Origin of the sequence: Ruminococcus sp. AM42-11, assembly GCF_003480145.1 — a bacterium.
In the GTDB taxonomy this organism is placed as follows: Bacteria; Bacillota; Clostridia; order Lachnospirales; family Lachnospiraceae; genus Blautia_A; species Blautia_A faecis.
This window is the reverse complement of sequence record NZ_QUIO01000032.1, coordinates 1-53,057: the sequence shown is the minus strand read 5'-3', so window position 1 is coordinate 53,057 and position 53,057 is coordinate 1. Positions and strand designations below refer to the sequence as shown.

Annotated in this window: 49 protein-coding genes and 2 pseudogenes; 40 read left to right on the top strand and 11 right to left on the bottom strand. The window is 38.8% G+C overall.

The features are described 5' to 3' along the window. Positions 1 to 461: 461 nt before the first annotated feature. Complete coding sequence (locus DW904_RS16765) at positions 462 to 2,240, top strand: DUF262 domain-containing protein (protein ID WP_118582921.1); 1,779 nt, start codon at positions 462 to 464, stop codon at positions 2,238 to 2,240. Positions 2,241 to 2,592: 352 nt separating this feature from the next. Here the strand turns inward: DW904_RS16765 and DW904_RS24140 are convergent. Further along, a pseudogene (locus tag DW904_RS24140) lies at positions 2,593 to 2,724 on the bottom strand (transcriptional regulator); the annotation flags it as partial. A gap of 20 nt (positions 2,725 to 2,744) precedes the next feature. Here DW904_RS24140 and DW904_RS24135 point away from each other — a divergent pair. From DW904_RS24135 to DW904_RS16745, 4 genes are all read left to right on the top strand, one after another. Further along, positions 2,745 to 2,882 carry a DNA-binding protein gene (locus DW904_RS24135; protein WP_118368555.1) on the top strand — a complete coding sequence of 46 codons (138 nt, stop codon included), beginning with the start codon at positions 2,745 to 2,747 and terminating at the stop codon, positions 2,880 to 2,882. 403 nt (positions 2,883 to 3,285) lie between these two features. Next, a complete protein-coding gene (locus DW904_RS24130; RefSeq protein WP_118582918.1) occupies positions 3,286 to 3,507 on the top strand; it encodes a hypothetical protein in 222 nt (73 codons plus the stop codon). Further along, positions 3,504 to 4,601: an aminomethyltransferase family protein gene (locus DW904_RS16750; RefSeq protein WP_118582915.1), complete on the top strand. Its 1,098-nt coding sequence runs from the start codon at positions 3,504 to 3,506 to the stop codon at positions 4,599 to 4,601. The genes DW904_RS24130 and DW904_RS16750 overlap by 4 nt, the downstream gene beginning before the upstream one ends. A gap of 11 nt (positions 4,602 to 4,612) precedes the next feature. Next, entirely contained in the window at positions 4,613 to 5,818 is a 1,206-nt protein-coding gene (locus DW904_RS16745) for an MFS transporter (RefSeq protein ID WP_202187755.1), read from the top strand. Between the two features lie 85 nt (positions 5,819 to 5,903). On the opposite strand, the gene DW904_RS16740 is transcribed toward DW904_RS16745, so the two are convergent. Both DW904_RS16740 and DW904_RS16735 read right to left on the bottom strand, forming a co-directional pair. After that, positions 5,904 to 6,875 (bottom strand): helix-turn-helix domain-containing protein, encoded by a 972-nt coding sequence (locus DW904_RS16740; protein ID WP_118582909.1) that lies wholly within the window; start codon positions 6,873 to 6,875, stop codon positions 5,904 to 5,906. Continuing rightward, positions 6,845 to 7,450: a hypothetical protein gene (locus DW904_RS16735; protein ID WP_118582906.1), complete on the bottom strand. Its 606-nt coding sequence runs from the start codon at positions 7,448 to 7,450 to the stop codon at positions 6,845 to 6,847. Before DW904_RS16735 ends, DW904_RS16740 begins: the two co-directional genes overlap by 31 nt. A gap of 249 nt (positions 7,451 to 7,699) precedes the next feature. On the opposite strand from DW904_RS16735, the gene DW904_RS16730 reads away from it, so the two are divergent. The 10 genes from DW904_RS16730 to DW904_RS16685 all read left to right on the top strand — a co-directional run bounded on the left by DW904_RS16730 (position 7,700) and on the right by DW904_RS16685 (position 21,333). Next, the gene (locus DW904_RS16730; protein ID WP_118514200.1) at positions 7,700 to 8,644 is read left to right on the top strand and encodes an NmrA family NAD(P)-binding protein; all 945 of its coding nucleotides are present in this window, start codon (positions 7,700 to 7,702) and stop codon (positions 8,642 to 8,644) included. A gap of 20 nt (positions 8,645 to 8,664) precedes the next feature. After that, positions 8,665 to 10,014, top strand: coding sequence for an aminomethyltransferase family protein (locus DW904_RS16725; protein WP_118582903.1), 1,350 nt, complete (start codon positions 8,665 to 8,667; stop codon positions 10,012 to 10,014). Positions 10,015 to 10,344: 330 nt separating this feature from the next. Continuing rightward, positions 10,345 to 10,602 (top strand): type II toxin-antitoxin system HicA family toxin, encoded by a 258-nt coding sequence (locus tag DW904_RS16720; protein WP_055054195.1) that lies wholly within the window; start codon positions 10,345 to 10,347, stop codon positions 10,600 to 10,602. Next, on the top strand, positions 10,586 to 10,948 hold the full coding sequence (locus tag DW904_RS16715; protein ID WP_117449528.1) for a type II toxin-antitoxin system HicB family antitoxin: 363 nt from the start codon (positions 10,586 to 10,588) through the stop codon (positions 10,946 to 10,948). The genes DW904_RS16720 and DW904_RS16715 overlap by 17 nt, the downstream gene beginning before the upstream one ends. A gap of 393 nt (positions 10,949 to 11,341) precedes the next feature. After that, positions 11,342 to 12,826, top strand: coding sequence for a TIGR02677 family protein (locus DW904_RS16710; protein WP_118582900.1), 1,485 nt, complete (start codon positions 11,342 to 11,344; stop codon positions 12,824 to 12,826). Continuing rightward, a complete protein-coding gene (locus tag DW904_RS16705) occupies positions 12,826 to 13,968 on the top strand; it encodes a TIGR02678 family protein (RefSeq protein ID WP_118582897.1) in 1,143 nt (380 codons plus the stop codon). Before DW904_RS16710 ends, DW904_RS16705 begins: the two co-directional genes overlap by 1 nt. Further along, positions 13,958 to 18,073 (top strand): TIGR02680 family protein, encoded by a 4,116-nt coding sequence (locus DW904_RS16700; protein WP_243110458.1) that lies wholly within the window; start codon positions 13,958 to 13,960, stop codon positions 18,071 to 18,073. The genes DW904_RS16705 and DW904_RS16700 overlap by 11 nt, the downstream gene beginning before the upstream one ends. Then, the gene (locus DW904_RS16695; protein ID WP_118582891.1) at positions 18,051 to 19,028 is read left to right on the top strand and encodes a TIGR02679 domain-containing protein; all 978 of its coding nucleotides are present in this window, start codon (positions 18,051 to 18,053) and stop codon (positions 19,026 to 19,028) included. The genes DW904_RS16700 and DW904_RS16695 overlap by 23 nt, the downstream gene beginning before the upstream one ends. Beyond that, positions 18,950 to 19,348: a DUF2399 domain-containing protein gene (locus tag DW904_RS16690; RefSeq protein WP_243110457.1), complete on the top strand. Its 399-nt coding sequence runs from the start codon at positions 18,950 to 18,952 to the stop codon at positions 19,346 to 19,348. The genes DW904_RS16695 and DW904_RS16690 overlap by 79 nt, the downstream gene beginning before the upstream one ends. Positions 19,349 to 19,386: 38 nt before the next feature. Then, entirely contained in the window at positions 19,387 to 21,333 is a 1,947-nt protein-coding gene (locus DW904_RS16685) for a bifunctional UDP-sugar hydrolase/5'-nucleotidase (protein ID WP_118582885.1), read from the top strand. 106 nt (positions 21,334 to 21,439) lie between these two features. Here DW904_RS16685 and DW904_RS25850 read toward each other — a convergent pair whose 3' ends face one another. Next, entirely contained in the window at positions 21,440 to 21,631 is a 192-nt protein-coding gene (locus tag DW904_RS25850; protein ID WP_347562181.1) for a hypothetical protein, read from the bottom strand. Between the two features lie 539 nt (positions 21,632 to 22,170). On the opposite strand from DW904_RS25850, the gene DW904_RS16675 reads away from it, so the two are divergent. Beyond that, positions 22,171 to 23,208 (top strand): DUF3878 family protein, encoded by a 1,038-nt coding sequence (locus DW904_RS16675; RefSeq protein WP_118582882.1) that lies wholly within the window; start codon positions 22,171 to 22,173, stop codon positions 23,206 to 23,208. A gap of 8 nt (positions 23,209 to 23,216) precedes the next feature. Here DW904_RS16675 and DW904_RS16670 read toward each other — a convergent pair whose 3' ends face one another. Then, positions 23,217 to 23,648, bottom strand: a complete 432-nt coding sequence (locus DW904_RS16670) for a threonine/serine exporter family protein (protein WP_118582930.1) — start codon at positions 23,646 to 23,648, stop codon at positions 23,217 to 23,219. Between the two features lie 85 nt (positions 23,649 to 23,733). Then, positions 23,734 to 24,417, bottom strand: coding sequence for a threonine/serine exporter family protein (locus DW904_RS16665; RefSeq protein WP_243110456.1), 684 nt, complete (start codon positions 24,415 to 24,417; stop codon positions 23,734 to 23,736). Positions 24,418 to 24,633: 216 nt separating this feature from the next. Between DW904_RS16665 and DW904_RS16660 the strand changes: the two genes are divergently transcribed. The 6 genes and pseudogenes from DW904_RS16660 (at position 24,634) to DW904_RS16635 (ending at position 30,348) form a co-directional block, all read left to right on the top strand. Beyond that, positions 24,634 to 26,148 (top strand): C69 family dipeptidase, encoded by a 1,515-nt coding sequence (locus DW904_RS16660; protein ID WP_347562180.1) that lies wholly within the window; start codon positions 24,634 to 24,636, stop codon positions 26,146 to 26,148. Positions 26,149 to 26,267: 119 nt separating this feature from the next. Further along, positions 26,268 to 26,621, top strand: a complete 354-nt coding sequence (locus DW904_RS16655) for an Hpt domain-containing protein (RefSeq protein WP_118582879.1) — start codon at positions 26,268 to 26,270, stop codon at positions 26,619 to 26,621. Between the two features lie 148 nt (positions 26,622 to 26,769). Next, positions 26,770 to 26,895 (top strand): annotated as a pseudogene (locus tag DW904_RS16650) (AzlD domain-containing protein); the annotation flags it as partial. A 242-nt stretch (positions 26,896 to 27,137) separates the two neighbouring features. Further along, positions 27,138 to 28,316 carry a PLP-dependent aspartate aminotransferase family protein gene (locus DW904_RS16645; RefSeq protein WP_202187754.1) on the top strand — a complete coding sequence of 393 codons (1,179 nt, stop codon included), beginning with the start codon at positions 27,138 to 27,140 and terminating at the stop codon, positions 28,314 to 28,316. Further along, a complete protein-coding gene (locus DW904_RS16640) occupies positions 28,297 to 29,493 on the top strand; it encodes a MalY/PatB family protein (RefSeq protein WP_118582870.1) in 1,197 nt (398 codons plus the stop codon). The genes DW904_RS16645 and DW904_RS16640 overlap by 20 nt, the downstream gene beginning before the upstream one ends. Before the next feature lie 219 nt (positions 29,494 to 29,712). After that, positions 29,713 to 30,348, top strand: coding sequence for a DUF4317 family protein (locus DW904_RS16635; RefSeq protein WP_330382746.1), 636 nt, complete (start codon positions 29,713 to 29,715; stop codon positions 30,346 to 30,348). A gap of 115 nt (positions 30,349 to 30,463) precedes the next feature. On the opposite strand, the gene DW904_RS16630 is transcribed toward DW904_RS16635, so the two are convergent. Beyond that, positions 30,464 to 30,913 (bottom strand): HD domain-containing protein, encoded by a 450-nt coding sequence (locus DW904_RS16630; protein ID WP_118582867.1) that lies wholly within the window; start codon positions 30,911 to 30,913, stop codon positions 30,464 to 30,466. Continuing rightward, positions 30,895 to 31,638 (bottom strand): hypothetical protein, encoded by a 744-nt coding sequence (locus tag DW904_RS16625; protein ID WP_118582864.1) that lies wholly within the window; start codon positions 31,636 to 31,638, stop codon positions 30,895 to 30,897. The genes DW904_RS16630 and DW904_RS16625 overlap by 19 nt, the downstream gene beginning before the upstream one ends. 441 nt (positions 31,639 to 32,079) lie before the next feature. On the opposite strand from DW904_RS16625, the gene DW904_RS16620 reads away from it, so the two are divergent. The 3 genes from DW904_RS16620 to DW904_RS16610 all read left to right on the top strand — a co-directional run bounded on the left by DW904_RS16620 (position 32,080) and on the right by DW904_RS16610 (position 35,606). Next, complete coding sequence (locus DW904_RS16620; RefSeq protein WP_118582861.1) at positions 32,080 to 33,237, top strand: glycosyltransferase; 1,158 nt, start codon at positions 32,080 to 32,082, stop codon at positions 33,235 to 33,237. Between the two features lie 22 nt (positions 33,238 to 33,259). Then, positions 33,260 to 34,171 carry an acyltransferase family protein gene (locus tag DW904_RS16615; RefSeq protein ID WP_147422339.1) on the top strand — a complete coding sequence of 304 codons (912 nt, stop codon included), beginning with the start codon at positions 33,260 to 33,262 and terminating at the stop codon, positions 34,169 to 34,171. A 355-nt stretch (positions 34,172 to 34,526) separates the two neighbouring features. Then, on the top strand, positions 34,527 to 35,606 hold the full coding sequence (locus tag DW904_RS16610; RefSeq protein ID WP_118582855.1) for a glycosyltransferase family 2 protein: 1,080 nt from the start codon (positions 34,527 to 34,529) through the stop codon (positions 35,604 to 35,606). Positions 35,607 to 35,661: 55 nt separating this feature from the next. Here the strand turns inward: DW904_RS16610 and DW904_RS16605 are convergent, their stop codons facing one another. After that, positions 35,662 to 36,921, bottom strand: coding sequence for a hypothetical protein (locus DW904_RS16605; protein ID WP_118582852.1), 1,260 nt, complete (start codon positions 36,919 to 36,921; stop codon positions 35,662 to 35,664). Positions 36,922 to 37,051: 130 nt separating this feature from the next. Here DW904_RS16605 and DW904_RS16600 point away from each other — a divergent pair, with 130 nt between their 5' ends. From DW904_RS16600 to DW904_RS16560, 9 genes are read left to right on the top strand one after another with little or no spacing between them, the layout of a single operon-like run. Next, positions 37,052 to 37,720 carry a hypothetical protein gene (locus DW904_RS16600; protein WP_147422338.1) on the top strand — a complete coding sequence of 223 codons (669 nt, stop codon included), beginning with the start codon at positions 37,052 to 37,054 and terminating at the stop codon, positions 37,718 to 37,720. After that, positions 37,704 to 39,617, top strand: a complete 1,914-nt coding sequence (locus tag DW904_RS16595) for a DUF2142 domain-containing protein (protein WP_195699619.1) — start codon at positions 37,704 to 37,706, stop codon at positions 39,615 to 39,617. The genes DW904_RS16600 and DW904_RS16595 overlap by 17 nt, the downstream gene beginning before the upstream one ends. A gap of 26 nt (positions 39,618 to 39,643) precedes the next feature. Continuing rightward, positions 39,644 to 41,089, top strand: a complete 1,446-nt coding sequence (locus DW904_RS16590) for a flippase (RefSeq protein ID WP_118582844.1) — start codon at positions 39,644 to 39,646, stop codon at positions 41,087 to 41,089. 18 nt (positions 41,090 to 41,107) lie between these two features. Continuing rightward, entirely contained in the window at positions 41,108 to 41,986 is an 879-nt protein-coding gene (locus DW904_RS16585) for a glycosyltransferase (RefSeq protein ID WP_118582841.1), read from the top strand. Then, positions 41,983 to 43,077, top strand: coding sequence for a glycosyltransferase family 1 protein (locus DW904_RS16580; protein WP_118582838.1), 1,095 nt, complete (start codon positions 41,983 to 41,985; stop codon positions 43,075 to 43,077). Before DW904_RS16585 ends, DW904_RS16580 begins: the two co-directional genes overlap by 4 nt. A gap of 17 nt (positions 43,078 to 43,094) precedes the next feature. Further along, positions 43,095 to 44,216 (top strand): glycosyltransferase family 1 protein, encoded by a 1,122-nt coding sequence (locus DW904_RS16575; RefSeq protein WP_118582835.1) that lies wholly within the window; start codon positions 43,095 to 43,097, stop codon positions 44,214 to 44,216. 1 nt (position 44,217) lies between these two features. Further along, positions 44,218 to 44,943 (top strand): glycosyltransferase family 2 protein, encoded by a 726-nt coding sequence (locus DW904_RS16570; protein ID WP_118582832.1) that lies wholly within the window; start codon positions 44,218 to 44,220, stop codon positions 44,941 to 44,943. Beyond that, positions 44,940 to 45,308: a DUF2304 domain-containing protein gene (locus tag DW904_RS16565; protein WP_118582829.1), complete on the top strand. Its 369-nt coding sequence runs from the start codon at positions 44,940 to 44,942 to the stop codon at positions 45,306 to 45,308. The genes DW904_RS16570 and DW904_RS16565 overlap by 4 nt, the downstream gene beginning before the upstream one ends. Positions 45,309 to 45,310: 2 nt before the next feature. After that, positions 45,311 to 46,447, top strand: a complete 1,137-nt coding sequence (locus tag DW904_RS16560; protein ID WP_118582826.1) for a glycosyltransferase family 4 protein — start codon at positions 45,311 to 45,313, stop codon at positions 46,445 to 46,447. Positions 46,448 to 46,632: 185 nt separating this feature from the next. On the opposite strand, the gene DW904_RS16555 is transcribed toward DW904_RS16560, so the two are convergent. Then, the gene (locus DW904_RS16555) at positions 46,633 to 47,157 is read right to left on the bottom strand and encodes an IS630 family transposase (protein ID WP_226855193.1); all 525 of its coding nucleotides are present in this window, start codon (positions 47,155 to 47,157) and stop codon (positions 46,633 to 46,635) included. A gap of 333 nt (positions 47,158 to 47,490) precedes the next feature. On the opposite strand from DW904_RS16555, the gene DW904_RS22625 reads away from it, so the two are divergent. From DW904_RS22625 to DW904_RS16535, 4 genes are all read left to right on the top strand, one after another. Next, positions 47,491 to 47,808, top strand: a complete 318-nt coding sequence (locus tag DW904_RS22625; RefSeq protein ID WP_147422337.1) for a hypothetical protein — start codon at positions 47,491 to 47,493, stop codon at positions 47,806 to 47,808. A 60-nt stretch (positions 47,809 to 47,868) separates the two neighbouring features. Next, positions 47,869 to 48,099, top strand: coding sequence for a DUF1653 domain-containing protein (locus DW904_RS16545; protein WP_118582817.1), 231 nt, complete (start codon positions 47,869 to 47,871; stop codon positions 48,097 to 48,099). A 110-nt stretch (positions 48,100 to 48,209) separates the two neighbouring features. Beyond that, positions 48,210 to 49,991: an AAA family ATPase gene (locus DW904_RS16540; protein ID WP_330634165.1), complete on the top strand. Its 1,782-nt coding sequence runs from the start codon at positions 48,210 to 48,212 to the stop codon at positions 49,989 to 49,991. A 123-nt stretch (positions 49,992 to 50,114) separates the two neighbouring features. Next, positions 50,115 to 51,053 (top strand): glycosyltransferase family 2 protein, encoded by a 939-nt coding sequence (locus DW904_RS16535; protein WP_118582814.1) that lies wholly within the window; start codon positions 50,115 to 50,117, stop codon positions 51,051 to 51,053. A 305-nt stretch (positions 51,054 to 51,358) separates the two neighbouring features. Here the strand turns inward: DW904_RS16535 and DW904_RS24635 are convergent, their stop codons facing one another. Beyond that, on the bottom strand, positions 51,359 to 51,493 hold the full coding sequence (locus tag DW904_RS24635; protein ID WP_279254403.1) for a hypothetical protein: 135 nt from the start codon (positions 51,491 to 51,493) through the stop codon (positions 51,359 to 51,361). Between the two features lie 133 nt (positions 51,494 to 51,626). Between DW904_RS24635 and DW904_RS16530 the strand changes: the two genes are divergently transcribed. Beyond that, positions 51,627 to 52,388, top strand: a complete 762-nt coding sequence (locus DW904_RS16530) for a hypothetical protein (protein ID WP_118582803.1) — start codon at positions 51,627 to 51,629, stop codon at positions 52,386 to 52,388. Next, positions 52,355 to 53,057 (top strand): transglutaminase-like domain-containing protein (locus DW904_RS16525; RefSeq protein WP_202187753.1); only part of this gene is annotated, 703 nt, incomplete at its 3' end. The genes DW904_RS16530 and DW904_RS16525, both read left to right, overlap by 34 nt.

The following is a 53,057-nucleotide window of genomic DNA, read 5'->3' as shown; positions in this document are numbered from 1 at the left end:
AGGAAACTGCATGTAATGACACCAATGAAATATCATGAGCAATATACAAAAGCAGCATAAAATATCGCCAGCTATAGCATGGCTGACGATACAAAAATTTATTATTTTTATTGTCCTCTTGACGGGGAGCATACCATTTAGTACAATCTGTGAACTTAGGACAATGGAACACATACAAAACCAGATAGAACTATAACACCTATACAAAAATATATAACGATAAGGCTTTGCTTGCGGGTTTGCATTGTGGAATCACACAACTAATCTGAGCTATGATCTTTAAAGAAATGGTCGATATTATTCTTGATTTGAGAAAACGGAGAGCACTTGCACCAGAAAAGCGTTCGTTTGATAAAAAAGAAATTATGTGTCTTTCATATCTGACAGATTTTGTAAGAGGTTCATTGGTTACAATAATATAGTGTGTTATATAAATTGATAGTATATGACGGAGGTAAGGGATGAATTTTAAACCAGATGAAAAAAATATACGTAGTTTATTGAAGTCTGGATGCCAGTTTGTGATTCCAAGATTTCAGAGGGAATATTCCTGGGACAAAAAGAATTATCAAGAATTCTTTGAAGATATGATGAATAATTTGGTGGCATCAAATGGAACAATAAGCGATGATCAATATTTTTTAGGAACAATGCTTTTTGTGGGGAATTTTGCCGAGAAACCAGATAAGCCAATAGAAGTTGTTGATGGACAACAACGCTTAACGACTATAACCATTTTGTTTTCAGTATTGTCAGATCGCTTTCGTGAATTAGGAGAAGATACTCTTAGTAAGCAATTGTTTAATTACATTATGACAACGGATGATAATGGTGAAGAAGTACGTGTTTTGCAAAGTAAAAGTAGTTATCCATATTTTGTATATTATATTCAAGATAGAGAAAAACAGATCAAGACGGAGCCAAGTACAGAAGAAGAAAATTGTATACAAGAGACATATGAATTTTTTTTACAACAAACATCTGAAAATTCATTGAAAAAATTGTTAAAAAAGCGAATGGGAGATGATATAGTTAATTCAATCTCATATGTGGATATTTTAAAAGCATTACGAGATCAAGTTTTGGACTGTACATTTATATCAATTGCGGCAGGAGATAAAGATCAAGCAAATAGGATATTTGCAATATTAAATGCTAAAGGAAAAAGGCTAGCATATATTGATTTGATAAAGAATAAAATATTCGAAGAATTAAAAGATGGAGTTAATGGAACATTTGCTGAAGAATGCTGGAATGATATTAAGACGACTTTGAATTCAGGTTCAGAAACCGTTGGGATGGCTACGTTTTTCAGACACTATTGGATATCTAAGTACAAAAGGTGTAATGCGAGTGTACTTTATGATAGTTTCAATAAAACAATTGTCAAAAATGAGACACTTTATCGTAATTTCTTAGAGGATCTTCTTTTAAATGCCAAGAATTATATGAAGATCATAAATCCCAGAAGAGAAGATTATAATAATCGTAAAGAATATTTTTGGCTAGTTCAATCATTAAGCACTATGAATAAAACATTTAATGTAGTCCAAACGAGAATAGCACTTTTGGCATTGTATGATATAAAGGAGCGTAATTTAGTATCTACAGATCAGTTTAAAAAAGCAATATTAACAATAGAAAATTTCCATTTTGCATTTACAGCAGTTTGCTCAATGAGAACAAATAACCTGGAGACGATATATTCTCGTTTTGCTATCGCGTTGCGAAAATGTACTAATAAATCAGATACGAGCAGGGTAATTGATGAAAAATTGATTATACCACTTAATAAATTGTATCCAAGTTATGATGTGTTTGTTGTAAAATTTAAAGAGTTGTTTTTTACAAAAAAGGATGAGCCAACAAATGTTAAATGCAAATATGCAATTTACAAATTAAATTGTTTTCTTAGTGGCAAAGATGTTTTTGAGGATGATGGAAGTATAGAACATATTCTGTCAGAAACAAGTGGCGATCATGCTTTGAATATAGGAAACTTAATCCTTTTGGAAGGAAAAATAAATGGTGATGCAGGACAGAAAAGTTATGTAGAAAAAATTCCTTATTATCAAAAATCTCAGTATGCGTGGGTAAAGAAGTTTATAAAAGCAAATAAGGATTGGGATGAAAGTATGTTTGAAGGAAGAGCAGAGAGGTTGGCAGCAGTTTATTATAAAGAGATATTAAAGAGAGAACTTCCAAAAGGTAACATGATTCGGGTAGAAGATGTTGTTTAATAGCTTACTACGCTGATTAATTGATAACATTCCCCTGATAACAAATTGATAACACCGTTCAGTACAGCCTATGGATTTAGGACAGTGGAATACATATAAAACCAGATAGGACCATAATTCCTATACAAAAGTGTATAGTGATAAGATCTTATTTGCGAGTTTGAATAATCCACACAATCATAAGATGCCAGTATTTATGCGGGTCGCAAACAAATTTGCTTAGTGACTGGCAACAAAATGGCAACATTTTGTGATTATTCAAAAGATAAAAATTTTATTTCATAACGTATATAAAGAAACCTACTGATTTTCAGAAGTAAAAAACTGAATATCGGTAAGGTTTTCTTTTTCCTTATTTTTCTTTTTTAGTCAATTCTTTTACGAGGTAATCACTCAATTCCTGAGATGGTATCTTGGCACGTTTCTGGTAAGTATCCAGTTCCGGATACTTATATCTCCATTCATCATATTCTTCCTTGCTGATTAGAAGAAGTTGCAGCGGAACTGGGAGTTTCCAAGTCTTATGCTTATAAGATTGTCAAACAGCTAAATGAAGAATTACAGAAGCTGGGTTATCTTACGGTAGTTGGCAGAGTAAACACTAATTATTTCCGCAAAAAAGTATGTTACAGCGAAATGTAAGAGAAAGAGAGGAGAATTTGTATGAGTATTTACAAAGATAATGTCACTGGGAAGTGGCGAGTGGTCTGTTTTTTGCAAGACCTTTTTGCATAAAATTGCAAAAAGGTCTTGCAAAAAACATAATCGGGTTAAAAATAACGAAAAAGGTATTAGTAGTTGAATCATATAACCAATGACAAAGATGATCAATCATTTTAGAATATAAATATCAAATGTGACTGTTCAGGCGCCGACGGTTAAGAAAATTTGAGTAAATAATTGTGATGCAAGATTAAAAAAGTGGGATTATTTCTTATCATTACAACAGCAAGATTTCACTGGGCTTTATCAACCCGGACTATGCAAAAGAGGGAACAGAGCTGGGAATGATTTGGGGTATTAGCGGAATAAGGAGGAAAGTGTAGTGGAGGATTATATTGGAGCGAGAGTAGATTATGAGCCCAAGTATAAAGATGTTTTACCTATTTTCAGAATATTGGGAATCTTTATACTTGGGAAGCTGATCCTTGGTATGAAACTTGTAAATCGTGGGCAGAAACATGTTACATTCATGCAGGGATTAGTGGGGCTGAAATTACATTCCAAGGAAAAGATGCACAGGCGTTTCTCTCAAAACTTTGTATGAATAACATTAGCAAATGGAAAAACGGAAAAAATAAACATTTGGTTATGCTTGATGAAGAAGGATTGATAGTAGCTCATTGTCTTAGTATGAAAGACGACGATAATACATATCGGATTACGGCTGCACTTCCATTTGCAGCAATGAAACTGTTGGAGACTGGTGCTTATGATGTGAAAATGACCATGCGTGATATCTTTGTCTTTCAATTTTCAGGACCAAAGTCATTAACAATTATAGAAAAACTTACGAATACGAATCTTCATGATCTAGCATTTTTGCAATTTCGTAAGGTAAGTATTCCGGGACTGAATATTGAAGTGGAAGTGAACAGGATTGGGATGAGTGGAACACTTGCATATGAAATTCGTGGTTTAAAAGAAGATGGTCCCAATGTATATCATGCGGCTTATGAGATCGGAAAACCTATGGGATTAAAGAGGCTTGGATGGCGGAGTTATCCGGTGAATCATGCTTTTGGAGGATATCCGCAAGTTACGGTATCATTTGAGAGCGCTTCCTATAAAGATCCGAAGGTTGTAGAAATGTCACCTGCAAATATTTCATATACTGGAAGTGTTGAACCAGAGAATCTTCGTGCACGTTTCCGGACGCCGGTAGAGGTTGGCTGGCAATGGATGGCAAAATTGGATCATGACTTTATTGGAAGAAAAGCTCTTGAGAAAGAAATGTCAAATCCTCAAAAGATGATTGTATCTTTAATTTGGAATCCGGAAGATATTTTAGATGTACAGGCATCTTTGTATGGAGAGGGGGAGCCTTATAAGCAGATGGAGTATCCCTGTTGCGTTCCGGGCATGTGTGGAGGACATCAGGACTATGTTACCACAAGGGATGGCAAGGTTATTGGGTTATCCAGTAGTGCGGTATATAGTTCCCATTATCATAAAATGATTTCTGAATGTACCATAGATATGGAATATGCCAAAGAGTGCGAAGAAGTGATTGTAAAATGGGGCGATTATGGAAAGCGTATAAAGGATATCCGTGCAGTAATTGCAAAATTTCCATTAAATGATCTGGTTGAGAATAAAAATTATGATATTAGTTCTTGTCCGTATGGCTTTGAAGAATGAAGGGAGTTTCCATGAGTAAAAAAAATAGAAAATGGCTGGTATTTACGATTATGTGTCTTGCATATATGCCGGGAAGTTATGCACAATACCAGTTATCCGTGTATGCCCCGGAACTAATACAATCTTTTGGACTTACAACATCGCAGTTTTCATCTTTATTTACGGCGCCTATGATTGTAGCAATTTTCTTGAGTTTTGTAGGAGGAATGATTTCTGACAAGGTTGGTTCAAAGAAAGTCATTAATATTTCATTTGTTATAGCTGGAATTGGAATGATTGGGAGAGTTTTTGCAAATAGCTATATGCCATTTTTTCTTTGCATGGCATTAACCGGTTTCTCCAATATGTTTGTCAATATTAATGCATCCAAGATTACTGCAAGTTGGTTTGAGCAGGAAAAGCTAGGAATTTTGATGGGCATATTTGCATTTTGCGGACAACTTCCGGGAGCATTTGCGACAGCAACGACGGCAGTTTTGTTTGATAGCAGGACATCTGCTTTTATTGTATCAGCAATATTCTGTATTAGTGTATTTGTTTTATGGTTGCTTTTTGTGAAAGATAAGCCAGAGGATACAATGGAAGAAAGGGAGAAGATAGATCAGGAAAATCAACCTTCCATTGGGGATTCTCTTAAGGTAGTACTTTCTAATAAAGGTATATGGCTAGTTTCTATTTGTATTATGATGGCTCTTGGCAGTACGGTAACTTTATCCACTTTTATGCCGATGGCATTGCAGACCATGTATGGAATAGATTTGAAAGTATGTGGTACGATTGCATCTATGTTGACATTGGGAAATTGTATTGGTTCTATTACAGGTCCCATTGTATTCTCTAAAATCAAAAATGTTAAAGTGTTTGTATCAGGAGCTGCCGTGTTGAGTTTTGCCGGAATTATTATGTGTTGGAGATTTCCGTCCATATTCGTTTTACACATACTGGTTCTTTATACTGGAATTATGCTTGGAGCGTCAATGCCTATTTTCCTTTCCGCACCGGTTTTGTTAGAAGGACTTGGAACTAAATATGCAGGAAGTGCGGCGGGTGTCATCTCTACATTACAGCTTCTTGGAGCTGTTTTGATTCCAACTTATATATTAACACCGATTGCGGGAGATAATTATAGTTTGTTGTTTATGCTTGCATCCATATGTATGGTAATTATGTTCCTCTGTGGGCTGTTACTCCCTCAGTTCGGAAACAATCAAAAGTAAGAATCACAAAATAAATGAAAATCTTCCTATGTTGCAATGAAATTGCTGTCGCAAGCCAAATTTCAAGCATAGGAGGATGTCCAAATTAAAGTGTTTCGCAGATGAGGCAGGATATTAATAAATAGAGAAGCATATTTTCATCCAGGTAATCCAGTGAAATATGGAGCAGGTCTTCGATTTTTCGTAGCCGGTAGATCAAGGTGTTTCTATGAAGATGAAGCGTCCGGGCAGTCTCCGCTATATTTCTTCCGTTGATAAGATAGCATTTTAAATTATGAATGAGTGTGAGATCCTGCTCCATATGGCTTTGCCACAGGGATAAAACAGCTGGGTGGCAGAAGCCCGGCAAGGAGTTTTTTTCCTTAAGGACGCCATATAAAACATGTAGAAAGGCTTCATCAAACCTTTGAATATGTTTTTGAGGCTCCAAAGGGTAAGATTTCATAAGCCTGCATTGTCCATATGCCATGGAAAGCTCCGTGAATCTAAAAAAACGGGTGCTTATATAGACCTTAAGGGAAAGCCGTTTTAGCAAATCCTCCAGTGCGGCGTATGATTTTTCATAATCAGGATCAAAATCCCGCCTGCGGCAAACCGCAACAATAGAATGTTCAAAATAGAGGACAACTCCATGAGGCAGAATGTTTTTTATCTGATGAATATAGGCAGACTGACGGGTATCCGAGACGTCAGATTCCGGAAGGGAAAATTGATAAAGATACCAAATATCCTGGTTCGTATAATTTCTGGCTTGGAGATAATAAGAGGTAGAAAGCTCATCTGCCGGATATCCCTGTAAAAGCCGTATAACATAATAGTTTTCTTCATCCTGCAAAAGAAAAGGCTGAATCTGGTGATTCATAGCAAGCTCTGTAAAATGAACGACTTCTAATAACAAAGCCTTTTGTGCTTCCGTAAAGGGACCGTTTATATCTGTCGTACCGAATGCTCCAAAGTTTTTTCCCTCAAAATAAAGCGGAGCGGTCAGAGAGTGATGGGATGGATCCTGACGAAAGACGCTGGAGATTAAGCGGTTTCCGCTGTGAATTTCCTGCATAACTCTCTGGTGTTCGTCAGGATATATGGATTCTGTCGGTGTAAAGCCGAAATTGATAACCTCGTCCCAGAGAGTTCCCTCGATTTTTTCCTGAAATTTCCCGGTATAATGCAGCAGCTTTCCGGTTGGAGAAAAAGGGCAATCGGGTTGCAAAGAAAGGTGGTCGCATAATCAAGCAGATCTGAAACGTCTTTGTTTTCGATAATTATATTTAGGCATTGCTCATACCAGGCATAGTACTTATCAAAAATATCCAGAAACTCACGGAATACCTTATGAAAAGGCTCGTCCGTATATAAGATGGCGGCATGCTCCATCCAGGAAGGGTTTATCTGTCCCTCCCTTGATCCGGTTTTGGTACAGAAAATCAGGAAACGGGGCTTACGTATATCCCATTCCCTATCAAGGAAAGAGCTCTCTTGTGTTAAATACAGAAAATCATTATCGATTATTTCCATGGAATCATCAAGCATGCGGGCATGCCGGAATAATTGATCTAAGACCGTAGATTTATAAAAAATCCTGTATTTATCAGGAATCCAGTCAAGGATGACAGAAATGCTCATAGATTTCATTGCAAAAAACTCCTTTGGTTATTTTTGACGAAAAAAGACGGTATAAATGAATTATATAACTGATGACGGGAGATGGCAACTGCCTTACTATAAATATATAGGAAACACTGTTCAGGCGCCGACAGTTAGAGAGGAGATAATATAATTCAGACAAAAGGAGGGAGGCAATAAAAAGAGCTGAGTGAGCATCCTATAAAGGGGTATCGATTTTTTAATATTATAACTATATAGTTGAAAGGATTATTTTTTATGAAAAAGATATTGTTAAATGGAGTAGACGGGAATTTTGGAAGCAGATCAGCCCGTGTATTGCTGGAAAAATATCCTCATGAAGCTTTGATTTTTACGGCTCCAACAAAAAATGGTCTTGAAAAATACCAGGCAATGGGCATTGAAACCAGAATTGCCGATTTTAACAATGCGGAAAAACTGACGGAAGCATTTAAAGATGCGGATACAGTTATTCTGATCTCCATGCCATTCGTTGGACCGAAAAGAAGAGCGGCACATAAAATTGCAATTGATGCGGCTGTGGCGGCAGGTGTAAACAAACTGGTTTATACATCGATTGTAGGAGCCGGACATGAGGATATCAATGCTTACGAAGTAAACGATCATGTATGGACCGAAAGGTATATCAAAAAACAGCCCATCCATTATTTGATTCTTCGGGATTCCCAATATGCGGAAGCAATGGTCTCCACATTTGTGGAAGCAGTTGAAAATACAAACGGCATCATCCGCAATAACATGGGAGATGGGAAAATGGCATTTGTTTCGAGGGATGACTGTGCGCTTGCGGCGGCCTGTGCGGCAATGTCTGATTGGGAAGATCGAATTGTTGATATAAATGGAGCCGAGCTTCTGACAATTGCACAGTACATGGCAATCGCCTCGGAGGTTACGGGTAAAAAGACGGAATATCAATATATCAACGATGATGAGATGTATGAGTTCTTTGACTCCATCGGCGTTCCAAGGACAACGGAGGAAATGTGGGCGGACACGGCGAAGAACTTTCCATTTTGCTCAGATGGAATGGTGTCCTTTGGCAGGGCAATCCGTCTGAATCAAATGAGTACATTTACAGATGATTTTGAAAAGCTGACAGGGCAAAAGCCCATCACGGTAAGAGAAATGTTTGAAGATATGGAAAATCATTTAATCGGAACAAGAACATCTACAGATAATTAAAAACAGTAGGAGGACGAAAAATGGCAGAAATGATGAATCCGGCGCTGGAAGGCGCCACCTTATTGTTCCCACAGGGATCTTTTATTACGGCATATGCTTATACGGGCGTGGAGGATGAGATCAAGGCATATCAGACCAGCGCATGGATTGGAACAGCGCTTATGACATCCCCCATTTATGATGTATACGGACCGGATGCCGTTAAATTAATGGGACAGGTTTGTACAAATGATTTTACCACGCTGGGAATGAACGGCATACGCCATGCCGTAATGTGCAATGAGAAAGGTCAGATTCTGACAGACGGCGTTGTAATCCGTATCGGAGAAGATCGTTACAGAACCTACTGGCTTGATCCGGTGATCTCTTATTATGTCAATACATCAGATCTGGATGTGCATGGCGAAAACATGAGCGGAAAGGAATATTTTATCCAGATTGACGGTGAAAAGTCCTTAGAGATTCTGGAAAACGCATTCCAGGCTAATCTTCACGACATCAAATTCGGCAGACATAGAATCCAGGAGGTAAACGGAAAACAGGTACGCATCATCCGGCTTGGCATGTCCGGCAACCTTGCTTATGAAATTCACGGAGATATGGCGGATTATGCGGAGATCTATAATCTGGTATGGGCGGCAGGTGAAAAGCTGGGAGCAAGAAAGCTTGGGCTCCAGGCTTATAACATGTTTAACCATACGGAGGCCGGATTCCCGAATATCAATCTTCACTATCCGCTTCCGTGGCTGGAAACCAGCGAGAAAATGACAGAATATATGCGCACAGTGCCTCAGTTATCCATGTTCAATCTCAATCGAAGGCTTCTCGGAAGTGTGGGGGATGATCTTCAGGCTCGCTTTGTTACTCCCTATGATGTGGGATGGGATTTCCTGATTAAATACAATCATGACTTCATTGGAAAAGAAGCCCTCCTTGAAATGTCGAAAAAGCCCCAAAAAAAATGCGTAACCCTGGAGTGGAACGCCGAGGATGTGGCAGAAGTCTTTGCAACCATGCTCAGCCCTGGGGAGGAACCCTGCGAGGATATTACCAAACCATGCGCTCTTGAATACTATTTCTGTGTCAGAGAGTTTGGTTTTGAGTACCGGGCGGATAAGGTGCTGGCTGCAGATAAGGAGATCGGGATCACAAGCGGAAAAATCATCTCTTATACCTATAATAGCATGATTTCTCTGGCCTTCATTTCCGCAGAATTTGCCAAAGAAGGGACGGAGCTTGAAATACTCTGGGGAACGCCGGGAACCCGCCAGATGAAGGTTCGCGCAAAGGTTGCCAGATTCCCGTATAATCAGGATTATATCCGTAATGAAAAGCGGGATGTTTCGGATATACCTGTTTTTGAAAGATGAAACCGGAGATGATTACATAGGGAAAATAAAATTTATGTGTTCCCCTGCAGAGTTTTCAAGCTTTGCAGGGGATCTGCTGTTTACGGGTTTATTCTTTTAACTTAATACATATACCTGTATTAATTATTGAACATAATATAGAATTTATTTCTCATGTAGCAGATTATCTTGTAGATGTAGGAAGAAATGCAGGAAATAAAGGTGGAGAGACTATAATTCAGGGAAAACCAATAGAAGTTGTTAGGAACGTAGAATCATCATGGAATAATATAATAAATTGATTGACACCACATATGACACCATATATAATATAGATAGGAGGTATGACAAATGTCAAAATGGGATAAACTGATAACACGTATATGCAATTTATCGAAAGACCTCCGGTTTGATGAGTTACGGAAGGTATTGGAAAGTTATGGATACGAAATGAATGCACCAAGAAGTGGAAGTAGCCATTATACTTTCAGAAAACAAGGGTGTATGCCAATTACAATACCAAAGCATGAACCAATCAAGAAAGTATATGTAGAAATGGTAAGGCAGATTGTAGAAAGCGAGGCGAAGAATGATGAAGACGCTGAATGATTATATGGCAATGTCCTATCGTATGGAAATTGTGGAAGATAAAGATGAAGGCGGATTTGTAGTTTCTTATCCGGATTTGCCTGGTTGCATTACTTGTGGTGAGACAGTGGAGAGTGCGGTAGCAAATGCACTGGATGCAAAAAAAGCATGGATTGAAGCTGCATTAGAAGATGGTGTAGAGATTCATGAACCAGACAGTCTGGAAGACTATTCTGGACAGTTTAAATTGAGAATTCCGAGAAGTCTGCACAGATCACTGGCAGAGCATTCGCAGAGAGAAGGAATCAGCATGAATCAGTATTGTGTGTACCTTCTTTCCAGAAATGATGCAGTGTTCTCAAAATAAATGTTGTCAAACTTATTTACATCATTTACAATAAGCTGGCAACAAATTGGCAACAGAAAATCAGCGAGCCAAAATAATATATGCAACTGAAATAAAATAATGGCAAAAAAGATACAAAACTTAAATAAATATGTTTAAGAATATCTTTGGACTTGCCGAGTTTGAATAAAAAAGTGAAATAAACAAAAAAGCGAAATTGGCTGTAGGATAGAATTCCTGCAGCCTTTTTTCTGTTGCAAAAAAATAGCAGCTTTTACAGATTAGGACTGGTCGACTGGACAACGTCTTGGTACAATGTAATCAGTGAAACAATCCGCAGGTATGGTAGTCGGGGACTTTTGCCCCCGACATTATATATAAGTAACCCCATGTATGAAAAGAAGGAGAGGCCTCATGCAGGTATCAGATAAATTAATCAAACCACTGACAGAAGCGAAATATTTAAATGCAGATAATGTAAGCAGATATCGCTGTATTATGCGTATTTTTTTTGAACATTACGAGAAACTGAAATACTGGCTGTACCAGGAAGAGGTTTACGAAGAAATGATAAAGGATCCTTTTTTTGCAGATTACAGACCAGAGCAGTGTCAGCAGGATCTCACAATGTTGACAGAATGGAAGAATCTGAATACGATCCAGGATACGAAAAAGGTGGCATCCATTGAAGAATTTAAGAACAAAAAGTACCGCTATCAGATGACAGAATATAGTGTAGAGATAGAACGTCTGGTGCTTAGACTTGAGAACCTGTTCATTGAAGGTGCATCCTTAGAGCCCACATTATTGGAGCGGATACGAAGAGGTATAGAACGGTTTCCGGAGATGGTGGAAAGAGATAAAAATGAAGTATATACCTGGTGGACAGATCTGAATAATGATTTTGTACGTCTGAATCAGAATTATCAGGACTATATCAGAGATCTGAACAGTGTGCGGGCAGAAGAAATGATGCATACGAAGCAGTTTCTGGTGTTTAAAGACCGGTTGATCGAATATTTGCGCAGCTTTATTAAAGGATTACAGAGAAATGTGGGTGTGATAGAAGAAAGCTTATGCCAGCAGAAGGAAGAGATGAAAAACCAGGTATTTGAAAAAGTAGTTGATTATGAATTGTCGATACCGCGAATGGATGTGGAAGTATCGAAGGAAATGATCTGGCAGAAAGTAAAGGGCCGTTATCAAAGTATCTATGACTGGTTTGTAGGAAAGGAAGGTCAGGAGAATGAAGCGGGAAAGCTTTTTGATGCAACAAATGATATTATTCGCAGGATCACAAGATATGCAGCGCAGTTAAGTGAAAAGAATGCATTAGGTGCTAACAGAAAAGAAGAATACCGCAAAGTGGCAGAATTATTTTTGAAATGCCAGGATATGGAAGAAGCCCACAAAATGTCTGCAATGGTATTTGGCATGGAGTGCCCGCAGCATATTGCCGGAGATCTGGTACGTGAAACGGATAGCATGAATATCGGAGTATACGAAGAACAACCCATGGAAATCAGTTTAAAGCCAAGGATACGTACATACAGGGAGAAATCCAGAAGAAGTGCGATCCGCGAATCAGCAGAGCAAAAGCAGGAAACAAGACGTAAAATGCTGGAAAAACAGAGAGAAGAAATGGAAAAATTGCAGGCGTTGGAAGTAAATGGAAGGATTCATTTTGGAGAATTACCGGTGCTGGAACCAAGAATCAGAGAGATCCTTTTGAAATGGCTGTCGGATGCCATGGAATCTGCGGATTTTTCTGCAAGAACGGATGATGGAAGAAGATACATATTAGACAGAAGCCGGGCAGATGAGACCTGTGTTGTGCATTGTCTGGATGGTAATTTTACTATGCCTGATCTGTCAATTGTATTTCAGGAGGAAACGTGATGAAGGAACTGGAGATCCTGTTAAATAAAAGATGGGTATTAAAATCCAGAGATAAGGAAACCTATTATAAATTAAGAGATGCCCTTGGAGAACTGCGTAAATTTACTACAGAGAAAATGGGCTGCCAGATCATTGACAATTCACTTCTGATAAAGATGGAGAAGATTCCGGTGATACCGGAAAGCTTTATGGGGATCCAGAAATTTTCCTCAAAAGAAGAATATGCCTATCTCTGTATTCTGCTGATGTTTCTGGAAGACAGAGATGCACAGGAGCAGTTTATCATATCACAGCTGACGGAATATATTACTGCAAATCTGCCTGGGGAAATCTCTGACTGGACATTGTATACGAACAGAAGAAAGCTGATCCGTGTAATGAGATTTGCAGCAGATCAGGGGCTTATTGGAGTTACAGATGGAAAAGACGAGGCATTCATGGACGATGAAGGAGGAGAAGTGCTTTATGAAAATACAGGGGCATCCAGGTATTTTATGAAGAGCTTTTCAAAAGACATTATGGAATATACGAAACCGGAAGATTTTCAGGAAAGTGACTGGTTTGAAGTGGATGAAGACCGAGGCTTTGCAAGAAGACACAGGGTTTATAAAAGACTGATTTTTGCACCTGGTATGTACAAAGAGGATGGCTCATCGGAGGATTTTGAATATCTGAAATATTACGGACGCAGATTAAGTGAAGAACTGGAGCAGATATTTGACTGTCATGTGCACATTCATAAAGGAAGTGCATATCTGCTATCCGGAGACGACTGCAGGATGGGAACGGTATTTCCCGGCAATAATTCCATATCCGATATTTTGCTTTTGTGTTTTCGTGAAATACGCAAGAAAATTGAGAAGGGTCAATGGAAAACCGGATTGGATGAAACCTGTCTTATAGATGGGATTGAATTTGAAAATATGATAAAAGAAATGAAACAGGAATATGGAAGTGGATTTTCGAAAAATTATCGCGAGATGCCGGAAGGGGAATTTGTAAAAAGTGTGTTGGATGAGATGGAGTTGTGGATGTTTATAAGAAAAGAAGAGGCCGCTCATCAGATAAAAATATGTCCGCTCACCGGAAAAATACAGGGAAGTTATCCGGAGGATTATATGGGAGGAAGAAATGATGAATAGCAGATGGCAGGCAAATAAAATCGGGCTGATTAATTTCTGGTATTATGACGAACAGGAATTCCCATTTGTGAAGGGAAGAATGCTCCTTCGAGGTTCAAACGGATCGGGAAAATCAGTAACCATGCAGAGTGTGGTGCCCCTTCTTCTGGATGGAAATATGAGTCCGGAACGACTGGATCCCTTCGGTTCCAGGGATCGTAAGATGAGCAGTTATCTTCTGGAAGAAGATGACGGACGTGAAGAACGCATTGGCTATTTGTATCTGGAACTTAAAAGACAAAACAGTGACACATATTTAACAATTGGAATGGGTATCCGCGCAAGAAGAGGAAAGAATCTGGACAAATGGTATTTTAGCCTGACCGATGGAAGACGTATCGGTAAGGATTTCTTTTTATACAAGGATTCAGGAGAAAAGGTTACACTTTCCAAAAAAGAACTGGAAAACAGAATTGGGAATGGCGGCCGCGTTATTGACAGACAGGTTGATTATATGGAATATGTGAACCGCCAGATTTTCGGATTTGAGACAACAGAAGAATATAAGGAAATGATAGATCTTTTGATTCAGCTGCGTACACCGAAGCTTTCCAAGGATTTTAAGCCATCTGTAATCAATGATATTTTAAGTGATTCCCTTCAGCCCCTGTCTGATGATGACCTGCGTCCTATGTCGGAAGCCATTGAAAATATGGATACCATGACCATGAATCTGAAAAACAGGAAAGAAGCCAGACAGGCAGCAGAAAAGATTCAGGCAGTATTTTCAAAATATAATCAGAAATTATTATATGAAAAAGCAGAACGCTGCGAACAGGCTGGGCTAAAATTGGAAAATGCAAGGACACAGCAAAAAGAACAGGAGAAAAAGCTGTGTGAATGCAAAAAGAAGATTGAAGCTCTGAAAATAGAACATCAGCAGCTGGATGTGAAACGTGAGTCCATGGAGAAAGAAAAAGAATCTCTGAATAAAAGTGACGCTGTAGCATTGAAGCGAAGAGAAGCGGAGCTGATTACGGAATTAAACGGACAACAAAAAAATCTAATGGAAAAACAGAGATTCCTGGAGCAGAAACAGACTCAATATCAGGATGCACAGAATCAGATCAAAACAGAAGAAGACAGGAAATATGAGAAAGAAAAAGAACTGGAAGAGCTTATAGAAGAGATGCAGGATGAGGCTGATACCATGGCCTTTGAAGAGCATGCATTTATGAAGGAAGAGCTGGAAAAACATCCGGAAGAACCATACAAATTCAATTTACACCAGCAGCAATTTGATAACACAAAAGAAAAAATTAATGAGGGAACAGAGATACTGGCAGAGACAGATCGCCTGGAAAGACAGAAGGATGATCTGATAAAAGAAAGAGAAAGACGGATTCGTGAACTGGATACTCTTCAGAGAAAAGTGTCAGAACTGGAATCTGTATTTGTGCAGACACAGAATGAATGGAAAGAAGCATTGTATCAGTGGAACGGTGCAAACCAGGAGCTGGCATTAGAAAAAGAATTATTAAGAGAATTAAGTATATTTGCAGATGCGTATAAGGAATCTTCTGATTTTGCTGAAGTTCGTCAGAGGATTGCAGATGTATGGATCAAGAAAAATGGGGAAATCGAAGCTGAACTTTCGGTAAATGATACAGAGAGCCAGAATACAAAAAAGGAATTGGAAGAAGTAAGGGCTGATCTGGCTGAATGGGAGAATCAGAAAGAACCACAGCCGGAACGCTCAGAGGCAGTTATACGTAACCGTAAGAGACTGGATGCTCTTGGAATTCCATATCAGGAATTTTACAAGGTTATAGAATTTGGAGATAATCTGGAAGAAGAAGCCTGTAACCGTTTGGAAGAAGCTTTATTAAAGATGGGAATTCTGGATGCACTGGTAATAGATGAGCAATACAAAGAGCAGGTTCTGAAAACAGAAAAAGGATGTGAAGATCACTATCTGTTTGTCTGCAAGAACAGTCAGAAGAATCTGCAGCCAGACAGAAGTCTGTTGGATGTATTGGAACTGAATGAAGAAGTGAATGACATATTTTCCAATCAGCGTCTCACCGGAATCCTGGGAAGCATTGCATATGATAGTGAGAGCTTGTTTACCGTTGCAGAAGATGGAACCTACGGAATGGGAGTGCTTGCCGGAACTGTAACAGGAGAATATGAGGCAGGATTCCTTGGAACAAAGGCCCGTGAAAAACACAGACAGGCAAAGATAGAAGAGTGCAGACAGAGAATCACAGAGTTGGAAACTGCATTACAGCAGCTGGAGGAACTGCATAGAAAGCTGTCTGACAGAAAAGCTATTCTCAGAAAAGAATACGAGAATCTTCCGAAAGACACAGACATGAGAGAAGCCCTTCGGATGCTGCAAGCCGAGGAACGAGAGTGCGAACAGCTGAAGCGCGAGAGTGATAAATTGGAGTGTCAGATCCGTGAACTAGTGGAGATACTGAAAGAAAAGAAAAAGAAAGCACTGGAAATTGCAGAAGCATTATATCTGACCTGTTCTTATGATATATTTAAAGAAGCAAAAAAAGCAGCAGAGGAATATGGAAAGCATTTGATCAGCCTGATTGCCGCACACGAAATGTATCTTAGAAGTCTGATGTATCTGAGAGAGCGAAAAGAACATTTGGAAGATCTGGATGCAGATATGGAACAGATACGGTATGATCTGCAGGAGATTCAAAAAGAAATCAGGAGAAAGACAGAAGAACAGGCTTCCATTCAGGAACAATTGCGTCTGACTGATTACGAAGAAATTAAAGAACGGCTGGATGCATGTATTAACTGGCTGCAGGAGTATCCGGAGCAATTACGTGTATGCGTAAGCAGACAGACACATGAAGAAGACGAAGTGGGACAACTGACACTGCGCTTAGATGAAACCCGGAAGAAAATTGAAGAATATGAAAAGAAAACGAAATATTTTTCAGAATGCTATGATATGGAAAAGGCTTTGCATTATGTGGAAATACCAAAAGAGATACCGGAAGATGCCGCACATATCAGAAGTTATCTGGAATCAGATGTAAAAGCGCTGGACAAAGACAGTGTGATCCGTGATCTGAATAAAGTATACTTTGAAAACAGAGGCTTTCTTACAGACTATCATTTAATGCAGAATGAGCTGTTTACGGAAGAAGAACAAACGGAATTTCCTGCAAAGCGACTGGATATTTCAGCCAGATACCAAGGTGTAAAGATATCATTTGCCAGTCTTCTTTTGCATCTTGAAGAAGATATCACAGAGCTGGAGAATCTGATCAAAGATGGAGACCGGGAGTTGTTTGAAGACATTCTTGCCAATACGGTAAGCAGAAAAATCCGTGGAAAGATTAACAGTTCCAATACATGGGTACAGAAAATGAATTCCCTGATGAACGGTATGAATACCTCCAGCGGATTAAAGCTTAGCCTTAGATGGCGAAGTAAGACTGCAGAACAGGAAGACCAGCTGGATACGAAAGAACTGGTAGAATTACTGAAGAAAGATTATCGGCTGATGAGTGAAGATGAGGCAGCCAGATTGTCTGCCCATTTCCGTTCCAAGGTGGCAGAGGCACGAAGAAATGCGAAAGACAGTGCAGGAATGGTATCCTTCTATCAGATCATGAAGGATACGCTGGATTACCGTAAATGGTTTGAATTCCAGCTGTTTTCCCAGAAAAACGGGGAACGTCAGAAGGAGCTGACAAATAGCGTATTCGGAACCTTCAGTGGCGGAGAAAAGGCAATGTCCATGTATGTACCGCTATTTTCAGCAGTTGTGGCCAAGTATCAGGGAGGAAGGGAAGATGCACCGAGATTGATATCTCTGGACGAGGCATTTGCCGGAGTAGATAATAAGAATATTCGTGATATGTTCCGTCTGATGACAGAATTCCGGTTTGATTTTATTATTAACTCACAGGTTCTGTGGGGAGATTGTGATACGTTGGATGCATTGGCGATCTATCAGCTAATCCGTCCGGGAAATGCGAAATTTGTAACCGTTATGCCTTATTTATGGAATGGTCACAGGAAAGAATTGTTAGAACACGAGGAAGAAGTTGAACAGAGAGGAATAGAGCTTGGACAGGCAGAAGGAGTATAAATCTGAAAATAAAATGAAAGACTGTCTGGCTTATTTTCACCTGAGCCCGGTCTGGGAGAAGGTTCTGAAAGGCTTCCGGGAGAAATATATTTCTTACGGAAGGTTTGGTGGGAAAGTAATTCTGAAGAATCTGAAACCAACAGATATTGAAGAACTGGAAGGATTTTTTGGAAAATCTTTTCACAGTCAGAAAAGTGTAACGGTGTCCTCAGAAAAATTCAGACAGGCGCTGGAAACAAGCAGATATAAAGAGATAACGCCGGAATGCCTGTTGGAGAATTTTTTTGAAGAGCCACTGCTTGGAAGACAGGAGCAAAAATCCTTACGGGAACAGGAAAAAGAGCGTATATGGGAGATTTTTCAGAGAGACTATGAAGGAACTCCTGTAGAGACAGCCTTAGAATCGTTGCGAAGCATTGTGAAAGACAACGGGAGTCAGGAACTGGCCAAATGGGACAAGATGCTGCGGCTTGGAGCAGAAATCTATAACAATCTGCCATATCGCAGCACAAAGATGTACCTTGCCGTATTTGCAGCTATGCGGACAGGCAATCCACATGCGTTTGATATTGGAACAGCAGATGGGAATTTTTTATATCAGATCATACAGATGGATTTGGAAATACGAAGAATTACAGTAGAGACATCTGCAATATTTCCTGCGTATAAGCGTCAGAAAAGTTATCTGCTGGCAGGAATCATGCTGGACGATGTTTCCAATTATACCATGCTGTATCAGGTGCAGGCTGTGAAAAAGATGGAAATTATCATAAAGGTATGGCAGGTTTTGCGAAAGAACAGCATATTGTACAGGTTCCTCTTGCAGTGCTTACAGAATGGGATGCACTCTATTGTCCCCAAAATGAAATATATATTGTGGAAAATCCTTCGGTTTTTGCCATGCTTTGTGGAAAAGAAGAAACAGATCATAAGGAAAAAGCATATATGTGCATGAACGGTCAGCCAAGACTGGCAGGTTTGATGGCATTGGATTTACTTGCAAAATCCGAAACACGGATTTATTATGCAGGAGATCTGGATCCGGAAGGTGTGTTGATCGCACAGAAACTGTCACAGTATTATAAGGGCGAATTTTATTACTGGCATATGGAAGCCGCGGATTACGAAAGATGCAGGTCCAAAGAGGTCATATCACCTAAGCGGCTGAAAATACTGGAACGGATAACGGATGAAAGGTTAAAGCCGGTGGCAGCGCTGATTAGAAAATTCAGGACAGCCGGATATCAGGAGACGCTGGCAGAAGAAATGCTGTAGAAATCAGAAGAAAATTTTTTGAACGAAAAGGAGAAATTATGAAGCCACGGAGACGAATTTTGTCAATTGTATTAACAATTGCAATACTGCTTCTGCTTGTACTGGATATTCCTGTGACAGCAGCTGGGACGAAAAAGGTAGACGTTTTGTTTACCCATGATACTCATTCCCATTTGGACAGCTTTTCAACAATTGTAGATGGACAGCAAAAAGAAGTTGGCGGTTTTGCGAAAATAAAAACCCTGATGGATGAAAAGAAGAAAGACAATCCAGATACCCTGGTATTGGATGGCGGAGATTTTTCCATGGGTACATTGATCCAGACTGTATATGATACGGAGGCAGCGGAGCTTCGAATGCTGGGATATCTGGGGTATGATGTGACTACTTTTGGAAATCACGAATACGACTACCGGTCAAAGGGACTGGCAAATATGCTGAAAGCAGCCATAAATTCCGGTGAGACAGTGCCGGAGATCGTAGTGTGCAATGTGGATTGGGACGCTATGGAGAAAGATGGCTTAAAAGATGGGCAGAAGCAGATCAAAGAAGCGTTTGAAGCGTACGGCGTGAAAGATTATGTTGTGGTTCAAAAGGGTGATACTAGAATTGCTGTGGTTGGTGTATTTGGAAAAGATGCCCTGGAATGTGCGCCTACATGTGAACTTCTGTTTAAAGATCCGGTAGAAGCAGTAAAGCAGACGGTAGCTGAGATTAAGAAAAACGAGAATGTGGATATGATCGCATGTGTGTCTCACGGCGGAACCTGGGAGGACGAGGATAAGTCAGAGGATGAAATCCTTGCAAAAAAGGTGCCGGATCTGGATCTGATCATCAGTGGACATTCCCATACAGAGCTGAATGAAGCCATTAAGCATGGGAATACATATATTGTATCCTGCGGTGAGTATGGGAGAAATCTTGGATCACTTTCAATGACACAGAAGGAGGACGGGCGTTGGGAAATGACTTCCTATGAGCTGATTCCTGTGTCTGATGAGATCAAGCCGGATCAGGAAACACAGAAACGGATTGATGAATTAATGGATACAGTAGACACCAATTATCTTGCAGATTTTGGGTACACCAGGGATGAAGTTCTGGCTCAGAACGATATTGAATTTAACAGTCTGGAAGAGATGGGAACAAAGCATGAAGAACTGAATCTTGGCGATATTATGTCTGATGCGTATGTATATGCTGTGGAAAATTCAGAGTATTACGATGGGAATCCGGTAGATGTAGCGGTTGTGCCAAGCGGAACGGTCCGTGACACATATACAAAAGGCAATATTACAGTAGAGGATGTTTACAATTCTTTTTCTCTGGGAATTGGAAAAGACGGTGTGGCAGGATATCCTCTTATCAATGCATATCTGACAGGAAAAGAATTGAAGCTGGCAGCAGAAGTAGACGCTTCTGTTTCAGATTTTATGACAACTGCAAGATTGTATTGCAGCGGACTGAATTTTACATATAATCCTCATCGAATGATTCTGAATAAGGTGACGGACTGTTATCTGACCAGAGAAGATGGAGAAAGAATTGAAATTCAGGATGATAAACTGTACCATGTTGTGACTGACTTGTATACAGGACAAATGCTTGGCTCTGTAATGAAAATGTCCTATGGTCTGTTGTCTCTTGAACCAAAGGATAAGAACGGAAATCCAATTGAAAATCTGGAAGATCAGGCAATCATGGAAGATGGCAGGGAATTGAAAGCGTGGGATGCTATTGCAAGATACATGCAGTCTTTTGAAGATACAGACGGGGATGGAATTGCTAATGTACCGGAATATTATGCAGTCACTCATAACCGTAAGGTTGTAGATGACAGCACAAATATTATTGATCTGGTGAAAAATCCCAATAGATTCTCAGTAATGATCGTGCTGATCTGCCTGCTCTTCCTTGTAATTATTATTCTTATTGTAGTCCTGATCCGAAAACTGGTCCGCAAGGCAAAAAAGAAAAGTATGTGATACTATCACAGAAATGGGGGGGAATAAAATCTGATATAATACTATAAACACCATAAAGTTACAAAAGGGGCTGTCAGGAAATAGACAGCCCCTTTTACGTTCAGAATCAATCTTCTTCCATCCATACCTTCATGGTTTTCAGAAGCTTTTGTTTCTCTGGAATACTCATTTTATGTACCTGCTCGGAAAGCTCGCGGTCCAGGGCAGTTTCACGGTATTCAGAATCAATTCTGCCAATCAGGGAATCCAGGGAGATGTTCAGCAGCCTTGCATAATAAATAAGGATACGCAGGGACATTGCAGTACGGTTATTCTCCACGTTGCTGATGTAGCCAGGAGTTACATTCAGAGCTTTGGCAACTTCCGCCTGGGTAGCTTCATTTTGATTCGCAGTTCTTTCATTCGGGATCCTAAGTTTTCGTAATCAATCTGATTCATATTCGTTCTCCAATCTTTTTAACAGGTGCCGAACTGGCTTACCTGTGATTTTACACGCATTTAAGCTGCTTTCCAATTTGAACAAAATCTTCTGCAAATTCTGACGCACATCTTGCAGAAAACCCTTTTCAAACAGTTTCTTCAAACATGCTCTGGCAATCTATGGAACGGTTTCACCGCTTCCTGATTGCCTGCGGGTTCTTATATTATGGAACGACAGCTTCTTTATCCATAATATAAAGTATATAGAAAATATATGAAAAATGTAAGCTGTAAATTGTATGCTATTTATTTTATAGCTATATATCTGTTGTCGTTATTTTGACATTTCTGTCAGATACCCATATAATAAAAAGTGAAATTGGAAACAGGAATCGAACAGTTTGAGGTAATCACAAGATGCAGGATACATTTGAAATGCTGGAGGAGCTTTTGGAACAGGAGCAATTTGAATTGCTGTTTCCGAAAGAAAACGGAGCACAGGCTGAATGGGAATGTTATGAGACATATGAAAATAATGAGAGAAAACAGGGCGAAAAAGACAGCCTTGCCAGAGTGGGAAAAGAGAAAATTCCAGGTGATATCCGCCTTGTTTATTTGATGAATGATGCCGTAGAAAGCTTTCTCATTTTCCGGGATGCCAGACTTACAGGCTCTTATCTGGAGAATTATGAAGGCCCTCTGAAATCATCCTTAAGTCAGGAAGGGGATGAATATATACTGGTAGTATGGCAGGGGGAGAACGTAGTCACTCTGTTTTTCAGAATGCTGGATCTGGAGGTTTATCTTTATAACTATGGGGAGATCGGTCATTTCTGGGTGCCTGGATATGAATATCTGCGTCAGCTGGAATATCGGATCGCCATTGCAAGAGATAAGCTGGAATATCTGGGAGAAGAGTTTTGTACAGAAGAAGAAAGGGCACTTGTGCAGCTGGCGGACTTTCCACCGTTGAATTATTGCTGTTATCCGGCAGTGCCGAAACAGTATATTGTGCCAAAGGAAGACCCCTGGAAGCCGTCTGCAGCAGCATTTCAGGTAATGGAAGGGCTGGCAGAAGAAGCCCGGGATTTTTCGCTGCTTCGGTTGTTGCATGTTTATAAGAAATTTCCAGCTCCATTTATCGCCAGGATTTTTGCCAGGGCATTACACAAGAATAAGCATAGTGTAGTGATTGATCTTCTTACCGGAAAAATAAAAAGCGCAGCGGCGGCTTATCCTGACCGGAATTTTGGAAATGAGGCTGATCAGCAGTTAAAAAGCCTGCTGTCAAAAGCGGGAAAACTGCAGGAAAAACTGACCCGGGACGGAATCCATGCGGAGGTATTAAGAGAAGAGCCTTTTACAACCGCCAGGGACAGCCTGGATTTTCAGGTTTTTCTCATGGTTTGGAAAAAGGGCTGGCGGAATCGCAAGGTGGAAATCCGGAAACTGTGAATAAGAAATTATCGTGCTTTAACACTTCTCAGAAAATAACAGATCGCCCACGCAATACTCATCCCCGCGGCGATTCCAAATGCAAAGAGAAAGGTGTCCCTCTCATATTTAAGTGCCTGCATGGGATTTCCCTCTACAATACTGCTCATGCAGTAATAAAGGGTACTTCCGGGAATTAATGGAATCACGGAAGTAACGAAAAAAGAAGTGGAAGTTTCCTTGCAGATTCTTGCCAGGATTTCCGCATACACATCTGCAATAAAACCAGCCAGCAGTGCCGGAAGAAAAACACTTCCCCACAGACTCTTCCCAAAGAGAAAGACTAGCCAGCTAAGAAAACCACCGGCAGCAGCCAGAGGCAGATATTTGGTTTTCATGTGAAAAAGAAGACCAAAAGCCACAGATCCGATAGCTCCGGTAATCAGCTGTATAACCGTCATTGTGATCAAAGTCCAAACCTCCCAAAAAGAATAATTGCGCCCATAAAACCAAGTGCCAGTGCTGCTGCAAGAAGTAACGCGGCGATCAGCCTGATAATACCCGAAAGGTATCACCAATGAGTACATCGCGGATTGCATTAGTTGACATAAGTCCTGGAATCAGAAGCATAATATCACCAATCATGATCTTATCCATGTGAAGGAAAGGACAGAGCAAAGTAAATCCGCAAATGGCGCAGCCAGTGAGAAAAGATGCTGCAAACTGGAAAGTAACCTCGTTCATACATACTGGTCTTAGATATTTTTGTATGCTCCATATCAGGATTGCAGCAACGCCGGCAGTAATGGCATCCGGAATGGTGCCGCCGTAGAAAAGGGCAAAACTGCTGGCTGCAAGAACGCTTCCAAGCAGTTTCCAAAGAGGCTTAGGTCTGTTTGCATTGATCTTCTCAAATTCATTTCGCAGCTCCGCAGCAGAAACCGGATGGCTGCAGAAGCGACGGCTCAGGTCATTGAGCTGCTCCAGCTTGGTGAAATCATTCCCCCCACATTCATGAATGCGCCGTGTCTGCGTCCGTGCGCCATCTCCGGGAAATTCCATAGTAATAACAATGCTGGACGTGATGACAAAAACATTCATATGGGTAGCACCACAGGCATAGCCCATCCGGTTCAGGGTGTCCTCCACCCGGAAAATTTCTGCGCCGCTGTTTAACAGTGCGTCGCCCATATCAAGAAAAACATGCAAATAATCTTTAGATGTCTGCATAAGGAATGCTCCTTTAAGTTATAGAAAAGCCCTGATGGGCAGGATTCTTTCGCGTATCATTTTGCTACGGGAATAAGATAAGTATAAAGCTTAATGGCAGGCAATACAACCGTTAAATAATTGATTTCCGGAATCTTGTATTCCATAAAATGCCCGATTGTGCTAACATAGAGCATAGTAGATTACGAAATATTTTCAGGAGGAAATTTAAATGGGTTGTACTACAATTTTAGTTGGAAAAAGGCATCTTATGATGGTTCTACCATGATCGCAAGAAATGACGATTCCGGTTCCGGTCATTATATGCCAAAAAAATTTGTGGTGGTTCATCCAGAGGAACAGCCGCGGAAATATAAATCTGTGATTTCTCATGTGGAAATTGATCTTCCAGATGATCCAATGGGCTATACATCTGTGCCAAATGCAGTAGACGGCGAAGGAATCTGGGCAGCTAGCGGTGTAAATGAGGCAAATGTGGGAATGACTGCTACAGAAACGATTACCTCCAATCCCCGGGTACTTGGCGCGGATCCTCTGGTAACCTATCAGCCTGCAAAGGACGGTAAGGAGGAAGCAGCCGGTGGAATCGGAGAGGAAGATATTGTATCCATTGTTCTTCCATACATCCATAGCGCCCGCGAAGGGGTAATCCGCCTTGGAAGCATTCTGGAGAAATACGGAACCTATGAGATGAATGGAATTGCTTTCCAGGATCAAAACGAAATCTGGTGGCTGGAAACCATCGGCGGCCATCACTGGATGGCAAGAAAGGTTCCGGATGAGGCATATGTAGTAATGCCAAATCAGCTTGGAATTGATAAATTTGACTTGGAAAAGGCATTGCGGGATCAGGAAAAATACCGGTGCCCATGTGAGGAATATGCGGATCTGGAATACATGTGTTCCGCTGACCTGAAAGAATTTATCAGCAAAAATCACCTGGATCTTTCCATGGATGGTGTACTGAATCCAAGAGATGCGTTCGGAAGCCATGACGATTCCGACCATGTTTATAATACTCCTCGTGCATGGTATATGCTGAGAAACCTGAATCCGAAGACAAAAATCTGGGATGGCGTAAATGCAGAATTTACTCCATATTCTGATGATCTGCCATGGTGCATGATTCCGGAAAAAAAGATTACTGTAGAGGATGTGAAATATGTATTGTCCTCCCATTATCAGGGAACCTCTTATGATCCATATGCTTCCTATGGAGAAAAAGAACAGCGCGGAGCATTCCGTTCTATCGGTGTGAACCGTACAGATTTCCTGTCTCTGATCCAGATGAGACCAGGCATGGAAAAGGACTGCAATATTCTGGAATGGGTTGCGTTTGCATCCAATGCATTTAATGTGCTGGTGCCGTTTTATGCCACAATTGATACCACTCCGGACTATTTTTCCAGCACCACCAGGGAAGTAACCACTGACAGTTTCTACTGGGTAAGCCGCATGATCGGTGCCATGGCAGATGCTTCTTATAAGAGTTCCATTTTCCATATTGAACGTTATCAGGAGCGTGTAATGTCAAAAGGCCACCAGCTGATTGGCAAGTATGACGCTCTTTTGGAAAAAGAGTCTGACGCAGTGAAGAGAATGTCCCTTCGCCATCAGGCTAACCAGGAAATTGCGGATATGGTGAAAAAAGAGGCTTCTGACACACTGAATAAAGTGCTTTATGAGCTGAGTAATCAGATGAAGAATGCGTATTCCAGGTCTGATGCGTAATGTCAGAGCCTTTTTCAAACACGCTCTAGAAACCTGTGGACAAATTTCTTTCAATTTAATATAATAAAGTGCAGAAAGCAGTTACATAGGGAACCGGAATGAAAATTAAGGAGGCTGGAATGACAATAAAAGAATGTTATGAGAAAGTTGGCTCAGATTACGATGGAGTTCTGAAAAGACTGGGAAGCGAAGCGCTTGTGAAAAGATTTGCGGTGAAATTTCTTAATGATCCAAGTTTTCGGGAGCTGACAGATGGTCTTGCCGCACAGGATGGAGAGAAAGCATTCCGTGCAGCCCATACCCTGAAGGGTGTGTGCCTGAACCTTGGATTTACAGAATTGTATAAGGTCAGTGCAGAGCTTACGGAGGTATTAAGAGGAAGAGAAACCGCAGGAAGTGATGAGCTTTACGCGCAGGTGAAAGAGCAGTACACGACCTTGACAGATGCTATCAGGGAACTGGCTGGTAATTAATGCCTGCTCCTATTCAGCAGATACCATCCCAGGAGATATTTTGTGAACTTCGTTTACAGAAAACCCAAGAAGTACGGCGCGAAAACATGGGAAACATGATTTCTGTGCATCGCGAAGAGTGTAACTATGAAGGAACGGAAGCGGAACTTATGGGCTGCCAGAAGCCATTGCGATTTTGTTTATTGTATTTTTGCATAAGTGGAAAAAGAATACACTGCTTAGTATTGGCGGTGGAACGATTTTGTATATGCTGCTGGTGCAGAGGGTGTTTTAGAGTGTGTTTGAAAAAGTATTCCCACAAATTATGACGCACATCTTGCAGAAAGCCTTTTTCAAACGCACTCAAAATTGGCAATACACCAAATCTAACGTATCTAATCAGATATAGCAATATTCTATAACGAACTCAAGGTAAAATGAATTATACAAAATCCTCTTATCTTGCTATGATATGTTCAGACAAAAAAGAGAGAAAACATTTCTCTGAACGCGATCATACGAATCTGGAGGAAAATCATGGCAAGAGGAATCAATACAAAGTGTTTACATTTGGAAGAAGAGGAAGGCTGTTGTAACAATTATGGCTCTATCAGCTTTCCGATTTATCAGACAGCAACATATGAGCATCCGGCAGTAGGTCAGAGCACAGGCTTTGATTACAGCAGACTGCAGAACCCAACCAGAGAGCATCTGGAAAAAATTGTAGCAACCTTGGAAAACGGAATTGACGCACTGGCTTTTTCCACTGGAATGGCAGCAATCACTCTGGTAATGGAGCTGTTTAAACCAGGAGACCATCTGATCATAGATGCAGACCTGTACGGCGGAAGCATCCGGCTTTTTGACAATGTTTCTTCGAAAAACGGAATCCATTTTTCCAGAATCGACTGTTGGAAAGAAAATGTGAAAAGTTATGTAAATGAAAACACAAAAGCAATTTATATTGAAACTCCAACCAACCCCATGATGAATGTCACTGATATTGCGGCACTTGCAGAAATTGCAAAAAGACATAATCTCCTTCTCATAGTAGACAATACATTTTTATCTCCATATTTCCAGAATCCACTGGAACTGGGAGCGGACATTGTAGTGCACAGCGGAACCAAATTTCTGGGCGGACATAATGATACCCTGGCAGGATTTCTGGTAACCAACAGAGAGGATATCAGTGAAAAGCTTCGTTTTCTTATTAAAACCACAGGCTCCGGCCTGGCTCCTTTTGACAGCTGGCTGATCCTCCGCGGTATCAAAACTCTTGGAATCCGCATGGAGCAGGCACAGAAAAATGCTTTCAAAATTGCAGAATGGCTGAAAACAAAGAGCGCAGTGATCAGAGTAATCTATCCGGGATTACCAGATCACCCGGGATATGAGATTATGAAAAAGCAGGCCAGAGGATTTGGCTCTATGCTTACATTCCAGCTGGAAAGCAGGGAATTTGCCCTTTCTGTTCTGGAAAAAGTGCGGATGATCAAGTTTGCAGAAAGTCTTGGCGGCGTGGAGACGTTGATCACATATCCAACTACCCAGACTCATGCGGATGTGCCGAAGGAGATACGGGAACGCAACGGAATTACAGAGGCAACCCTTCGCCTCTCTGTTGGAATCGAGGATACACAGGATCTTCTTGATGAATTTGAAAAAGTATTTGCAGAAACAGAGGAAGAATTACATGGCGGAAAGAAATCTTGATTTTGATAAAGTGATTAACAGAAAAAATACCAGATGTCTGAAATATGATTTTGCCGTAAAAAGGGGAAAACCGGCAGATGTGCTGCCTCTTTGGGTCGCAGACATGGATTTTGAGACCTCTTCTTATATTGAGGATGCGCTGGTAGAGCGTTCAAAAGAGGGAATTTTCGGATACAGTGAGGTTCAGACTCCTTATTTTGAAATCATTGCAAGCTGGATGAAGCTTCACCACAACTGGGAGATACAGGAGGACTGGCTGATCAAAACACCAGGAGTTGTTTTTGCCCTGGCGATGGCGGTAAAAGCATACACGCAGCCGGGAGACAGTGTGCTGATCCAGCTTCCCGTTTATTATCCTTTTTCAGAAGTTATTCAGGACAATGGCAGAAAAGTGGTGAGCAGCAACCTTTATCAGGGAGAAGACAACCGCTATCACATCGATTTTCAGGATTTTGAAAAGAAAATCGTGGAGGAAAATGTAAAACTGTTTTTCCTGTGCAATCCTCACAATCCGGTGGGAAGAGTGTGGAGCGCAGAAGAATTGGAAAAATTAGGAGATATCTGCGTAAAGAATGGCGTGACCGTTGTCAGTGATGAAATCCATCAGGATTTTGTTTTTAAGGGAAAGCATCAGGTGTTTGCCGGTCTGAAAAAGGAGTTTCAGGATATTTCCATTACCTGCACTTCCCCAAGTAAAACTTTCAATCTTGCAAGTATGATGATTTCCAATATTTTTATTCCCAATCCGGAGCTTCGCCGAAAATTCCGGAAGCAGCTGGATGCAGCAGGAATCAGCCAGCTTGGGGTTCTGGGACTGGTGGCAACAGAGGCTGCTTATTCCAAGGGGGAAGAGTGGTACCAGGCAATGCATGCTTATGTGGAGGCGAACATCAACTACACAAAAGAGTATGTGGAAAAGTATCTGCCTGGGGTAAAGATGACAGATCTGGAAGGCACGTATCTGGTGTGGCTGGACTTCCGTGAGACAGGCCTGACTGTTGAGGAACTGGAGGATTTGATCCTTAATAAGGCCAGACTTTGGCTTGACAGTGGAAAGATTTTCGGAAAAGCAGGCGAAGGATTCCAGAGGATTAATGTGGCGTGTCCAAGGGCAACGCTGACAGAGGCGTTGGAGCGGATTAGAAAAGCGTGTTACTGTTCACTCCGTTCACAGTAACACGCTTCGCGATGCACAGAAATCATGCTTTGCATGATTTCGCGCCGCAACTCTCGGGTTTTCTGTGAACTTTGTTCACAAAAAACACCTCGCGGAATGCTACCAGTGAACAGTAACTAGAAAAGCACTTTAAATGGAGATATTTTTACTTTTTGTTGTGTATAGCATATAGGAATGGTAAAATAGAAAAAACATTTTGCGTATACACAGGAGAAAACCATGACCAACAAAATCGACCGTGAAGATATGCTGGCGCTGACCAGGAGGATGAATGTTGCCCGGAGTTCTTTTACAAGGATTGCGGGATGTTATGTGGATAAGGACGGGGACTTTGACGGCAGCTTTAACGTGAATTTTTTAAAGCTGTCCGCCGCAGAAAAGAAGAAAAACATTGAGCTTGCCAAGGTAGTTCCTTTTGCAGCAACAAATGTAAATCTGAAACGTTATGAATTTGCAGATGCAGACAGAAGGCCAGGAACCGTGTGGCAGCTTTTGATGGCAATCCGGGAATGTGGGCTGAAAAACGATGCTCTTATGGACAGCTTCTATGATCTTGTAATGGAGAATTATAAAAGCAGAAGACCTTATGCAGTTTATATTTTCCACGACAGATATGATATTCCGGCAAAGGCAGCAGATAAGGAGCGGCTGGGGGAATCAGAAGCTGTTTTTGAATATCTGATCTGTGTAATTTGTCCTCTTGCAGATGAATACGAGCCAGGTGAGCCGGAGTGCGGCTTTCTTTTTCCGGCATATACAGATGGAGGCGCAGACCTGAACCATGTGGCCGTGTTCCAGAAGGATGCAGACAGGCCGCATCTGGAACTGGTGAGGTCAATTTTGCGGGTGAAATAATAAAAATTTAACAGTTGCTTTTGCAAAATATAAAAAAGGTACTCTGTTATATTGGTATCAACATAATTGATATTAATATAACAGAGTACCTTTTTACATAGTCTGGAGTTGTACTTTATGGGATATTTTCGTATTCCCGTATGATCTCCTTTGCAGCTGCATACTTCGTCCGCCAGTGCTTTAGCTGCATTGGATCCGGCGTGACGGAAGAAAGCCGTGTTTCATCTGAATTATGGGCGAGATCCGCAATCTTTACCTTACGAGCCAGCGGATTTTCGCAAAGTCTGCGCACATAATCCAGATAATCATCGGAAGGAGCGTGTGTAAGCAGCTGGACTGCCTCTGTGATCTCTCTTGGGAATTCCGCTTCCAGATCAGGAAGAGTCAGGGCAGTATCTTCCAGAACGTCATGAAGCAGGGCAATGCAGGTGGTAGTTTCATCTGTCATTTGTTCTGCAAGATGAACCGGGTGAAGAATATAAGGAACCCCACTCTGGTCGTATTGTCCTTCGTGTGCTTTATATGCAATTTTTATGGCTTTTATGGTTAAGGGAGTATAGACCATAGTTTATTCTGCAGGCGCAGCTCCGTGTCTGTATTTAATGGAGTAAAAGCTGCCAGAATTTCATCTGCTTCTGCTGTGGTATCTGTGGTGTATGATAAAATAATGGAGACAAACTTTCCTCCCTGTTTGCGGGTACAATATTTCTGAAGAATTTCATAGTCATTGACTGCCACACTTGTTTCCATAACATGGAAATCCTGCCCGGCAATCTGTATATCGGTTACGTCTGAATAAGTATAGCCCATCCCGGTAGCATACAACATCTGCTGTGCAGCCAGAAAATACTGGTCAACAGTCATATTCTCCAAAGAAGCATCCTCGACAACTAAGGAAACATTAGGAAAACCAGAGATGGAAGAAGCCATCATTTCATAAACAGTGCCGGACAAAGCATCCTCTCCAAGTTCCACCCCGGAAGCTTCCTCCAGAGTAGTCTGGCCCTGCTTCATAACAGACTGAAGCTCTTCCTCTGTATTCATGACTACTGTTTCCGGTGGTGTGAATTTCAGATTCAGCCATTCACTCTGAAAATCAGTGTCTGTGATGGTGCCTTTTTCATAAGGGGAATCAGAAGTATCTGTAGCACTCTGTGTATGTGTCTCTTGCTCATTATCTGCTGCATCAGCTGTCTGTGAGGTCTCCTCCGCCAGTACTGGGACAACAGCACCGGTGCAAAGGGAAAAAGCCAGCACAGCCGGTATTAGTAAGCTCTTTTTTCTTCGCATGAATTCGGTATCCTCCTAAGATTTATAATGTCAGAAAAGTTTGATGCGTTTGTTGAATAAAGATGGGGATGAAATATCCCACAAATTGTGATGCACATTTTGCAGAAAGCCTTTTTTAAACATGCTCTGATGTCGTGAAACTATTATAGCAAATTCGAAATTACTTTCCTAGTGATAAAAGGTAGAAAAAAACGTGAAAAAATTGTGAAGGGTTACTGTTTCAGGAGAAAATTGCAGAGCGCCTGCGCTGTTACTGTTCAATCCGTTCACAGTAACGCGCTTCGCGGAACGTTACCAGTGAGCAGTAACGCTGCGCTACTGTCCTGTTTGGTGATTTGCTGTGGGGAGTTGCGTTTCCTGTCATATTTCGTTATAATAAAAGTCAAAGACTCAAAAACAGATTTTTACCGATTGACAACTTATTATACAAGGAGTTTCTATATGAGCTTTTGGAATACCCTGAAACAGAAATTACGAAGCTTTATTCCGGTAAGCCGCACCTATATGGACAATAAGCTGCGTGAACTGGAAAAAGAGAATAAACGCCAGGAAAAAATCCTCCTGGAGCTTCAGAAAAACAGCCAGTCCATGCTGGAGCTGAAGGAATATGTGTCACAGGAACTGCACCGCCGGGACGACTGGGGAAAACGGGCTGCACAGGTGCAGCGTGAAGCGAAAGAACGCCAGATCTGGGTGATCAAATGTCCTGCTCCTGAGGAAAAAAAGATCCGTTGGGGCGATTATGCGTATGCAGTTGCCTTGAAACGTTACCTGGATCGAATGGGAATGTACACTATAATTGACCTGCACGAAGACTGGGACTGTGAAGTGAACGCAGATGTGGTTCTTGTACTTCGAGGCTGCGAATTTTACCGTCCGGATCGCCGAAACACCAAATGCCTCTACATTATGTGGAATATCAGCCACCCGGAGATGGTTACCCAAGAAGAATACCAGCTCTATGATATTGTATGCGTAGGTTCCCGCCATTATGCCAGGGAGCTTCAGGCGAAGCTTACGGTTCCTGTTTATCCATTGCTTCAGTGTACAGACACTGAGCTTTTTTACCCGGATCAGGCAGCTGAATGCAGCCGTGGAAAAGATTATTTATTTATTGGAAATTCCCGTGGTGTGGCCCGCCCCTGTGTATTATGGGCAGCACAGGATAAGCTTCCGCTGAAAATCTGGGGTGCCGGCTGGAAAGCCATGTTAGGCCCAGATAAGACCATGGTACAGGACGTTTTCATCGAAAACAGCCAGATTCCCGCCCTTTACCGAAGTGCCCGCGTCACATTGAACGACCACTGGAAAGACATGCTGGATTACCAGTTTGTGAATAATCGCATTTTCGATGCCCTGGCCTGCGGTCTCCCGGTAATATCTGACTGCTGCGATGAGCTCAGGGAAATCTTTCCGGAAGCAGTGCTGTACTATAGCAATAAAGAAGAATTCCACCAGTGCGTGAAGAAAATTGAGAACAACTATGAAGAAGTGAAAGCAAAAGTCGACGAGCAGTGGCCGGTGATTAAGGAGCAATATTCCTTTGAGGCGAGAGCAAGGGAACTGGTGGAGATTGTGGAGAAACATTTGCAAAAGTAATAAGTTTATCAGCTGAAAAAGAATGGGAAAGAGAATGGAAAAGCAAAGAGATACTCTGATCGATTTATTGAAGGGGATTGGAATAACTTCAATTGTTATAGGACATTCAAGTTGGATACTGCCAGGATGCAATTTTCCAATTGGTCCATTTGTTTACACATATCATTTAATGATATTCTTTTTTGTTGCAGGGATGAGCTTTAAACCGCGTAACGATATAACGCCATATATGCAAATTGGAAAACGGTTAGGAGGAGTACTCCCCATTTATGTGAAATATAGTATTGTGTTTATTCTTTTGCATAATTTTTTTCTGAAAATTCATATACTTAAGAGTGATACAATTGTATATGGAAAATTAGATATTATAAAACTAATATTTGAGGCATGTATTTTTGGAACATCCGAGGCTATGCTGAGTGCATTTTGGTTTGTTTCAATGTTTTTTATTGGTGTAAGTATGTTTATGTTATTGTATTATCATGCTGAAAAAATGAAATATCCAATAATATGGCATATTTTATGTGGAGTTTTAACTGCTATAGTTGGCATTTGGTTAAATGATAACGAGGTTATTTTGCAGTATCATATACAGACTTCTGTTCTTGGAATTACAGTTATTTATTTGGGATATTTATTTCAGCATTACCGTCAGTATATGATGAAATATTTACAATGGTGGTTATCTCCAATTTTAGGCATTGTTATTTGGAAAATTCTATCTCTCAATATAGGAATGGTTGAATTGTCGGCAAACATGATTCTTCATCCGTTGATTTTTTATCCAATTACAATACTGGGGATTACTTTCTGTATTTGTATTGCTCAGGGATTTGATAAGGTTGGAGTATTACGGACATTATTTTGTACAGCTGGAAAAATAGCTATCATATTATGGCACTTCATATTATTACTTTCAAATGTTTTGATTTGATGATTTGCAAGATATGGAAGCTTGGAAATGAAACACTGGAATGTTTTCCTTATTCCTTTGAAAAGTTATGGCCCATTTATTATATTGTGGGTGTGGCAGTACCATTGATTTTGGTATATGGAGAAAGATGGTTAATAGAAAGAACTAGAATAGCCATAAATAAAAAGTTTTTAAAGTAATAGCAAATCAAATGAATTAGTTTAGTTTCTTATCTTTTATATATGGTGATGTCGAGGTAGGAGACATGTTTGTTTTGTGAAAAAAAGTTAATAGAAAAAACGAGAACTTCGGCGCGAAACGTGTTACTGAGCGCGGAGTGAACAGTGATATCTTTAGAGAAAAGTGTGGAGAAAATATGCAGAGTTTAAAAAAAATAATTTACAAAGTGCCCATAATTGATAAGCTAATAAAAAAATGGGAGAAGTGTAATAACGAGATAACGAAACTGAGGAGCGAGAATAAAGAACTGAAAGCTTGTATTCAAAAAATGAGTTTTGAAGTAAGGCGAAATGAAGTTTTTCGAGAAATTGATAATATTCATTTCAGAAAAGTACAGAGAGACATGGAAGCAATGTGCCATCCAGAAAGGAGTATCTTGAAGCAGGCACATCCCTTGGTATCTATCATCATAGTAAATCATAATGGAAAAAGTCAGCTTTCAAAGTTATTAAAATCTTTGCATGAAAGAACATTTTATGACAATTTTGAAATCATTATGGTCGACAATGCGTCGGAGGATGAATCTTTAGACATTATAAAAGAATATCAGGCGGTACTTCCAATAAAAGTGATTCGAAATGATGAAAATCTTTCTTTTTCAGCCGCAAATAATATTGGAGCAAACTATGCTGAAGGAGAGTATCTTTTATTTCTAAACAATGATACTGAAGTAACTGATGGCTGGCTTGATGAATTGCTGCTTAGTGCGCTGAATAACGAGAATGTGGGTGCAATCGGAGCAACATTAGTTTATCCTGAAATTCCAAATTACAGTATTAATAAAGGGAAATCGTACACAATTCAGCATGAAGGAATTGCCTTTCGTGACGGAATACGGGAAAATATTAGATATTGGCAACCATATAATGTAAATAATGGTGAAGAATTGCATGCTTGTATGAGCAGAGAAGACCATGAGTGGGCATGTGTAACTGCGGCAGTTTTACTTGTGAGAAAAGAAAATTTCTGGCTGTGTGAAGGATTTGACGAACAATATCTTTATGGATACGAAGATGTAGATTTTTGCTTGAAATTGCAGAAAAGAGGATTACGTAATTATTGTTGCGGTAATTGTCTGGTATTTCACTATGAGTTTGGAACTCAAAGTACAGATGAACCTACTGTGGTTCGAGAAAGACGCGCAAGGAATATGATTATTTTTCGAGGAAAATGGCAAGATTATTTGCAGAAAAGAATGGAGTATAAAGAAGCTTAATTAAAATAAGGGCTTTATGTCAAAACTGTAATTATTGACATAGAGCCCTTGAAGTTTAATTAGATACTAAATTTAATTTAGAAAGTTTAATGTTAGGAAAAAGAGCGTATCCCATTGTCTGAGTGTCCATATTATAGTAAGCAATTTTACGATTTCCATTACTTGAACCAGAACAGGAAACTGTTTTGCCTAGTAAAGAAGAGTAATCTTCTGCTTTGTAAGTAGTTCCGTATATTTCAGAAGAGTTTCCTTTTTGGATAAGGAGGGTGGCACGGTTGCCAGAAGAATTAAGCTCTTCATAAATAACTTTGCCTGTTACGGACAGATCCTCATCTTTGTAATAATATGGATACTTGCAAATTTCTTCATAGCTGAAAGTAAGATGCAACGGGTCGATATTTGTTTCATTTGTTTGCCAGTAATATGCGTTGAAAACTGGAATCGGCTTTTTTAAATCATTATCGTCGATAGTGCTACAATATTTTATACTTGCAAGAAAATCTGAATCTGTAATCAAATTTTCAAAAGTATCAAAGTCCATTTGATAACCAAGAGAATGTTCGTATAGGGAAAGCTGATTCTGTGAGTAATCATTTATGCTGTCTAGCATACCATAAATGTCAATGGTATCACCTATTGAAACATTTTCGATATTGGTTGAAAAAGCGGACTGGATAGATGTATTAGGATAGTTGAATAAAAATAGATGATTATCAGTATCTCGTATTTTTATATAACCGTGTGTTGGAATTTCATAAAGCTCTACTACAGTTCCGGAAAGCTTAACCGGTATGTCTGAGTAGTTATACGGTGTATTGATTAATGTTTCGTAATCTAAAGTAACTGCGGATGCATTTAATTCCTTTACTGACCGGCAATGATCAAACCAATCTAAATCTAAAAGTGTACCATTTTTTGAGTAGGTAAAAATTTTTTTGCATGGTTTACCGTTCTTGGTTTCAAAAATTTGGTAAGTTCCATCTGGAAAAGTAGTTTTTACCTCTTTTTTAATAATTCCTTTTTTGAATGTGACTTCCTGTATGGTTCCATCTTGATAGGAAATGATACAGGTACCATCGAATGAATTTAAGGCCTCGGACCAATTACCAGTGATCGTAAATGTGGAATCGCTTTGATCAGAAAATAATGAAAAAACAGATTCACCATCATTATTTTTTTCTAACGTACCATAATACATATTATTGAAAACATTAACAGAAACAGTATCCTCCTTTTCGGCAGCACTTATTGGAAGTGCTGATAGAAATAAGAAAAGAATAGATAATGAAAAAAAGTATAACAATTTTTTTGGCATAATATAATCTCCTTTAAAAATATATTACTATTTGAAACAGAATTCGTCAAATAAAAACGCCTTGTTTTTACTAGGATTTTTTGCTACAATTGAAAATATTAATAGATATTTATAAAAAAAGGAAAAAAGTATGAATAAACAATTAAAATGGGTACTACGTGTAATAAATATTGGATGCTTTTTGGCGCTGATTTTATCCTGCATAGTCCCGATAGAGCGAAAAGAAACTCTAACATCTAATATTGATGTAAGTAGTTATGGAAATTTACATAGTATTCCAAGAATTGGGTCGATTACAGATGAGAAACAGATGAAACTAAAATTTAACCTATATGATGAAAAATTGTATGGTGTAAATTTATATTTTGGTGTGGATGGTGACGATGAAAACGGAAAAGTTACCTGTGCTATTGAATATAATAATGAAACACTTACAAAACAAACTTTTTCAGTGAAAGAACTGGCTTCATTGACGGAAGGAACTTCGCTGAATTCAGTAGAAATTCTTGTGAATGATTTCGAGAAAAGAGATGGAGAATATACGGTTGTAATAAAGGGAACAGGAATTTCTTCAGAGACTCGTGTATCGCTTTTAGGAAATATAAATACGGGAAGTTATTTTAGATACGAAGAATCTGGAAGTTATGGGGAATATTATTCAATTTTATATGCAATTGAGACTCTGAACCCCAAACATCCGTATGTATGGGCATGTGCATTGATTTTTGCATTGAGCTTATTGAGTAGTTATGTTTTTTACATCAGTTATGAGGAGAGTAAGGTTGAAACTGTTAAATAAAGCAAAAGATATAAAAAAATACAAAAGAATATTGGCTGTGTTGGCTATTGTATTACTGACGGCTTTTATTGAAATTATCTTCAACTTTCAGTCAATTATTGGTGGATATGATTGGATGGATGTTACTGAACATATGAAATTGGAAGAAGAAGGTGAGTATGAAAAATATGTGATTGATTTTACAACAGATAAAGCATTATATATTAAGCAAATAAGACTTGTTGGCGAATTTGCAAGTGATGATGCATATGTGATGGAAGTCCAGCAACTTAATGGATTTGGCAAATCGGAAAAGGTAAGTTATTGGGATAATATTAGTACGTGGTTTTCTGAAAGTTATACTAATTTAAATAAGAAAGTTAAAGCTATTAAAATAACTCTTTATAAGCCAGAGAAAACGGAATTACATTCAGTTGCTTTTTCAAATCGTTTTGAGATTAATAAATATCGGGTATTATTTGTAGTATGCTTGCTTGCATTATTGTATGCAATGATATTTGAAAAAAAATTTGTACAAAAGGTTGAATGGTATTTCCTTTGTTTTTCGCTCGTCTTTGGGCTACTTGTTATAATTTATGCACAGCCGACTTATAATGCCTGGGATGAAGAGGTACATTTTCAGAATGTTTATAGTATTGCCAGTGGTAAGCATGTAAAGTGGTCCGAGGCTACACAGACTATAATAGATAAAAAAACTCCAAGTTGCAATACGAAGGCGGAATATGCAGAATTGCGAGCTGCAATGAATGAAAAAGGAAGAGAAGTTCTACATTTGGAAACAAAAGAGACGGGGGTTGTTTCATATTCCTTTTTGGCATATATTCCTATGGCTATTATGATGAAAATTGGAATGCTGCTTAATTTTTCATTTTCAAACATGTATATGCTTGGGAAAATTGGAAATCTTTTATTTTATGTTGCAATCATGTTCCTAGCTATTAGATTAGCAAAAAAGAAGAAATTGTTTTTGGTATTTATAGCAATGATGCCGACGTCAATTTATTTAGCTGCTTCTTATTCGTATGATGCAGTGGTTTTTGCCTGTGTAACATTGGGAAGCGTTTTATGGTGCAATGAAATGTTCTATTCACAGAAAAAGTATCAGGCTGTAAATATGATTAGCTCGATTTTTCTTTTTTCTGTAGGCTGTCTATCAAAGGCTGTGTATATTCCATTGATTCTTGTTATGTTGCTATTACCACGAGTTCAGAAAATGAAAAAAAAGTATAAGGTTATATTTTGGATTGGAATATTGACAATTTTGGGGTTAGTACTGATGACATTTGTTCTGCCTGTATTTTCTAATACAATTGCTGGAAATGTATCTTTTGGAGGAGATTCCAGAGGGGGAGATACAAGTGTTGTAAGACAGATGCTTTCTATGATTCAGCATCCATGGGCAACTATAAAATTATTAGTTACTGATATTTTGAGGTTTGATAATTTTAGAAACCTTGGAGATCCTTCTTCAAGTAACTATTTTGTAGGGAATTTGATGTTCTTAAATTTTGGTGCATTAGGTGTATTATCGCATAAATGGGTTGTGCTTTTGCTTCCGGTACTCTTACTTACGCTGATTTATAGAGATAAGCAGGATAGTGTGATTTCCTACAGTTCTTTGTATAGATTATTTATTATTTTTGTTATAATAATTACAGTTATATTAATTTGGGTTGCATTGTATTTAAGCTTTACTCCAGTGGGAGTAGAATCTATAGCTGGTGTTCAGGCAAGATACTATTTGCCCTTACTTTATTTAGTAGCGTTGTTGGTTACAAACAAAAAAGTATATATACAGATATCTGGAGAAAGCGTTTCGAAACTTGTTCTGTTATCAGCAAATATATTTTGGCTTGTATCAATATATAGCTTTTTTCTGCAACCAAGATTATTGTAAGTCATAAGAAAACATAAGGGGAACAGATGAGTCAAACGAAATCGCTAAAAGTTAATTCAGTTATAAATATAATAAAAACTGTACTGAGTATTATTTTTCCACTGATCACATTTCCATATGCTTCCAGAGTATTGGGGGTAAACGGAATTGGAAGAGTCGATTATGCGAATTCTATATCGAATTATTTTGTCCTTTTTGCAGAATTAGGCATTACGACGTATGCTGTAAGAGAAGGTGCAAAGATACGTGAAAATAAGGAACAATTAAATCAAGTATGCAGTGAGATTGTTATTATCAATTCTATTTCGACTGCTGTTGCTTATGCAGGATTGGTTCTGTGCTCTTTCCTACCTGTGTTAAAAAATTATCAGAATATTCTGTTGCTATGCGGAACTACTATGATTTTTAATCTGATAGGTGTGAGTTGGGTTTTTAATATATTTGAGGATTATGTATATATTACCGTCAGAACGTTTGTATTTCAGGTTCTTGCCCTCATATGTATGTTTTGCTTTGTCCGCAGCCGTGATGACTATATTATTTATGCTGGGTTAGTAGTGATGGCAAATGTTGGATCAAATATTTTTAATATATTTTATAAGAGAAAATATATCAGACTTTTTGGAAGAAAACATTATGAGTTAAAAAAACATTTGCCTCCTATATTGATTATTTTTGGAATGAGTGTAGCGTCACAGATTTATTTGAATATGGATACTACAATGATTGGTGCAATGAAAGGTGAAACTGAGGTAGGTTTATATTCAGCAGCAGTAAAACTCAACAGGACGTTGACGACTTTGATTTCCTCTGCATGTACAGTATTGATTCCACGGCTTTCCTATTACATAAAACAAGGAATGGAGAAGGAATACAAGGAGATTATTTATAATGCAGTAAATTACTTAATTGGACTTGCCATACCTTGTGCATTTGGATTTATATTATTGAGTAATGAGTTGATTACGATTTTTAGTGGCGCTGAATTTCAGAATGCTGTTCCAATTATGTGCATTTTAAGCCCGAATATTGTTTTATCAGCGATTAATGGCTTGTTGGTTTTTCAAATATTTGTTCCATTTGGCAAAGAAAAAGATACATTAATTTCAACAATTGCAGGCGCATGTGTAAATATGTTATTTAATTTTATCTTGATTATTCCTTATGGGGCAAGAGGTGCAGCCGTAGCAACAATTATTGCGGAAGGAACTGTATATCTTATTCTGAGCATCAAAATGAGAAGATTTTATAGAAATGTCAAGTTGTATGGTGAATTATGGAAATATTCTGTGGCTGGGCTTGGTATGTTTGCTGTTGGCTTGTATATAAGAACATTTAATTTAACTATTATTCCAAGTATTTGTGTTACGGTATTGAGTTGTGTGGTAGTGTATTTTATATTATTAAATATCTTAAATGCCCAAATAATTGGACCAATAAAAGAAATAGTAAAGCAGTTCAGAAGTAAGTAGTTAAAGGAAGGAAAAAAGTTGGGTGTATCAGTAATTATTCCATACTATCATGGAAATAAATATTTAGAAAATTTATCAAAAGTGTTAGCTGATAATATTAAAGAATATGAAAAAAAGTTTGATGAGAAAATTGAAATTCTGTTTATAAATGATAGTCCTGGGGATGCTTTGGAAAAAGAATTTTTAAAAGAAATTAGTGGATATTATCGGATAATCGAAAACAATAAGAATTATGGAATACATAAAACCCGAGTAAACGGCATTTGCGAAGCTAGTCAGGAATATATATGGATGTTGGATCAGGATGACATTGTATCAGAAAGATGGCTATTAAGTCAGTTTGAATGTATTCAAAAATATAAAACTGATATGGTAATAGCAAATGGAAAAAGACAGATATCCGGGAAAAATTATCCAATATTTAAAAATGATAAGACACTAAAAGATGCAACTACCATTGCACCATATGTTGCATTTGGAAATGTTATTGCATCTCCTGGTCAATGCCTAATTCGTAAAAGTGCGATCCCTGTTTTCTGGATGGAAAATATTCTATGGGAGAATTGTGCTGATGATATGTATCTCTGGATGCTGATGTTTGGAGAAAAGCTAAACATCAGTTATAATCCGGAATATTTATATACGCATGTTTCTACAGGGGAAAACTTTTCTTCAAATGAAAAACAAACAATTTATTCCGAATATAAGGTGATTGATCTGTTACGGAAAGCAGGGGGCATTAAAGAATGGTACTTGAGATTCTATGCAGAACGCTTGAAAATAAGAAATAGATATTTCTTTGAGATTAAGAAAAAGTGGCTGTCACAAATATATTATGTAGTAACAGAAATAATAAAAATTTTAGTATTCTGGTTGGTGAAATATTTTAAAATATGAAGATGAAAAAAATATTAATATATGGTCTTAGTAATATGTATGGGGGCGTAGAGGCCTTTATCTTAAATTATGTAAATCATTTACCTGAAAATAAATATACAGTTGAACTTATTATTATGAATAGGACTCCGCAATATTTGGGAGAAAAATTAAAACGAGAAGTAAAAATTCATTATGTTCCAGAAAGAATAAAAAATCCTTTGGGATATAACTGTAGGGTAAATGAAATAGTAAAAAAAGGAAATTATGATATTCTCTGGTGCAATTTCTGCACACTTTCAGATATTACCTGGTTAAAAGCAGCAAAAAAATATGGAATTCCGGTTAGGATTGCACATAGCCATAATTCTGAAAACATGGGGAGTAAATTAGTTTTGATTTCTCACTTACAACACAAAAAAGCTATCAGCAAATATGTTACACATTTTTTTGCATGCTCTGATGTTGCTGGAAAATTTATGTTTGGTGACAATATTGTAAAACAGAACAACTATTGTCTGATTAATAACGCTATTGAAACAGATAAATACTCCTATAATGAAAATATAAGAATGAAAACTCGATTAGATCTTAAGATAAGTGATAAGATTGTTATTACGAATGTTGGCAGATTTCATTTTCAGAAAAATCATAGCTTTTTAGTTAATGTTTTTTCAGAATTTTATAAAAAATATCCAACTTCTGTTTTGCTGTTGATTGGTGATGGAGAGCTTATGGAAGAAGTGAAAAATCAGGTTAAAAAGCTTGGTTTGACGGATTGTGTTATGTTTTTGGGGAATAGAGGAGATGTTGACCGGCTAATGCAGGCAGCTGATCTGCTTTTGATGCCATCCAGATTTGAAGGACTTCCAGTTTCTGCTATAGAGGCGCAGGCTTCAGGATTACCATGTCTGTTTTCTGATACTATTACTACACAGGTGAAGATTACGGAGTCAGTAAAATTCGAAAGTCTTGAGGCACCGTTGGAAAAATGGGTGGAAGATATGGAAGAATTGTTAAAAGAACATCGCAAGGACACAAGAGCACAAATTATTAGTGCTGGTTATGATATTGAAGAAAATGCAGAGCACATTTTTGAGAGATTTTTGTAAAAAAGGGAGTTGTAATAATGAGTGAGTGTATTCATGTTCTACACGTTATAAGAGCAATGGATAGAGGTGGTGCAGAAACTATGATTATGAATCTGTATCGTCATATTGATCGAAGTAGAATTAAGTTTGATTTTTTGGTACATGTAGAAAATAAATGCGACTATGATGATGAGATTTTAAAATTAGGAGGTCGAATTTTTCACATTATTCCATATAGAATATATAATTATGGGTCTTATAAGAGTCAGTTTAAGAAGTTATTGGAAGCGCATCCAGAAATTCAGATTGTACATGGACATATTGGAAGTAGTGCATCTGTATATTTAAGAGTCGCAAATAAATTAGGACGATATACAATTGCACATAGTCATGCACTTAACAAAATGGACAATCTTTCGGATATTATTTTCAAAATTATGACATTAGATAACAGATGGATCTCTGATTATTACTTAGGATGTTCTTATCAGGCTGGTGTAGATCAGTACGGAAAAAAAGTAGTTTCTTCTGAAAAGTTTAAGGTTTTAAACAATAGCATTGATGCCAGTAAGTATGTTTATGATTCTGAAATACAAAGAAAAATGAAAACCTCTTTAGGAATGGAGGGGAAAATTGTATTTGGACATGTGGGACGTTTTATTCCCTTGAAGAATCATACTTTTCTTTTGGAAGTTTTTTCGGAAATTGTGAAAATTGAACCTAAAGCAGAGTTTATATTAGTGGGACGCGGGGGACTAGAAGATAAAATAAAAAGAAAAGTGCAAGATATGAAACTTGTAGATAAGGTACATTTTCTGGGAGTGAGAGAAGATATTCCTGAGCTTATGATTATGATGGATGGATTTGTTTTTCCTTCTATTCACGAAGGTTTGGGAATTGTAGCAGTTGAAGCTCAAGCAGCAGGTCTTCCATGTTTGATTTCAGAAGGAGTTCCGGATGAAGCTATAGTGACACGGTGTGTTAAGAGAGAGCAGATTGCAGCAGGTGCAAAAGTGTGGGCTGAGACAATTCTGGATATGTATAAGAACATACCTCGCATAAATAGATTGGAAGAAATAAGAACTGCCAACTACGATATATATGAAACAGTAAAACAACTAGAAAATATTTATACGAAAGCTGTAAATGAGGAAAAATAGAATGAAAATATTACTTATTATTCCGGCCTATAATGAAGAAAATTGTATTACCAAAGTAATTGACGAATTGGTTGAGAGATATCCTCAGTATGATTATATCATTGTAAATGATGGTTCAACAGACCATACCTCTGAAATTTGTCATAAAAGTGGATATGAAATTATAGATCTTCCAATTAATTTAGGATTGGCGGGTGCATTTCAGACTGGATTAAAGTACGCATATTTAAAAAATTATGATTATGCTATGCAGATGGATGCAGATGGACAGCATTTGCCTGAATATATTGAAGCGCTGATCAAAAAAATAAATGAAGGATATGATATTGTAATTGGTTCTCGGTTTGTAACGGAAAAAAAACCGAAATCTATGCGTATGCTGGGGAGTAATATGATTTCATGGGCAATTCATATGACTACCGGAGTCAGAGTTATGGATCCGACATCTGGAATGCGTATATTTAATCGAAACATGATTAAGGAATTTGCCAGTAACATTAATTATGGACCAGAACCTGATACCATTTCATTTTTGCTTAAACAGGGAGCAAAGATTGGAGAAGTACAGGTGAAAATGGCAGAGAGAATTGCCGGCGAGAGTTATCTGAATTTTACAAAATCAATTTGGTATATGACGAAAATGCTAATTTCAATTATTGTATTGCAGAATTTTAGAAAGCGAAAATACGAGGTTGAGATAATAAATAGTGAGGAGGTCGAAAGATGATTTCTCTTGTATTTAGGATTGCCTTGATTGTTTGTTCTATTTTGACAACAGTTTTTATGATCAAAAAGATAAGAAATTCGAAACTTCAGATAGAACATGCTATTTTTTGGCTCATGTTTGCATTTCTTCTGATTGTAATAAGTTTGTTTCCACAACTTACGATTTGGGGTGCTAAACTGCTTGGAATTTATTCTTCTACCAACTTTATTTTTTTGGTAATTCTCTTTATTGTCATTATAAAATTGTTTATGGCAACAATCGAAATTTCAAATTTGGAATACCGTATTAAAGAATTGTCACAAAAAATAGCTATAGATGAGAAATTTGAAACAGACAGTAATGATAAAGATCAAAAGGATAGTTAAAAATGAAAAAAGTATGTATTTTTTCAGCACAGTATTTACCTACCGTTGGAGGTGTTGAACGGTATACTTATAATATTGCAAAGCAACTGCAGAAAAAAGGGATAGATGTTACAATTGTTACATCTAGAATTTCAAAACTGAAAGAATTTGAAATCGAAAATGGGATTAAAATATATCGCCTGCCCTGCTATAATCTGATGAATGGAAGGTTTCCGACCGTAAAGTTTAACGGAGAATACCGTAAACTGATGAGAATGTTGAAGAAACAAAAATACGATTTAGTGATTACAAATACTAGATTTTATATTCATTCTCTTGTAGGAGTAACATTCGGGAGAAAGTATGCAAAACGCAATATTGTTATTGAACATGGTACGTCACATATGTCTGTACATAATGCGATACTGGATAAAATGGAGCGGATTTTTGAACATGGAATTACCTGGCTTGTAAAAAGGCAGTGCAATGAGTTCTATGGTGTATCACAGGCTTGTTTGGAGTGGCTTGGACATTTCCATATTAATGGTATTTCTACATTGTATAATGCCGTTGATATGGATGATATCAATAATTTGCTGAATCGGAAAGATGACATGAGAGACAAATATAGTATTCCCGAAAATGCTATTGTAATAGCATATACAGGCAGGTTGATTGAAGAAAAAGGGGTGCTGCAGTTACAGTCTGCTTTTCAAAATATTCAGAAGTGTTTTCCGAATAGTTATTTAATTATGGCGGGAGACGGAGTTTTATATCAGAGATTAAAGGAAAGTAATACAAAAAATATGATACTTATGGGGCAGGTTACTTTTGAAGAGGTTGTAAGTTTGCTAAAAGTATCTGATATTTTTTGCTTGCCATCTGTATCAGAAGGAATGCCTACTTCTGTAATGGAGGCTATTGCTTGCCATAACTTTGTTATAACAACTGAGCGAGGTGGTGCAAAAGAAATTATAGTAGACGATTCTTATGGAATTATTTTAGAAAATAACAAAAAAGATCTGGTTGAGAAGGCGTTACTTCGTTCAATGGAAAATAGGAAATATCGAATATCTGCAACTGAAAAAAGTTATGAACGTTTGATAAAAGGTTTTACGTGGGAAAAAGTTGCAGATAAAATAGAACATGAATTTTTATAAAAAGTAGTAGTATTGCATCCATCTAGTTTTTAAAGTATCGTTGGATATAGCTTTGCCAGCTTAATTCTGGCATCAGCTGTTGTAAACTGCCAATTTGTTTTTACGCATCTCGCATTTCGGTTAACTGTCCAGTTACGAACCTGTTTTTCAAAACTTTCGAAATCTGGAAATGGTTTTGCAAGTGCCTAGCGGCTCATAACTCCTATTTCGATTTCTGCCATATCCAACCAGCTGCCATGTTTTGGCGTGTAATGCCATTCAAAACGTTTGGTTAGTCGATTTGCTTCTTCTGCTGAAAACGCCTTGTACAAAGCAGACGGCGCATGGATATTTAAGTTATCTGTGACCAATATGATTTTTTCCGCTTTTGGATATAGCTCATCTGCTGTATAGCGAAGAACTTCAGCAAAATCGATTGCTGTCCGAGTCTGTTTTACAACAGTTTCCCGTTTTCCTGCCAGCGGCTCAGATATCATAAAGATATCTGCAACTCCATTCCGGACATAAACAGAATCTACTTTTTCCGGTTCCCCAGGTTTACAGGGAATCCGTTTTTCAAGGATCAGCTGTTTATTCGTTTCATCAATACAAATTACCGGTCTGGACGGATCATATGGTCTTTGATATACATCCAGAACATCCTCCATTTTTGCTACGAATTCAGCATCAGCCTGGGGTTTGGAATTGAGGGAACTGCAACTGGGGCATATGGAATACCATTACAACAAGTTGCAAGGAGTGTTGTGTACGAGGGTAACATATCGAATGAAGAAAAGTCTTTTTTGAATGAAATTATGCCGCTGGAGAAATATATAGATAATTATAGGCCAGGATTAGTTGATCATATGAAGTGGAGTGAAGATTTTAATACAGAGTTTTTAAGGAACATAAGAAGGAGTTTCTAAAGGTATGGATGTCACTGCTAATAAAAAATCCTATATTATTCATAGAAGCATGGGCTATGGAAACTTGTGGCTTCTGGAGGCTGAGCTATTGGGAATTAAATGTATGGGAGCACCAAGAGAGACTAGTGAGTTTAAAAAGTGTATGATATTACAAGTGGTAGTCTTCTTGGGGAAAATTCGAGTATTGATTTAACTGTAAAAAAGTATTTTTCAGTTGTGACGCAAATGCCATCTGTTGCATTGTGCTTATGGATTTCATTATTTATGATTCTGTATGCACTAGTAGAAGGAAAATGGCGTTATCTACTATTTTTTATTCCTTGTTTGGGAAATATAGCCACACTATTAGTAGCTACACCAATTACTTACTGGCCACGTTATGGATTATCTTTCATTTGCCTGTTACCGATTAGTGCTCTTTTTCCATACTTGCTCAAAGAGTTAGAAGAGAGTTAAGACACAAAGAAAAATAGATATTTAGCTGAACTTGTCAAGTTAATAAAAAGGAGCATAACGATGAGACAAATTGAGACGAACAGAAAGTATAAGCATTTTAAAGGAAATGAATATAAAGTTTTATATATAGCAGAGCATTCTGAAACTGGAGAACAGTTTGTTGTGTATCGGGCTTTGTATGGTGACTTTAAAGTGTATATTAGGCCTTTAGAAATGTTTGCCTCAGAAGTGGATCGTGATAAGTACCCGGAAGTGAAGCAACGATATAGATTTGAACTTGTAGAAGACTAGATAATCCCCTTGCCCGCCGATTCCCCATGTAGTACAATGTAACTACATAAGCAATCGGCGGATTTTTATTTCTTTAAAAATATATTATTATGAAATGGGAGGGCGCTTAAATGAAGATTGGTGAAAACTCCAAATCGGAACAGATAAACAATCAGTTATCAGTATCAGAACAGCAAAGTAGCAGTAAAATGAAAATAAAAAACACCTCCCACCAGACAATTTCCCTCGGCAATACCGCCTTCGCATCCATTCGGGAAGCCAATAGCTTCTACATTGACAAAACAGATTTTATCCGCCAATGGTGGAAAAGCCAGGATGTTGCTACGTTGATAACGCGGCCAAGGCGATTCGGAAAATCTTTAAATTTAAATATGCTTGAATGCTTTTTCTCAGAAAAATACAGGGGAGAAGGAGAACTGTTTCGGGGATTATCAATTTGGAATCATGAGAAATATAGAGAAATTCAGGGAACATACCCTGTGATTTTTTTCAGTTTCGCAGACATAAAAGGGCAGACTTTTACCTCCGCCCGGGAGGCAATCTGTCAGGTAATTCAGGATTTATATGCCGAATTTGGATTTTTAAAGGAAAGTGAACGCTTAAGTCAGGAAGAAAAAGATTATTTTTCTCTGGTTGCGCCAATGATGTCCGATGCAGTTGCTGCAATGTCACTGAAGCGTCTTTCTATGTGCTTACACAGTTATTACGGAAAAAAGGTTCTGATTTTTCTTGATGAGTACGATACGCCGTTGCAGGAAGCTTACATGTATGGATTTTGGGACGAATTGACAGGTTTTATGCGTGGATTATTTAATTCCACATTTAAGACAAATCCTTATCTGGAACGAGCTCTGTTGACAGGAATAACGAGGGTTAGTAAAGAGTCTATTTTTTCTGATCTAAACAATTTAACAGTTATAACTACTACTTCGGAGCAATATGCTGATTGCTTTGGATTTACAGAAACAGAAGTATTTGACGCCCTGGAAAAATATGGAATGTCAGATCGGCAAGGCGAAGTACAGACATGGTATGACGGATTTTCCTTTGGAAACAAAAAGGATATTTATAATCCATGGTCAATCACATGTTTTTTGAAAGAGAAGAAGCTAAGACCCTACTGGGCAAATACCAGTTCCAATCAGCTTGTGGGAAAACTGGTAAGAGAAGGATCTGCTCAGATAAAAATGGTCATGGAAGATCTGTTGGCAGGGAAAAGCTTTCAGACGGAAATTGACGAGGAAATTATTTTTGAGCAGCTGCAGCGGAAGAAGGGGGCAATCTGGAGTCTGTTTCTTGCTGGCGGTTATTTGAAAGTTGTAAAGAGTGAGTTTGATGTATCCAGTGGTAGATACAGCTATGAATTGGCTTTGACAAATCAGGAAGTCAAAATGCTTTTTGAAGATATGGTGGAGGGATGGTTTTCTGATGAAACAGTCCCATATAATGATTTTCTGAAAGCTTTTCTGGCAAAAGATCTGGATTATATGAATGAATATATGAACCGTGTAGCAGAAGCGACATTCAGTACCTTTGATACTGGCAGAAATCCGTCTGATGATACCAATCCTGAAAGATTTTATCATGGATTTGTACTTGGGCTGATTGTTGAACTTGCAGGAAAGTATCGGGTTACCTCTAATCGGGAAAGTGGATTTGGCCGATATGATGTTATGCTGGAACCCCTGGAGAAAACGAAAGATGCCTTTGTCCTGGAATTTAAAGTATTTAATCCACGTAAAGAAAAGACATTGGAAGATACTGTAGCAAATGCATTACAGCAGATAAACGAAAAAGATTATGACTGTGAGCTTTTAAGCCGGGGAATTCAGAAAGAGAATATTTTCCATTATGGACTTGCTTTTGAGGGGAAAAAAGTATTGATCGGATAGTTTGGGGAACAATCCCCTTGCCCGTCGATTGTCTATGTAGTAAAATAAAGCTACAAGACAATCGACGGATTTTTTGCGTAAAGAAAATTTACTTAAGAATCGTCGGAAAGGAATGCATTTAAAATGGATAAAATAGCAGTACTAATCCCCTGTTACAACGAGAGCAAAACCATAGAAAAGGTTGTAACAGATTTCAAGAAAGTATTGCCGGAAGCGGTAATATATGTATACGATAATAATTCCACTGACCATACAGATGAAATTGCCCGCAGAGCAGGTGCTGTAGTCAGATACGAATATCAGCAGGGCAAAGGAAACGTTATTCGCAGAATGTTTCGTGAAATTGATGCACAGTGTTATATCATGGCAGACGGAGATGATACTTATCCCGCAGAATTTGCCCCTTCAATGGTTGAGAAGGTATTGAATAAAAAGGTTGATATGGTAGTGGGAGATCGTCTGTCATCTACTTATTTTACAGAGAATAAGCGGCCATTCCATAATTTTGGAAACAGTCTGGTGCGTAAATGCATTAACATTATGTTTAAAACCCAGATAAACGACATCATGACAGGCTACAGAGCATTCAGCTACCAGTTTGTAAAGTCCTTCCCTGTATTATCCAAGGGGTTTGAGATTGAGACTGAAATGAGCATTCACGCAGTTGATAAGAACATGTATATCGAAAATGAAGTGATCGAGTACAGAGACCGTCCCGAAGGCAGCGAATCCAAACTGAATACATATTCAGATGGCTTCCGGGTGCTGAAAACCATAGCCAAATTATACCGCAATTATAAGCCAATGGCATTCTTCGGACTGGTGGCAGCAGTGCTTTTGATCCTTGGAATTGGATTCTTTATCCCGGTATTTGTAACCTTCCTTGAAACCGGACGCGTGGGAAAAATTCCTACTCTGATCGTATGTGGTTTTGCTGTTTTGGGAGCAATTCAGTCATTGTTTTCTGGACTGGTCCTGCAGACAATGGTCCAGAAGAACCGGCAGGATTTTGAAATGGAACTGCAGAGAATACAGGAGCAGTATAATAATTTAGAAAAATAAAATGAAAAAAGTGGAAGCGCGAAAATGAGCTTCCACTTTTTACGTTATATGATTATTGTTGTAGTCTGTATAATAAGAAGAATTTCAATCACCATCATGGTTTCCCATATTTTGCAGCTGTTTTTGTGATCTACTGACACCATCTAAGTTGAGAACAGGGAGCAAGAGGAGGAAAATAACGTTCTTGAATGCCCTGTATATGATTGTAAACATCTTTAACTCAGGAACTGTACAGGTAAATGTCTCTGTAAGAACGGGGGAATCCGAGGACAAGGTTATGGTACCTGTAGGTTTATGAGTTGTCATCATAACGTACTCAATGGGCTGATGAAGGTAAAACGAAACTGGGCTTTATACATAAGAAGACATACACCACTGATAGAGAGAAGAATGATAAAAAGCGAGAGGATATGTCCTGGTATTTTCTTTTCTTTATTCATATATAGAATCTCCTGTGTAAAAAATATTTGTGAAATATGCTCTGCTATTCACACAAAAATAAAATTTCATGTTAAAATATTATAACGAATCGGAAATAAATATGCAATGATTTATAAGAAAAGAGAGGGATAAATGAAGAAACGGAAGCGCTTACTGGTTATACTTTCAACATTTGTCATGGCTGCTCAGCCCCTGTGCGTTGCCGCAGAAATGCAGGATGCAGAAGGCTTTGGGGCAGTAGAAGAAATATGGGCTGACGAGGAGAACGAGGAGAAATTTTCAGCTGCTCCTGAAGTGGGGAATGAGGATTTAAATGGCTTTCAGGCTGAAATTTCCACAGAGGAAAATGACAGGATTGAGGCAGAAGAATCTGGTGAGATCATCTCCGGTGCTATTGCAGGAGATTCCGTTGACAGCGGCATCAGCCTTTTTTCTCTGGACTATTACACGGACAGCTATGGTGCCCAGCTGGATGGAAATGCAAAGGCCTTGTACGATCTTCTGGTGCAGAATTATGTGGTGGATTACAGCCAGTATCTGGAAAGCGTTGATTTTCCTTTTGAATTTCCTGATACCATTACATTTGAAGCAGTTGTTGAGGATGGCAGTTTTCAGAGAAAAGGAGAAAGCTATGTACAGGCTACCGATGATGTGAAAACAGCAATTCAGGCAGCTTCAGATGCTTTTTCCTATGATTATCCACAGGCTTTCTGGTTCAGGGGCAGCAACTATGGATACCGGGTCAGCTGTGTTAGGGATGGGTCCTCTTCTACCGGATACAGGGGAACATTTAAGAATTTCACCTTTAAACCGGCGAACAGGGAAATCAGTGAGAATGCCATACTCGAATGGGGGATTTTATGGATGGTGTTCAGAATGCTGTTGCAGAGCTGAATGAGCAGACTTTGGGCATGGATATGGAGCAGAAAATAAAGCGGATTCATGATTATATCTGTCAGAGAGTTACTTACAGGAACGATAATACTTTGTGGGTGCATTCTGCCGCCTCGTTGTTTCTGGATGCAGATCCTGCATTTGTCTGCGAGGGCTATGCGAAATCCATGAAAATTTTCTGCTATTATATGGGAATAAATTGTGCCTGTGTCAGCGGAACAGCCAGGGGAACTTCTTCAGGAACTCCTGGAGCGCACATGTGGAATTATGTACAGATGGATGATGGAAACTGGTATCTGGTGGATGCCACATGGGATGATGTGGGAATCCCTCCATCTTCACGATATTTGCTGGTGGGACGCTCTACAAAGGGACAATATATTACCATTGGTGAGGAGCGTGTGGAGTATACCAGTTTTTCTACTACTTCAGCAGAAACGGCTGGTCCTGTGTTTATTTTGCCGGTTCTGGCAGAAGAGAGTTATGCAGATAATAAGGGGAAAAATGAGCCCACAGTTACAGTTGTGCCTACAGTGACACCAACTGCGGCGGTAAGTGCGGAACCGACCCCGACTGCAAGTGCGGAACCAACCCCGACCGTAAGCGTGAAACCGGCGCCCACTGTAAGTGCGGAACCGACCCCGACCGTAAGCGTGAAACCGGCGCCCA

What these genes read in the sequence shown, in the direction of transcription:
- DW904_RS16765 (WP_118582921.1), top strand. Translation starts at nt 462, where the DNA reads ATGAATTTTAAACCAGATGAAAAAAATATACGTAGTTTATTGAAGTCT.
- DW904_RS16750 (WP_118582915.1), top strand. Translation starts at nt 3,504, where the DNA reads ATGAATAACATTAGCAAATGGAAAAACGGAAAAAATAAACATTTGGTT.
- DW904_RS16745 (WP_202187755.1), top strand. Translation starts at nt 4,613, where the DNA reads ATGAGTAAAAAAAATAGAAAATGGCTGGTATTTACGATTATGTGTCTT.
- DW904_RS16740 (WP_118582909.1), bottom strand. Translation starts at nt 6,875, where the DNA reads ATGCAGGAAATTCACAGCGGAAACCGCTTAATCTCCAGCGTCTTTCGT.
- DW904_RS16735 (WP_118582906.1), bottom strand. Translation starts at nt 7,450, where the DNA reads ATGAAATCTATGAGCATTTCTGTCATCCTTGACTGGATTCCTGATAAA.
- DW904_RS16730 (WP_118514200.1), top strand. Translation starts at nt 7,700, where the DNA reads ATGAAAAAGATATTGTTAAATGGAGTAGACGGGAATTTTGGAAGCAGA.
- DW904_RS16725 (WP_118582903.1), top strand. Translation starts at nt 8,665, where the DNA reads ATGGCAGAAATGATGAATCCGGCGCTGGAAGGCGCCACCTTATTGTTC.
- DW904_RS16720 (WP_055054195.1), top strand. Translation starts at nt 10,345, where the DNA reads ATGTCAAAATGGGATAAACTGATAACACGTATATGCAATTTATCGAAA.
- DW904_RS16715 (WP_117449528.1), top strand. Translation starts at nt 10,586, where the DNA reads ATGAAGACGCTGAATGATTATATGGCAATGTCCTATCGTATGGAAATT.
- DW904_RS16710 (WP_118582900.1), top strand. Translation starts at nt 11,342, where the DNA reads ATGCAGGTATCAGATAAATTAATCAAACCACTGACAGAAGCGAAATAT.
- DW904_RS16705 (WP_118582897.1), top strand. Translation starts at nt 12,826, where the DNA reads ATGAAGGAACTGGAGATCCTGTTAAATAAAAGATGGGTATTAAAATCC.
- DW904_RS16700 (WP_243110458.1), top strand. Translation starts at nt 13,958, where the DNA reads ATGATGAATAGCAGATGGCAGGCAAATAAAATCGGGCTGATTAATTTC.
- DW904_RS16685 (WP_118582885.1), top strand. Translation starts at nt 19,387, where the DNA reads ATGAAGCCACGGAGACGAATTTTGTCAATTGTATTAACAATTGCAATA.
- DW904_RS25850 (WP_347562181.1), bottom strand. Translation starts at nt 21,631, where the DNA reads ATGTCCCTGCGTATCCTTATTTATTATGCAAGGCTGCTGAACATCTCC.
- DW904_RS16675 (WP_118582882.1), top strand. Translation starts at nt 22,171, where the DNA reads ATGCAGGATACATTTGAAATGCTGGAGGAGCTTTTGGAACAGGAGCAA.
- DW904_RS16670 (WP_118582930.1), bottom strand. Translation starts at nt 23,648, where the DNA reads ATGACGGTTATACAGCTGATTACCGGAGCTATCGGATCTGTGGCTTTT.
- DW904_RS16665 (WP_243110456.1), bottom strand. Translation starts at nt 24,417, where the DNA reads ATGCAGACATCTAAAGATTATTTGCATGTTTTTCTTGATATGGGCGAC.
- DW904_RS16655 (WP_118582879.1), top strand. Translation starts at nt 26,268, where the DNA reads ATGACAATAAAAGAATGTTATGAGAAAGTTGGCTCAGATTACGATGGA.
- DW904_RS16645 (WP_202187754.1), top strand. Translation starts at nt 27,138, where the DNA reads ATGGCAAGAGGAATCAATACAAAGTGTTTACATTTGGAAGAAGAGGAA.
- DW904_RS16640 (WP_118582870.1), top strand. Translation starts at nt 28,297, where the DNA reads ATGGCGGAAAGAAATCTTGATTTTGATAAAGTGATTAACAGAAAAAAT.
- DW904_RS16635 (WP_330382746.1), top strand. Translation starts at nt 29,713, where the DNA reads ATGACCAACAAAATCGACCGTGAAGATATGCTGGCGCTGACCAGGAGG.
- DW904_RS16630 (WP_118582867.1), bottom strand. Translation starts at nt 30,913, where the DNA reads ATGGTCTATACTCCCTTAACCATAAAAGCCATAAAAATTGCATATAAA.
- DW904_RS16625 (WP_118582864.1), bottom strand. Translation starts at nt 31,638, where the DNA reads ATGCGAAGAAAAAAGAGCTTACTAATACCGGCTGTGCTGGCTTTTTCC.
- DW904_RS16620 (WP_118582861.1), top strand. Translation starts at nt 32,080, where the DNA reads ATGAGCTTTTGGAATACCCTGAAACAGAAATTACGAAGCTTTATTCCG.
- DW904_RS16615 (WP_147422339.1), top strand. Translation starts at nt 33,260, where the DNA reads ATGGGAAAGAGAATGGAAAAGCAAAGAGATACTCTGATCGATTTATTG.
- DW904_RS16610 (WP_118582855.1), top strand. Translation starts at nt 34,527, where the DNA reads ATGCAGAGTTTAAAAAAAATAATTTACAAAGTGCCCATAATTGATAAG.
- DW904_RS16605 (WP_118582852.1), bottom strand. Translation starts at nt 36,921, where the DNA reads ATGCCAAAAAAATTGTTATACTTTTTTTCATTATCTATTCTTTTCTTA.
- DW904_RS16600 (WP_147422338.1), top strand. Translation starts at nt 37,052, where the DNA reads ATGAATAAACAATTAAAATGGGTACTACGTGTAATAAATATTGGATGC.
- DW904_RS16590 (WP_118582844.1), top strand. Translation starts at nt 39,644, where the DNA reads ATGAGTCAAACGAAATCGCTAAAAGTTAATTCAGTTATAAATATAATA.
- DW904_RS16580 (WP_118582838.1), top strand. Translation starts at nt 41,983, where the DNA reads ATGAAGATGAAAAAAATATTAATATATGGTCTTAGTAATATGTATGGG.
- DW904_RS16575 (WP_118582835.1), top strand. Translation starts at nt 43,095, where the DNA reads ATGAGTGAGTGTATTCATGTTCTACACGTTATAAGAGCAATGGATAGA.
- DW904_RS16570 (WP_118582832.1), top strand. Translation starts at nt 44,218, where the DNA reads ATGAAAATATTACTTATTATTCCGGCCTATAATGAAGAAAATTGTATT.
- DW904_RS16565 (WP_118582829.1), top strand. Translation starts at nt 44,940, where the DNA reads ATGATTTCTCTTGTATTTAGGATTGCCTTGATTGTTTGTTCTATTTTG.
- DW904_RS16560 (WP_118582826.1), top strand. Translation starts at nt 45,311, where the DNA reads ATGAAAAAAGTATGTATTTTTTCAGCACAGTATTTACCTACCGTTGGA.
- DW904_RS16545 (WP_118582817.1), top strand. Translation starts at nt 47,869, where the DNA reads ATGAGACAAATTGAGACGAACAGAAAGTATAAGCATTTTAAAGGAAAT.
- DW904_RS16540 (WP_330634165.1), top strand. Translation starts at nt 48,210, where the DNA reads ATGAAGATTGGTGAAAACTCCAAATCGGAACAGATAAACAATCAGTTA.
- DW904_RS16535 (WP_118582814.1), top strand. Translation starts at nt 50,115, where the DNA reads ATGGATAAAATAGCAGTACTAATCCCCTGTTACAACGAGAGCAAAACC.
- DW904_RS24635 (WP_279254403.1), bottom strand. Translation starts at nt 51,493, where the DNA reads ATGAATAAAGAAAAGAAAATACCAGGACATATCCTCTCGCTTTTTATC.
- DW904_RS16530 (WP_118582803.1), top strand. Translation starts at nt 51,627, where the DNA reads ATGAAGAAACGGAAGCGCTTACTGGTTATACTTTCAACATTTGTCATG.